The 42,902-nt window shown below is 72.7% G+C and carries 40 protein-coding genes and 1 riboswitch; of the genes, 25 read left to right on the top strand and 15 right to left on the bottom strand.

What is annotated here, in order from left to right:
* Positions 1-135 precede the first annotated feature (135 nt).
* Both HF526_RS12340 and HF526_RS12335 read right to left on the bottom strand, forming a co-directional pair.
* Positions 136-780, bottom strand: a complete 645-nt coding sequence (locus HF526_RS12340) for a LytR C-terminal domain-containing protein (protein WP_169381525.1) — start codon at positions 778-780, stop codon at positions 136-138.
* A 62-nt stretch (positions 781-842) separates the two neighbouring features.
* Complete coding sequence (locus HF526_RS12335; protein ID WP_169381524.1) at positions 843-1,151, bottom strand: DUF3263 domain-containing protein; 309 nt, start codon at positions 1,149-1,151, stop codon at positions 843-845.
* Between the two features lie 187 nt (positions 1,152-1,338).
* On the opposite strand from HF526_RS12335, the gene HF526_RS12330 reads away from it, so the two are divergent.
* Together HF526_RS12330 and HF526_RS12325 are read left to right on the top strand one after the other, a co-directional pair.
* The gene (locus tag HF526_RS12330) at positions 1,339-1,911 is read left to right on the top strand and encodes a peptide deformylase (RefSeq protein ID WP_169381523.1); all 573 of its coding nucleotides are present in this window, start codon (positions 1,339-1,341) and stop codon (positions 1,909-1,911) included.
* A gap of 142 nt (positions 1,912-2,053) precedes the next feature.
* Positions 2,054-2,965 (top strand): S1C family serine protease, encoded by a 912-nt coding sequence (locus tag HF526_RS12325; RefSeq protein ID WP_169381522.1) that lies wholly within the window; start codon positions 2,054-2,056, stop codon positions 2,963-2,965.
* A gap of 349 nt (positions 2,966-3,314) precedes the next feature.
* On the opposite strand, the gene HF526_RS12320 is transcribed toward HF526_RS12325, so the two are convergent.
* Positions 3,315-3,752: a nitroreductase family deazaflavin-dependent oxidoreductase gene (locus HF526_RS12320; RefSeq protein WP_169381521.1), complete on the bottom strand. Its 438-nt coding sequence runs from the start codon at positions 3,750-3,752 to the stop codon at positions 3,315-3,317.
* A gap of 145 nt (positions 3,753-3,897) precedes the next feature.
* Positions 3,898-4,007: riboswitch (TPP riboswitch) on the top strand.
* On the opposite strand from HF526_RS12320, the gene thiC reads away from it, so the two are divergent.
* The 5 genes from thiC (at position 4,002) to HF526_RS12295 (ending at position 10,335) form a co-directional block, all read left to right on the top strand.
* Positions 4,002-5,654: a phosphomethylpyrimidine synthase ThiC gene (gene thiC / locus HF526_RS12315; RefSeq protein ID WP_169381520.1), complete on the top strand. Its 1,653-nt coding sequence runs from the start codon at positions 4,002-4,004 to the stop codon at positions 5,652-5,654. It overlaps the preceding riboswitch by 6 nt.
* A complete protein-coding gene (thiD, locus tag HF526_RS12310) occupies positions 5,651-6,517 on the top strand; it encodes a bifunctional hydroxymethylpyrimidine kinase/phosphomethylpyrimidine kinase (protein WP_169381519.1) in 867 nt (288 codons plus the stop codon). The genes thiC and thiD overlap by 4 nt, the downstream gene beginning before the upstream one ends.
* 196 nt (positions 6,518-6,713) lie before the next feature.
* The gene (locus HF526_RS12305) at positions 6,714-8,984 is read left to right on the top strand and encodes a xanthine dehydrogenase family protein molybdopterin-binding subunit (RefSeq protein ID WP_169381518.1); all 2,271 of its coding nucleotides are present in this window, start codon (positions 6,714-6,716) and stop codon (positions 8,982-8,984) included.
* On the top strand, positions 8,981-9,523 hold the full coding sequence (locus tag HF526_RS12300) for a 2Fe-2S iron-sulfur cluster-binding protein (RefSeq protein WP_169381517.1): 543 nt from the start codon (positions 8,981-8,983) through the stop codon (positions 9,521-9,523). The genes HF526_RS12305 and HF526_RS12300 overlap by 4 nt, the downstream gene beginning before the upstream one ends.
* Positions 9,520-10,335 (top strand): FAD binding domain-containing protein, encoded by an 816-nt coding sequence (locus HF526_RS12295; protein ID WP_169381516.1) that lies wholly within the window; start codon positions 9,520-9,522, stop codon positions 10,333-10,335. The genes HF526_RS12300 and HF526_RS12295 overlap by 4 nt, the downstream gene beginning before the upstream one ends.
* Before the next feature lie 155 nt (positions 10,336-10,490).
* Here HF526_RS12295 and mftM read toward each other — a convergent pair whose 3' ends face one another.
* From mftM to HF526_RS12270, 5 genes are all read right to left on the bottom strand, one after another.
* A complete protein-coding gene (mftM, locus tag HF526_RS12290) occupies positions 10,491-11,192 on the bottom strand; it encodes a mycofactocin oligosaccharide methyltransferase MftM (protein WP_169381515.1) in 702 nt (233 codons plus the stop codon).
* Between the two features lie 2 nt (positions 11,193-11,194).
* A complete protein-coding gene (locus tag HF526_RS12285; protein ID WP_169381514.1) occupies positions 11,195-12,736 on the bottom strand; it encodes a VWA domain-containing protein in 1,542 nt (513 codons plus the stop codon).
* The gene (locus HF526_RS12280; protein ID WP_420821613.1) at positions 12,737-13,921 is read right to left on the bottom strand and encodes an AAA family ATPase; all 1,185 of its coding nucleotides are present in this window, start codon (positions 13,919-13,921) and stop codon (positions 12,737-12,739) included.
* 223 nt (positions 13,922-14,144) lie between these two features.
* Positions 14,145-15,437, bottom strand: a complete 1,293-nt coding sequence (gene mdo, locus HF526_RS12275) for an NDMA-dependent methanol dehydrogenase (protein ID WP_169381512.1) — start codon at positions 15,435-15,437, stop codon at positions 14,145-14,147.
* 134 nt (positions 15,438-15,571) lie between these two features.
* Positions 15,572-15,988, bottom strand: coding sequence for a DUF952 domain-containing protein (locus tag HF526_RS12270; protein ID WP_338051433.1), 417 nt, complete (start codon positions 15,986-15,988; stop codon positions 15,572-15,574).
* Positions 15,989-16,173: 185 nt separating this feature from the next.
* Here HF526_RS12270 and mftA point away from each other — a divergent pair, with 185 nt between their 5' ends.
* From mftA to mftE, 10 genes are all read left to right on the top strand, one after another.
* Complete coding sequence (mftA, locus tag HF526_RS12265; RefSeq protein ID WP_169381510.1) at positions 16,174-16,275, top strand: mycofactocin precursor MftA; 102 nt, start codon at positions 16,174-16,176, stop codon at positions 16,273-16,275.
* Positions 16,265-16,591, top strand: coding sequence for a mycofactocin biosynthesis chaperone MftB (gene mftB / locus HF526_RS12260; RefSeq protein WP_420821610.1), 327 nt, complete (start codon positions 16,265-16,267; stop codon positions 16,589-16,591). The genes mftA and mftB overlap by 11 nt, the downstream gene beginning before the upstream one ends.
* Before the next feature lie 58 nt (positions 16,592-16,649).
* On the top strand, positions 16,650-17,876 hold the full coding sequence (gene mftC, locus HF526_RS12255) for a mycofactocin radical SAM maturase (protein WP_169381509.1): 1,227 nt from the start codon (positions 16,650-16,652) through the stop codon (positions 17,874-17,876).
* A gap of 91 nt (positions 17,877-17,967) precedes the next feature.
* The gene (locus HF526_RS12250; protein ID WP_338051432.1) at positions 17,968-19,977 is read left to right on the top strand and encodes a mycofactocin system FadH/OYE family oxidoreductase 1; all 2,010 of its coding nucleotides are present in this window, start codon (positions 17,968-17,970) and stop codon (positions 19,975-19,977) included.
* Between the two features lie 34 nt (positions 19,978-20,011).
* The gene (locus tag HF526_RS12245; protein ID WP_169381508.1) at positions 20,012-21,979 is read left to right on the top strand and encodes a mycofactocin system FadH/OYE family oxidoreductase 2; all 1,968 of its coding nucleotides are present in this window, start codon (positions 20,012-20,014) and stop codon (positions 21,977-21,979) included.
* 2 nt (positions 21,980-21,981) lie between these two features.
* Entirely contained in the window at positions 21,982-23,040 is a 1,059-nt protein-coding gene (locus HF526_RS12240) for a mycofactocin-associated electron transfer flavoprotein alpha subunit (RefSeq protein WP_169381542.1), read from the top strand.
* The gene (locus HF526_RS12235; RefSeq protein WP_169381507.1) at positions 23,021-24,463 is read left to right on the top strand and encodes an FAD-dependent oxidoreductase; all 1,443 of its coding nucleotides are present in this window, start codon (positions 23,021-23,023) and stop codon (positions 24,461-24,463) included. The genes HF526_RS12240 and HF526_RS12235 overlap by 20 nt, the downstream gene beginning before the upstream one ends.
* Positions 24,464-24,466: 3 nt before the next feature.
* Positions 24,467-24,757 carry a ferredoxin family protein gene (locus HF526_RS12230; protein ID WP_169381506.1) on the top strand — a complete coding sequence of 97 codons (291 nt, stop codon included), beginning with the start codon at positions 24,467-24,469 and terminating at the stop codon, positions 24,755-24,757.
* Positions 24,750-25,640 (top strand): mycofactocin-associated electron transfer flavoprotein beta subunit, encoded by an 891-nt coding sequence (locus HF526_RS12225; RefSeq protein ID WP_169381505.1) that lies wholly within the window; start codon positions 24,750-24,752, stop codon positions 25,638-25,640. Before HF526_RS12230 ends, HF526_RS12225 begins: the two co-directional genes overlap by 8 nt.
* Complete coding sequence (gene mftE / locus HF526_RS12220) at positions 25,624-26,337, top strand: mycofactocin biosynthesis peptidyl-dipeptidase MftE (protein WP_169381504.1); 714 nt, start codon at positions 25,624-25,626, stop codon at positions 26,335-26,337. Before HF526_RS12225 ends, mftE begins: the two co-directional genes overlap by 17 nt.
* Before the next feature lie 113 nt (positions 26,338-26,450).
* On the opposite strand, the gene HF526_RS12215 is transcribed toward mftE, so the two are convergent.
* On the bottom strand, positions 26,451-27,617 hold the full coding sequence (locus tag HF526_RS12215; protein WP_338051431.1) for an alkaline phosphatase family protein: 1,167 nt from the start codon (positions 27,615-27,617) through the stop codon (positions 26,451-26,453).
* Between the two features lie 55 nt (positions 27,618-27,672).
* Between HF526_RS12215 and mftF the strand changes: the two genes are divergently transcribed.
* The 5 genes from mftF (at position 27,673) to HF526_RS12190 (ending at position 34,084) form a co-directional block, all read left to right on the top strand.
* Positions 27,673-29,175, top strand: coding sequence for a mycofactocin biosynthesis glycosyltransferase MftF (mftF, locus tag HF526_RS12210; RefSeq protein ID WP_338051430.1), 1,503 nt, complete (start codon positions 27,673-27,675; stop codon positions 29,173-29,175).
* A 294-nt stretch (positions 29,176-29,469) separates the two neighbouring features.
* Entirely contained in the window at positions 29,470-29,961 is a 492-nt protein-coding gene (locus HF526_RS12205) for a (2Fe-2S)-binding protein (RefSeq protein ID WP_169381503.1), read from the top strand.
* Positions 29,962-32,442, top strand: a complete 2,481-nt coding sequence (locus HF526_RS12200; protein ID WP_169381502.1) for a xanthine dehydrogenase family protein molybdopterin-binding subunit — start codon at positions 29,962-29,964, stop codon at positions 32,440-32,442.
* Positions 32,439-33,290 (top strand): FAD binding domain-containing protein, encoded by an 852-nt coding sequence (locus tag HF526_RS12195; protein WP_169381501.1) that lies wholly within the window; start codon positions 32,439-32,441, stop codon positions 33,288-33,290. The genes HF526_RS12200 and HF526_RS12195 overlap by 4 nt, the downstream gene beginning before the upstream one ends.
* Before the next feature lie 113 nt (positions 33,291-33,403).
* Entirely contained in the window at positions 33,404-34,084 is a 681-nt protein-coding gene (locus HF526_RS12190; RefSeq protein WP_169381500.1) for an SRPBCC family protein, read from the top strand.
* Positions 34,085-34,146: 62 nt separating this feature from the next.
* Here the strand turns inward: HF526_RS12190 and HF526_RS12185 are convergent, their stop codons facing one another.
* The 3 genes from HF526_RS12185 to HF526_RS12175 all read right to left on the bottom strand — a co-directional run bounded on the left by HF526_RS12185 (position 34,147) and on the right by HF526_RS12175 (position 36,806).
* Complete coding sequence (locus tag HF526_RS12185) at positions 34,147-34,731, bottom strand: PepSY domain-containing protein (RefSeq protein ID WP_169381499.1); 585 nt, start codon at positions 34,729-34,731, stop codon at positions 34,147-34,149.
* Between the two features lie 86 nt (positions 34,732-34,817).
* Positions 34,818-36,116 (bottom strand): ATP-binding protein, encoded by a 1,299-nt coding sequence (locus tag HF526_RS12180; protein ID WP_169381498.1) that lies wholly within the window; start codon positions 36,114-36,116, stop codon positions 34,818-34,820.
* 6 nt (positions 36,117-36,122) lie between these two features.
* Complete coding sequence (locus HF526_RS12175; protein WP_169381497.1) at positions 36,123-36,806, bottom strand: response regulator transcription factor; 684 nt, start codon at positions 36,804-36,806, stop codon at positions 36,123-36,125.
* A gap of 113 nt (positions 36,807-36,919) precedes the next feature.
* Here HF526_RS12175 and HF526_RS12170 point away from each other — a divergent pair, with 113 nt between their 5' ends.
* The 3 genes from HF526_RS12170 (at position 36,920) to HF526_RS12160 (ending at position 39,802) form a co-directional block, all read left to right on the top strand.
* Positions 36,920-37,429, top strand: coding sequence for a hypothetical protein (locus HF526_RS12170; protein WP_169381496.1), 510 nt, complete (start codon positions 36,920-36,922; stop codon positions 37,427-37,429).
* Between the two features lie 27 nt (positions 37,430-37,456).
* On the top strand, positions 37,457-38,488 hold the full coding sequence (locus tag HF526_RS12165) for a P1 family peptidase (protein WP_169381495.1): 1,032 nt from the start codon (positions 37,457-37,459) through the stop codon (positions 38,486-38,488).
* 429 nt (positions 38,489-38,917) lie between these two features.
* Entirely contained in the window at positions 38,918-39,802 is an 885-nt protein-coding gene (locus HF526_RS12160) for a polysaccharide deacetylase family protein (protein ID WP_169381494.1), read from the top strand.
* Between the two features lie 331 nt (positions 39,803-40,133).
* On the opposite strand, the gene HF526_RS12155 is transcribed toward HF526_RS12160, so the two are convergent.
* The 3 genes from HF526_RS12155 to HF526_RS12145 form a co-directional block, all read right to left on the bottom strand.
* Positions 40,134-40,406 (bottom strand): MoaD/ThiS family protein, encoded by a 273-nt coding sequence (locus HF526_RS12155; RefSeq protein WP_169381493.1) that lies wholly within the window; start codon positions 40,404-40,406, stop codon positions 40,134-40,136.
* Between the two features lie 13 nt (positions 40,407-40,419).
* The gene (gene moaA, locus HF526_RS12150) at positions 40,420-41,481 is read right to left on the bottom strand and encodes a GTP 3',8-cyclase MoaA (RefSeq protein WP_338051429.1); all 1,062 of its coding nucleotides are present in this window, start codon (positions 41,479-41,481) and stop codon (positions 40,420-40,422) included.
* Positions 41,482-41,663: 182 nt separating this feature from the next.
* A complete protein-coding gene (locus HF526_RS12145; RefSeq protein ID WP_169381492.1) occupies positions 41,664-42,869 on the bottom strand; it encodes an acyl-CoA dehydrogenase family protein in 1,206 nt (401 codons plus the stop codon).
* Positions 42,870-42,902 lie beyond the last annotated feature (33 nt).

Raw genomic sequence — 42,902 nt, 5'->3', positions numbered from 1 at the left:
GTGCCCCACGGAGGGCCTCCTGGGTTTCGAGTAGGTGCGTCAGACACACCCACTCCGCCCGGAGGCCCTCCCCTCGATCAAGCCGCCACGCCGGATCGACCTGTCAACAACGTGGTGAGTCGCTACACCTAGGGCTCAGCGGCGCTGGTAGTCGTTCGTGACGATGACGATGAGCCCGGGGCTGGCGTCGTCGAGGCCGGCGAACCGGGGCTCGACCCGCAGGCCGAACTGGCTGCCCAGCAGCTGCGCGGCGGCCTGCTCGTCGGTGCCCGGCCGGTAGTAGACGGTGCTGGTCGAGATGATCCCGCTCGGGTAGTTGCCCTCGGCGGTGACCGTCCAGCCGGAGTTGCGGAAGTCCTGCGCGGCCTGGGCGGCGAGCCCGTGGATGGTGCCGTTGTTGTAGACCCGCAGCGGGACCCGTGCGACAGCGGCGCCACCGCCACCACCAACGGAACCCGCGGCGGGGACCGGCGCCGGGGCCGGGGCCGGGGCGGGTGGCGGCGTCGCGATCGTGGGCTCAGTGGTCGCGCTCGTCGGGCTCGAGCCGAAGTGCGGCAGCGGGACGGACCCGTCGGCCGACGGGCCGGGGCTCGGAGTGGCCGCGGGGGCGGACGCGCTCGCCGTCGCGGTCTGCGAGGGCGCGGCGGCCGCTGAGCCACCGGTTCCGCTGACGGCCAGCGTCGCGAATCCGATGACGGCGGCGACGACGCCGAGGCCGAGCAGGGCGAACCCGCCGATCCGCAGCGGTGAGGAGCCCCCGGGCGAAGCGGGTGCGGTCACGACAACCTCCGTCTGCGCAGGGGGCCGGTCAGCGACCGGACGACGACATGATCACTGTGTCGTCACCACGGCTCGATGCCCAGCCGACGCGCCGCACGGGTGCGCTGGCGGCTGGCCCGCAGCCGGCGCAGCCGCTTGACCAGTAACGGGTCGGCGGCGAGCGCCTCGGGCTTGTCCACGAGCGCGTTGAGCACCTGGTAGTAGCGGGTCGCCGACATGTCGAAGAGCTCGCGGATGGCCTGTTCCTTGGCCCCGGCGTACTTCCACCACTGACCCTCGAAGGCGAGGATCTCGCGCTCCCGGCGGTCAAGCTCCCGGAGCGGTCCGGCGGCGGAGTTGGCGGCTCCGCTGGGTTCCGTGGCGGACTCCATCACGCTCCTCGGACATCGCTGCGCTGACTGGAAGATCCTCGAATGACACTGCTGTCATTCACGGCGGCCATTAGACCACGGGGGACCGACAAGAACGGGCCAGGGACTCGCCACCCCGACGCGTGAATCGGGGGGCTCGATCCGGCCGCTGCAGGTCCTCCCGGAGGGCCGAGATTAGTCTCCCGTTGTGACAGTCCGACCGATCCGCATCATCGGGGATCCCGTCCTGCATCGCCCCACCCGGCCCGTCGAGGTGTTCGACGACGAGCTGCGGACCCTCGTCGCGGACATGTTCGACACGATGGCCGCGGCGCACGGTGTCGGCCTCGCGGCCAACCAGGTCGGTGTCGATCTGCGGGTGTTCGTCTACGACTGCCCGGACGAGACAACCGGCGAGTTCGAGCGCGGCGTCGTCGTCAACCCGGTGCTGGAAACCTCGGAGCTGCCGCAGACCATGCCCGACCCGGACGAGGACGAGGAGGGCTGTCTCTCTGTCCCCGGCGAGCAGTTCCCGACCGGCCGGGCCGACTGGGCCCGGGTGACCGGTGTCGACCTCGACCGGCAGCCGGTGACGGTGGAGGGCCGCGGGTTCCTGGCCCGCTGCCTGCAGCACGAGACCGACCACCTCGACGGCGTGATCTACATCGACCGCCTGATGGGACGCAACGACCGGGCCGCGCGCAAGACCCTCAAGCGCAACGGCTGGGGCGTGCCCGGACTGTCCTGGGACCCGGCCGCGCAGCAGGCCGAAGAGGTCTGAGAGGTCCGACATAGCCCCCTTCCCCGCGAGTCGGCAGTTTCGGGTGGGTGAGTCGGCACTTCCGGGAATCGCCGACGGGGAACACCAGACGGCCGTGCGACGTTCGCCAGGTGCAACGCTGTAAGCGCACAAGGCGGGCGAGATGGACGAGCTCGACTCATACTCCCGGACGGTCAGCACGGTGGCCGCAGAGCTCATCGGGCGGGTCGCCGCGGTCCGGATGCGCCGCGGTAGCGGATCCGCGGTCGTGTTCAGCGCCGACGGTGAGCTCCTCACGAACGCACACGTCGTCGGGGACGCCCCGCGTGGTAGGGCCGAGTTCGTCGACGGCTCGGAGGTCGCGGTGCGGGTGGTGGGTGCCGACGCGCTGTCCGACCTGGCGCTGCTGCGCGCCGAACCGGCCGGGGCGCTGCCCGACCCGGTGCGACTCGGCGACGCCGACGGCCTGGTCGTCGGGCAGCTCGTGGTCGCGGTCGGCAACCCGCTCGGGCTCGCCGGTTCGGTGACCGCGGGCGTGGTGAGTGCGCTCGGGCGGTCGCTGCCCACCCGCAGCGGAAGCGCCGGGCGGGTGGTCGAGGACGTCATCCAGACCGATGCCGCGCTCAACCCCGGCAACTCCGGCGGCGCGCTGGCCGACTCCCGCGCCCGCGTCGTCGGGATCAACACCGCGGTGGCCGGGGTCGGGCTCGGGCTGGCGGTCCCGGTCAACTCGACCACCCTGCGGATCGTCGACGCGCTGCGCGCGCACGGCCGGGTCCGGCGCGCCTACCTCGGTGTCGTCGGCACCCCGGCTCCGGTGCCCGCCACGGTCGCCGACCGGTACGGCCGGCGCAGCGGGCTGCGGCTGGTCGAGGTGATTGCGGGCAGCCCCGCGGCCCGGGCCGGGCTGCGCGCTGGCGACCTCGTGCTCGACGTCGGGCGGCAGCCGGTGCACGACGCGCAGGGCATCCAGCGCCAGCTCTTCGGCGACGCGATCGGCGCACCGCTGCCGGTGACGGTGTTGCGCAACGGGGCGATGGTGGACGTCATCGCCGTGCCCTCGGAGCTCGCCTGACTGCCGCGCACGCGCGGGTCAGCATGTGCCCGTTCTCCCACGCCCACGCGGCGACCTCGACGCGGTTGCGGGCGGCCAGCTTGGTGTGCACGTTCGCCGGGTACGTCGTGACCGTCGACAGCGACACGAACAGCTCGGGGGTCTCGGCGGTGGTGCGCGACGGCGCCGTGCAGCTCGCGGGGCGGCCCCGTCCGCTCCGCGGTGCGGGCGTCGGCCAGCTGGGTGCGGCGCTGGCAGGCTCGGCCGCGGCGCTGCTCGGCGCGGTGATCGGCGCGGGGCCCTGCAGCAGGCCTGACGGCCTCGTGCGCGGTGAGTGGTGCTGGAGCACCACGTGCCGCGCACGGGGGCGTCAGCGCGTGGGCTCGAGGACGAAGACCGGGATCTCCCGGTCGGTCTTGCGCTGGTAGTCGGCGTAGTCGGGGAAGGCGGCGACGGCGCGGTCCCACCAGGTGGCCTTCTCGTCGCCGGTGAGCTCACGGGCGGTGTAGTCGCGGCGTTCCGGACCGTCCTGCAGCTCGACCTGCGGATCGGCCTTGACGTTGTAGTACCAGACCGGGTTCTTCGGAGCCCCGCCCAGCGACGCGACGGCCGCGTAGGAGCCGTCGTGCTCCACGCGCATGAGCGGGGACTTGCGCAGCTTGCCCGACCTGGCGCCCCGGGTCGTCAGAATGATCACGGGCCGGCCGTTCAGCGTGGTACCCCGCGTACCACCGGAACTCTCGTACTCCTCGACCTGGTCGCGGACCCACTGCTCGGGGCTCGGTTCGTACTCACCGCTCAGAGACATGACTCCATGAAACACCCGTGCCCACCCGGCCGCAGGAACTCCACTCGGGCGGGCAACGCCCGCGCTCACCCGTCGGGATGATCCCCGCACACGTCCTGGCGTCGTCGGGGTACAGCGGGTTACGGTCGACGGGCAGTTCACACATCTGAACACACGCGGGAGCTCGTAAGAGAGCGGGCTGAGAGGGCGGCTGGTGCCGCCGACCGCAGAACCTGTCCGGGTAATGCCGGCGTAGGGAGGAAGGCCGTCATGACGGCTCTGCAGGACCGTTCCGTTCGTCCGAACGTCACCACCGGCCCGATCCGGGGCTCGCACAAGGCCTACCTCGAGGGCCCCGACGACATCCGCGTCCCGGTCCGCCGGGTCGAGTTGACGAACGGCGAGCACTTCGACGTCTACGACACCTCCGGCCCGTACACCGACGAGAACGCACACATCGACGTGCGCGAGGGATTGCCGGCGCTTCGCGCGCCCTGGATCGCCGCCCGGGAGCCGATCGACGGTGCCGTCACCCAGGTCGCGTACGCGAAGGCCGGGATCGTCACCCCCGAGATGCGGTTCATCGCGATCCGCGAGGGCGTCGACGCCGAGTTGGTCCGGCACGAGGTCGCGATCGGCCGGGCGGTGATCCCGGCCAACCGCAAGCACCCGGAGTCCGAGCCGATGATCATCGGCAAGAAGTTCCTGGTGAAGATCAACGCCAACATCGGCAACTCCGCGGTGACCTCCTCCATCGAGGAGGAGGTGGACAAGATGGTGTGGGCCACCCGCTGGGGCGCCGACAACGTGATGGACCTGTCCACCGGGAAGAACATCCACGAGACCCGCGAGTGGATCATCCGGAACTCGCCGGTCCCGGTCGGTACGGTGCCGATCTACCAGGCCCTGGAGAAGGTGGACGGGGACCCGGCGAAGCTGTCCTGGGAGATCTACCGGGACACCGTGATCGAGCAGTGCGAGCAGGGCGTCGACTACATGACCGTGCACGCGGGCGTGCTGCTGCGCTATGTGCCGCTGACCGCCAAGCGGGTCACCGGGATCGTCTCCCGCGGCGGATCGATCATGGCCGCGTGGTGCCTGGCGCACCACCGCGAGTCGTTCCTCTACACGCACTTCGACGAGCTGTGCGACATCCTGCGCACCTACGACGTCACCTTCTCCCTCGGCGACGGGTTGCGCCCCGGTTCCATCGCCGACGCCAACGACGACGCCCAGCTCTCCGAGCTCAACACCCTCGGCGAGCTGACCCGGATCGCCCGCGAGCGCAACGTCCAGGTGATGATCGAGGGCCCCGGCCACATCCCGATGCACAAGATCGCGGAGAACGTGCGGCTGGAGGAGGAGTGGTGCGGCGAGGCGCCGTTCTACACCCTCGGGCCGCTGGCCACCGACATCGCGCCGGGCTACGACCACATCACCAGCGCGATCGGTGCGGCGACGATCGCCAAGCACGGCACCGCGATGCTCTGCTACGTCACGCCCAAGGAGCACCTCGGCCTGCCCAACCGCGACGACGTCAAGACCGGCGTGATCACCTACAAGATCGCCGCGCACGCCGCCGACCTGGCGAAGGAGCACCCGCACGCGCAGGCCCGCGACGACGCGCTGAGCCAGGCCCGGTTCGAGTTCCGCTGGGCCGACCAGTTCCGGCTCTCCCTCGACCCGGACACCGCGCAGTCCTTCCACGACGAGACGCTGCCCGCGGAGCCGGCCAAGACCGCGCACTTCTGCTCGATGTGCGGCCCGAAGTTCTGCTCCATGAAGATCACCCAGGACGTCCGGGACTACGCCGAGGCGCACGGACTGACCAGCGTCGAGGCGATCGAGGCGGGGATGGACGAGAAGGCTCAGGAGTTCAACCAGGAGGGCGGTCGGGTATACCTGCCGGTGGTGAATGAATGAGTCCACAGCAGACGGTCGGGGTCACGCCGCCGCGCGCCATGACCATCGCCGGGACCGACTCCGGCGGTGGCGCGGGGATCGCGGCCGATCTGCGCACCTTCACCGCGTGCGGGGTGCACGGCTGTCTCGCCGTCTGCGCGGTGACGGTGCAGAACTCCGTCGGCGTCACCGGCGTACACGAGATCCCGCCGCAGACCGTGGCGGCGCAGATCGCCAGCGTCGCCGGGGACATCGGGCTCGACGCCGTGAAGACCGGGATGCTGGCCGGTCCGGAGATCATCGAGGCGGTCGCCGCCGCGTGCGACGAGAACGGGATCGGCGCCGGCCGGCGCACCCCGCTGGTGATCGATCCGGTGGCCGCGTCGATGCACGGCGACCAGTTGCTGGCCGACTCCGCGCTCGAGAAGTTCCGCACGCTGCTCTTCCCTCGCGCCACCGTGATCACCCCGAACCTCGACGAGGTGCGGCTGCTGATCGGGATCGACGTGCACGACCGGGCGGCGCAGTACGAGGCGGCGAAGGTGCTGCACGGGTTGGGTCCGCGGTACGTCCTGGTCAAGGGCGGGCACCTGCGTGAGGACATCGACGGTTGCGTCGACCTGCTCTACGACGGGCACTCGTTCACCGAGCTGCCGGGGCCGCGGTTCGACACCGGCAACACCCACGGCGGCGGGGACAGCATGGCCGCGGCGATCGCGGCCGGGCTGGCCCGCGGCATGACGGAGCCGGAGGCGGTGGCGTTCGGCAAGCGCTACATCCTCGAGGCGGTCCGGCACTCCTACCCGCTCGGCGCCGGGCACGGCCCGGTCTCGCCGCTGTGGGCGATCCGGGAGTGGTGGAACGAGGGCGAGGCGCGTACCTGACCGAATGGTCAGGTGGGCTCTGCCGCGGTCACGGCGGACGGTCGTCGGCCGGTCACCGGCTGCGACGGACGGGCCGTGACCGCGGCGGCCGGCCTGCATCAGGACCCCTGATGGTTAGCTGAGGCTAGGCTAATCCCCAGGTCAGGCGCTTGCAGACCTGCGCACTCTCGGGTTCTGACATATACGCTCTGCCGCGATGAGCATCTTGGGCACACGCGTTGTCCGTGTCGAGGATCCGGTGTTCCTCACACGGGGCGCGACCTACACCGACGACCTGACCGATGAGCGGCTGACCGGTGCCCTGCACCTGACGTTGGTCCGCTCCCCACTCGCGCACGCGCGCATCACCTCGATCGATGTGGAGGGCGCGCGTCAGGCGCCCGGCGTCGTCGCGGTGATCACCGGCGCCGATCTCGACCTCGAGGCGCCGCTGCTGTTCCCGGCCGCCAACAAGGCCATGGTCCGTCCCTGGCTGGCCACCGACGTGGTCCGCTTCGTCGGGGAGCCGGTCGCCGCCGTGCTCACCGAGGAGCGCTACCAGGGCCAGGACGCGGCCGACCTGGTCGAGGTCGACTACGACCCGCTGCCGGCCGTGATCGACCTCAAGGCCGCCGCCTCCGACGAGGTGGTGCTGTTCCCCGAGGCCCGCACCAACACCGCTGCCGGCTGGGGCCTCGACGACGCGCAGGACGACACCCTGTTCGACGGGTGCGACGTCGTCGTGACCCGCGAGATCGTCAACCAGCGGCTCGCCGCGGCTCCGCTGGAGACCCGCGCCGCCGCGGCCGCCTGGGGCTCCGACGGCCGGGTGACGCTGTTCTGTTCCAGCCAGAACGCCCAGGCCGTGCGTGACGAGGTCGCGGGCTGGATCGGGGTGGACAAGTCCCAGGTCCACGTGATCCTCCCCGACGTGGGCGGCGGGTTCGGCGCGAAGATCGGCGCCGATCCGGAGTTCGCGCTCGTGGCGCACCTGGCCAAGCTCCAGGGCCGGCCCGTCCGCTGGTCGGAGAGCCGCTCGGAGAACATGACCGGGATGGTGCAGGGCCGCGCCCAGCACCAGACCATCACCATCGGCGGCTCCCGCGACGGCAAGGTCAAGGCCTACCGGATCGACATCATCGCCGACGCCGGTGCCTACCCGCGGCTGGGCACGTTCCTGCCGCAGTTCACCCGCATGATGGCCCCGGGCGTCTACGACATCGACAAGGTCGAGTCCCGGGCCCGGGTCGTCGTCACCAACACGACCTCCACCGCCGCCTACCGGGGCGCCGGCCGTCCCGAGGCGACCGCGGCGATCGAGCGGGCCATGGACCTGTTCGCCGCCGAGATCGGCATGGACCCGGCCGAGGTCCGCAAGATCAACGTGGTGGCCCCGGACAAGTTCCCGTTCACCACCAAGGGCGGCGTCGAGTACGACAGCGGCGAGTACGCCAAGGCGATCGACAAGGCCCTCGAGGCGTCGGGTTACGCCGACCTGCGGGCCGAGCAGGCCGCTCGCCGGGAGCGCGGTGACGTCCGGCAGCTGGGCATCGGGGTCTCGGCCTACGTCGAGATCACCGGCGGTGGCGCGTTCGCCGAGGACGCCGCCATCGAGGTGCACCCGGACGGCACGGTGACCGTGCTGACCGGTACCTCGCCGCACGGCCAGGGCCACGCCACCGCGTGGGCCATGCTCGCCAGCGAGCACCTGGGCGTCCCGATCGAGAAGATCACCGTCAAGCACGGCGACACCGACCTCATCCCGCGCGGTGCGGGCACCATGGGTTCGCGCAGCCTGCAGACCGGCGGCGTCGCGGTGTACCAGGCCGCGGGTGAGCTGGTGGAGCTGGCCAAGCAGCGGGCCGCCGAGCTGCTCGAGGCGAACGTCGACGACCTCGTGGTCGACGAGAGCATCGAGGGCATCTCGGTCAAGGGCGCGCCCGGCTCCAGCGTGACGTTCGCGCAGCTCGCCGAGAAGGACTCGCTCGCGGTGTCGACGGTGTTCGACAGCCAGAAGCCGACCTTCCCGTTCGGCGCGCACGTCGCGGTCGTCGAGGTGGACACCGAGTCCGGCAAGGTCACCGTCGAGCGCATCGTGACCGTCGACGACGCCGGTCCGGTCGTCAACCCGCTGCTGGCCGAGGGCCAGCGGCACGGCGGGATCGCCCAGGGCATCTCGCAGGCGCTGCTCGAGGAGGTCGTCTACGACGAGGAGGGCAACCCGCTGACCGCGACGTTCGCCGACTACGGCTTCCCGTCCGCGGCCGAGCTGCCCAGCTTCGAACTCGTGGACCAGGCCACCCCGACCCCGATCAACCCGTTGGGTGCGAAGGGCATCGGCGAGGCCGGAACGATCGGCGCGACGCCGGCGGTGCAGAGCGCCGTCGTGGACGCGCTGTCCCACCTCGGGGTGCGCCACATCGACATGCCGACCACGCCCCTGCGGGTGTGGGAGGCCATCCAGGCCGCTTCGGAGGGGGCCAAGTGAAGGTAGAGATCACGGTCAACGGCGAACCGACCAGCGCCGACGTCGAGCCGCGGCTGCTGCTGGCGCACTACCTGCGTGAGAACGTCGGGCTCAAGGCCACCAACATCGGTTGCGACACGACGTCCTGCGGCGCCTGCACGGTGCTCGTCGACGGCGAGTCGGTGAAGTCCTGCACGGTGCTCGCCGTGCAGACCGACCAGCGGTCGGTCACCACCCTGGAGGGGCTGTCCCCCGAGGGCGGGGAGCTGCACCCGGTGGCCAAGGCCTTCCGGGAGGAGCACGGCCTGCAGTGCGGTTTCTGCACCCCGGGCATGGTCATGGCGGCGGTGAGCCTCATCGAGGAGAACCCGGACCTGACCGAGCGCGACGTGCGGGAGGGGCTGGAGGGCAACCTCTGCCGCTGCACGGGCTACCACAACATCGTCCGCGCGGTCCTCGCCGCGGCGGGGCAGAGCCCCGACGCCGAGCAGAAGCGCGAGGCCGAGAGCGACGCCCTGCGTACCGCTCCCGGCTTCTCGGCCGGAGAGGCGGGCGCATGATCCCCGTCGCGTTCGAGTACGAGCGGCCGGAGACGGTCGACGCCGCCCTGGCGCTGCTGGCCGAGCACGGCGAGGACGCCACCGTCCTGGCCGGCGGCCACTCGCTGCTGCCGGTGATGAAGCTGCGCCTCGGCGCGCCCGAGCTGGTCATCGACATCGGGCGGCTGACCGACCTCAACTACGTCCGCGTCGAGGGTGACGAGGTCGCGATCGGGGCCGGTACCCGGCACCGGGACATCGAGGCCTCCGAGCTGCTGGCCACCGAGGTGCCGCTGCTGCCCGCGGTGGCCCGCACGGTGGGCGACCCGCAGGTCCGCCACCGCGGCACCATCGGCGGCTCGCTCGCCCACTCCGACCCGGCGTCCGACCTGCCCGCGGCGGTGCTCGCGCTGAACGGCACCGTCGTGCTGCGCAGCGCGCGCGGCGAGCGGCAGGTGCCGATCACCGGGTTCTACACCGGGGTCTTCTCCTCGGTGAAGGAGCCGGACGAGCTGATCGTCGAGATCCGGGTGCCGCGCACCGGGTCGGCGGGCTGGGCGTACGAGAAGTTCACCCGCCGGTCCAACGACTGGGCGATCGTCGGGGTCGCCGTGGTCGACGGCCGGGTCGGCCTGGTCAACATGGGCTCGACCCCGCTGCGGGCGTCGGCCACCGAGGCCGCGCTGGCCGAGGGCAAGTCGATCGAGGAGGCGGCGGCCCTGGCCGACGAGGCCACCGACCCGCCCGCGGACACCGCGGCCACCCGCGAGTACCGGCGCCACCTGGCCCGGGTGCTCACCAAGCGGGCGCTCACCACCGCCGCCGGGGCCTGACAACCCCTCCGCGTGCTCACGAACGGCACTTTCGTTCAAACCTATTGAACGAAAGTGCCGTTCGTGGTTTTCCGGGGGTGGGGCGAAGGCCGGGGGCAAGAAGGTCACGTACGAGAAGGCGAAGGACGAGGACGGCGACGACTGGGCTCCGCCGGTCAGGGATCGACGACCAGCCACCCGCCGTGATGGTCGGTGACCGTGAACGGGTGACCGGTCCGTGCGCCCATCGCCGTGAGGGTGGCGGGGTCGAAGCGGCGGACGTGCCCCCAGACCGGGTTGGGGGTGTCCTCGAACGGCACCGCCACCACCACCCGGCGCCGGGCCAGCCGCAGCATCTCGGCCAGCACCACGTCGCCCGCGGGCTCGGGAAGGTGCTCCAGCAGGTGCACGGCGAGCACGGTGTCGGCCGACCCTGACGCCAGCGGCGGGGCGCAGGCGTCCCCGGTCACCGCGTCGACATGCAGCCCCAGCCGGGGTGCCATCCGGGACAGCAGCGCCACGGCGCCGGCTGAGATGTCCACCGCGGTGACCCGGTATCCGGAGCCGGCCAGCCGCAGCGACAGGAAACCGAAGCAGCAGCCGAGCTCGACGACGTCGGTGCCCACGACGAGCTCCGCCGCCCGCGCGTGCACCGGTGCCAGCTCGGCGTTGGTCCCGCCGGGGACCGGGTGCCCGGTCAGCGCGGCCAGGGTGTTGCGGTAGAAGGCGGACCACGCGTCGTCCGGGTCGTCCGCCGCCGAGGTCACCACCGCGACGAAGGCGTCCTCGAACGCCGCCGGGTCCAGCAGTCCCGGCGCCACCAGGGTGCGGTCGAGCCAGCCCGCGAGGTCGTTGTCCAGCCGATCCAGAGCGATCATGCTCAGCGCCCGATCAGTTCGCCGGCCATCTCGTACGAGGTGGCCTCCAGCCCGGTGAGGTCCCGGACCACGCGCACCCGGTCGCAGTACTCGGCGTAGCCGGGCAGGTCACACCGGCCCAGCCCCCAGGAGTACCGCGGTTCCGGCGTCAGCCAGATCGTCTCCCGGGCCCGCCGGGTGATCTCGATGAACGCCTCCATGTTGGGGTCGTTGCCGTTCCCCCGGCCGTCGCCGAGCACCAGCACCGTCGAACGCCGGGTGACCGCCGAGCCGTGCTCCTCCAGGAACTGCCCGAACGCCAGGCCGTAGTGCGAGTTCGCGTCGACGTCGAGCAGGTCGCCGCCGAACACCAGCCCCAGCGCCTTCTCCACCGGGTGGTCGGCGAACAGATCGGTGATCTCGACGAGGTCGGAGACGAACCCGAACGAGCGCACCTGCCCGAACAGGTCCTGCAGGCCGTGCACCAGATGCAGGGTGAACCGCGCCGTGGCCCGCACCGACAGCGACACGTCGGCCAGTACGACCAACCGTGGTTTGTCCTCGGCGCGCCGCACCGTGACCGGGTTGAACGGGACGCCGTCGTAGCGCATGTTCCGCCGCATCGTGCGCCCGGAGTCGACCCGGCCCTGCGGCGACACCCGGCGGCGGTGGGTCAGCGCCCCGTGCAGCGTCTTGGCCAGCCGGCGCAGCGAGTCCTCCAGCTGCATCCGCTCGGCCTCGGCGGCCCGGTCCACCTCGGCGACGCGCTTGTCGCCGTCGCCGTTCTCGACGATCCGCTGCTCGAGCTCCAGCAGCCGCTCCAGGTGCTTCTTGATCGCCTCCGGCAGGTTGGCGAGCACCCCCGCCAGCCGCCGGCGCAGCGCGGCCGCGTCGTCCTCGGTGCCGGTCTCCTTCGCGACCTCGTCCTCGGCCGCGGTCAGCCAGCCCAGCAGCGCCTCCTGCTGGGCCACCGACAGGTCGGCGTCGACCTTGGTGCCGGTGGCGGTGGAGACCTCCCCGGGCAACCCGGCACCGGAGAGCCGGTCGGTCTCGATCTGCACCCGGTCGCCCTCGGACTGCGGCCCGGCGAGGTTGTCCTTGGAGAAGACGATCTCCTCGGTCATCGCCGCCAGGTCGATCTTGTTGGCCTCCTGGTGCAGGTTGTACTGCTGCGCGAGGTCCTCCGGGTCGAAGTAGTCCCGGATGTCCACGGGCTTGCCGTGACTGTGTCCCTGCTGCGGGGTCTCGCTCGGCTCCTCGGACAGCGTGAAGTTCTCCAGCGCGCCCTCGTCGGACAGGTCGCCGTGGCCGTGCCCGTGGCCGTGGCCGTGCGCTTGTTCACCCACCTTGATCAGGGAGAAGAAGGCGTCGAACACCTCGGTGAAGGTGGCGTCGTCCCGCCGGTCCTTGATCAGCGCGACGCGCAGCGCCTCACGCAGGATCTCCCGGTCGGCGAGGATGCCGGGCTGGCCGGCGCAGCGCATCGCGTCGAGGGCCTCGGAGACCGAGATCCGCACCCCGCGCAGCCGCAGCAGCCGGACGAAGCGGTGGATGCTCGCCTCCATCTACAGCGCCCGCTTGCGGCCCAGCCCGAACGAGCGGCTGCCCTGGCCCGACGTCACGTTGCGCACCTTCCCGGGAGTGTCGGCCGGGCTGTCCTTGGCGTACTTCGGAGTGCCATAGGCGCCGTCGCCGTGCCGGCCGGCCTCGTCCTTGGCGGCGCGCACCGCGCGGCCGTCGGCCCCGCCGTGGTCGTCGTGGGAGTGGTCGTCGTGCCCGTGGCCGTGGCCGTGCCCGTGCCCGTGGTCGTGCGGCCCGGGGATCTCGGCGTTGGGGTCGACCAGCCGGGGCAGCGCGTCGAGCGCCTTCTTGACGTCCTTGTCGTACTTGACGACCACCGAGACGGTGTCGCTGAGCACCTGCGCGTTGAGCTCGTCGACGCCGAGCACGGCCAGCGTGCGGGCCCAGTCGATGGTCTCGGAGATGCTCGGGGCCTTGCGCAGCTCCAGCTCGCGCAGCCCGCGCACGACGTTGACCAGCTCGTCGGCCAGCGCGTCGGCCAGCCCGGTCTTCTTCGACTTCACGATCTCCAGCTCGCGCCCGGCGGAGGGGTAGTCGAGGAACAGGTGCAGGCAGCGGCGCTTGAGCGCGGCGGCAAGGTCGCGGGTGTTGTTCGAGGTGAGCAGCACGTAGGGGCGCTGCTCGGCGGTGAAGGTGCCGACCTCGGGCACCGAGATCTGGAACTCGCCGAGGGTTTCCAGCAGCACCGCTTCGAGGGCTTCGTCGGCGCGGTCGACCTCGTCGATGAGCAGCACCACCGGTTGCGGGGAGCGGATCGCCTCGAGCAGCGGGCGGGGGGCGAGGAAGCGTTCGGAGAAGAACACCGATTCCTGGGCGCCGATCCGGTCGACCGCAGTGGTCAGGTCGGGAGCGTCGGCGACGACCTGGCCGATCTTCTCGCGCAGGATCTGGGTGTAGAGCAGCTGCTTGCCGTAGTCCCACTCGTAGAGGGCCTTGGTCTCGTCCTGGCCCTCGTAGCACTGCAGGCGCAGCAGCCGGCGCCCGGTGGCGGCGGCCAGCACCTTGGCCAGTTCGGTCTTGCCGACGCCGGCGGGGCCCTCGAGCAGCAGCGGCTTGTTCAGCCGGGTGAGCAGGAAGACGGTGGTGGCCAGCCGGGTGTCGGCGATGTAGCCCTGATCGCGCAGCGCCTCGACGACGCCGTCGACCGAGTCGAAGTCGTCGGCCAGCACGGAGTCGGCGGCCTCGACGGCCTCGAGCGCCGTGGCGGGGTCGAGCGGGGCGGGGACGTCGGGCACAGCTGCGCTCCTTTGCTGCGGTGGGTCCATCGTGCGCCGGATAGGGCCGAGCTGCACAGCGGTCGATGTGAACAGGGATGGGGTGAACGGACATGATCCGGACGACGGTGAGTGGCGAGCGGCGCCCGCCGGCGCCGCTCGCCACCGGAGCGGGTGCTCAGCCGAGCAGGTCGTCCAGGTCGCCGTTCATGCAGTGCTCGACGACCGGGCGCACCGTCTCGAAGGTGCACTCCTTCGCGTTGCCCGGGGTGCACGCGTCACCGAGGACGTGGTTGGTGATCCGGTCCACGTCGGCGGCGTCGCCGGTGATCGTCTTCTGGCTCTCGTAGTACTTGGTCGGGCCCTGCCCGAGGCGGTTCTTCGAGTAGCTGTCCTGGGTGACGTCGACGAAGCGCTCCGGGATGCCCACGTCGCGCAGCAGCCGGATCGCGGCGGCGAGCGCGGCCTCGGCGGCCTGCACCTTGGTCATGCCGTGGGTGTCGATGCCCATGGCCTCGGCGATGTCGGCGAAGCGCTCGTAGCAGACCGGCATGTTGAACGCCCACACCCGCGGCAGCGCGATCGCGTTGTTCAGCCCGTGGTGGGTGTCGTAGAACGCCGACACCGCGTGCGAGATGGAGTGGATGATCCCCAGGCCGCCGGAGTTGAACGCCTGGGCGGCGATGTACTGCGCGTACATCATGCCCTCGCGGCCGGCCAGGTCCTGGCCGTTCCACACCGCAGCCCGCAGGCTCTGCGCGGTCAGCTTGATCGCGTGCAGTGCGTTGCCCAGCGACGGGTGGAAGTTCAGCCGCGAGACGTACGGCTCGGAGGCGTGCGCGAGCACGTCGAACCCGCACTGCGCGGTGTAGTCGATCGGGCAGTCGTAGTACAGGACCGGGTCGTCGATCGCGAGGCTGGTGACGCTCGCGTCGTCGAAGGCCACGTACTTGTGCGGGTTGTCCGGGTCGGTGGTGGTGTCGGTGATGACGTAGGCCCACGAGGTCTCCGAGCCGGTGCCGGCGGTGGTGGAGACCGCGATGTGCGGCGGGTTCTGCGGGTTCTCCGACTTGTTGAAGCCCTCGAACTCGTTGACGTTGCGGCCGTCGTGCGCGACCGAGACGCGCGCGCCCTTACAGGCGTCGTGGCTGGACCCACCGCCGATGGAGACGAAGCTGTCGCAGTTGTTCTGCTGGTACAGCGCCACGGCGTCCATGACGTTGTAGTCCTTGGGGTTGGACTCCACCTTGTCGTACACGACGACCTCGAGCCCGTGGTACTTCATCGACTCGACGATCTTGTGCACGATGTCGGTGCCGCGCAGGCCCGAGGTCATCACCAGGGTCTTCTTGAAGCCCATCTTCAGGGCCTCCGGACCGATCATCTCGTGCGCGCCGGGACCCAGCAGGGCACGGGGGAACGGGTGGAACTCCTTGATGGGGAACGGCTTCAGAAGTTCGTCGACCTGCATGGCAGCCCTTTCTGGTGCAGGGGGTGGTCGCGGCCGACGCTAGAAGGGTGTGGGCCCGCGCACAGCGAAACCCGTTCGCCGGAGGGGGCAGGACTGTCCGGTCGGGCAGGTGCGCGAACCACGGGTCGGATGGGTCAGGGACGCGTCCACCCCGCAGAGCCCGCTGTGGGCGTGCCCGCGGCCGGCGGTGGCGGGGGCGCGTCGAAGCCGCCGTCGGGGCGGGGCCGATAGGCCAGTACCGCGGTGACGGCGCCGGTGGGGACCGCACCATAGGCGTGCGGAAACCGTAGGTCCGGCGGGTCGGTGGGCAGCCCGGGCTCCCATCGGACCGGCACTGCGGCGCGCTCGAGCGCGTCGGGATCGATCGCGAGCAGCAGTACGTCGTCGCGGCCGTGGAAGAGCCGGTCGGCGGGCAGCGTGACCTGTTCGAGGGTCGACAGGTGCACGTAGCCGACCTCGGCCAGCGACGGTGGGGCGAGCCGGCCCGCGGCCCGGGCGGCGGCCCAGTCGGCGGGGGTGCACAGGTGCAGCAGGGCGGAGGACGGGGTCACCGGGACAGTCTCGCGGTGTCGCGGCACCGCACGGTCGCCCCTCCGAACGGGCGGGTCCGATCCAGGACGGGCGGGTGGGGACCCTTGCTTGTTGCACCCGGTGCCAATATGGTTCGGCTCACTCACCGCACCGAACACTGACGGCACTTCTGACAGTGGTGTCAGCGAAGTCCAAGGAGGAGCCCATGGCGCCCGTCGAGCAGCACGAGTCCGCCACCGAGGAGCCCGTCGTCGAGGAGACCCTCGTCGAGGAGGTCTCGATCGACGGTATGTGCGGTGTCTACTGAGTCGTCCGCGGCGACCCGGACCGTGAGCGCGCAGGCCGGCCAGGGCTCGGACTTCGATCCCGGGTCGGCCTACCGCTGCAGCCCGCAGGTGGCCCTGCGCCCCGAGCCGTTCGGCGCGCTGGTCTACCACTTCGGAACCCGCAAGCTGTCCTTCCTGAAGACGCCGGAGCTCGTCGAGGTCGTCAAGGGCCTCGAGCACCATCCCGACGTGCACTCCGCGATCGAGGCGGCGGGCGTCGAGGAGGCACAGCGGTCCGCCTACCTGCGTGCGCTGGCCGGTCTGGCCGCCTCCGGGACCATCGAAACCCGCGCGTGAGCGGTGAGTGGTGCCCCGGCACCACTCACCGCTCACGACCCACCACAGTGGAGTGCACGTGAAGCTGGTCGACCACTTCCAGTACGGCCTCAATTCGCCGATCTGTCTGACCTGGGAGCTCACCTACGCCTGCAACCTGGCGTGCGTGCACTGCCTGTCGTCGTCGGGCCGGCGCGACCCCCGCGAGCTGTCCACCGCCGAGTGCAAGGCGGTCATCGACGAGCTGCAGCGGATGCAGGTCTTCTACATCAACATCGGCGGCGGCGAGCCGACGGTGCGCAGTGACTTCTGGGAGTTGCTCGACTACTCCGTCGCCCACAACGTGGGCGTCAAATTCTCCACCAACGGCATCAAGCTCGACAAGAAGCGCGCGGCCCAGCTGGCCGCGACCGACTACGTCGACATCCAGATCTCGCTCGACGGCGCGACCGCCGACGTCAACGACCACGTGCGCGGCCCGGGCTCGTACGACACCGCGATGCGGGCGCTGGAGAACCTGGCCGAGGCCGGTTTCGGCCAGCCGAAGATCAGCGTGGTGATGACCCGGCAGAACGTCGACCAGCTCGACGAGTTCAAGGCCATCGCCGACAAGTTCGGGGCCCAGCTGCGGATCACCCGGCTGCGCCCCTCCGGCCGCGGCGCCGACGTCTGGGACGAGTTGCACCCCACCGCCGCCCAGCAGCGCCAGCTCTACGACTGGCTGGTCGCGCGCGGCGACAACGTGCTCACCGGCGACTCCTTCTTCCACCTCTCTGCCTACGGCGAGGCGCTGCCCGGGCTGAACCTGTGCGGCGCGGGCCGGGTGGTCTGCCTGATCGACCCGGTCGGCGACGTCTACGCCTGCCCGTTCGCGATCCACGAGAACTTCCTCGCCGGCAACGTCCGCGACGAGGGCGGCTTCCAGAAGGTGTGGCAGAGCTCGGAGCTGTTCACCGAGCTGCGCCAGCCGCAGACCGGCGGGGCCTGCCGGTCGTGCATGCACTACGACTCCTGCCAGGGCGGCTGCATGGCGGCCAAGTTCTTCACCGGCCTGCCGCTCGACGGCCCCGACCCGGAGTGCGTGCGCGGGTTCGGCGAGCAGGCGCTCGCCGCCCGTGACGGCTCGACCGTGATCCCCAAGTCCGATGTGGACCACAGCCGCTCGGCGCCCCGCAACTCGCGGGGTCCGGTCCCGGTCTCGATCGGGGTGGGGCGCCCGGACCGCGCCTGCGACACCAGCCCGCTGGCCGGGTTCGGCGCCTCCCCGACCGACTCCGGCCTGCGCGTCCCCGTCGCCGGCGGCTGAACCGAAACGAGAGACACCGCTTCATGGCTCCGCACTGTCGTCGGGGCACAGGTCCCTACCGCGCCATGCCTTCAGCACGCGGGAGGGGTCGGTGGTCCCCGTGTCACTGACCGATCCGATCAAGCTGCGCGGGCGGACGGCACCCAGCCGGGTGCTGTTCGGCCCGCACGAGACCAACCTGGCGCGCAGGCGGGAGATCTCCGGCCGGCACGTCGCCTACTACGCCCGCCGCGCGGTCGGGGGCGCCGGGATCATCGTCACCGAGATCGCGAGCGTGCACCTCTCCGACTGGCCCTACGAGCGGGCGCCGCTCGCCGTGGACGCCGCGCCCGGCTGGGCCGACGTGGTCCGGGCCTGCCGGCCGCACGGCGCGCTGGTGCTCGCCGGTCTCGGCCACGCGGGCGCGCAGGGTTCGTCGGCGTTCGGTCAGCAGGCGCTGTGGGGGCCGTCCCGGGTGGCCGACGTGGCCAGCCGGGAGGTCCCGATGGAGGTCGAGCAGACCGAGATCGACGCGTTGGTCGCCGGATTCGCCGACGCCGCCCGGCTCGCGGCGCGGGCCGACCTCGACGGTGTGGAGATCAACGCCGGACAGCACTCGATCCTGCGGCAGTTCCTCTCCGGGCTGACCAACCAGCGCGGCGACGGTTACGGCGGCGACCACAAGGACCGGCTGCTGCGCGAGGTCCTCGGCGCGGTCCGCGAGGGCCTGGGTGAGGACCGGGTCCTCGGCCTGCGCCTGTGCTGCGACGAGATGGCCCCGTGGGCCGGGATCACCCCCGAGCACGCCGCGGCCACCGCCGCCGCGGTCGCCGGGTCGATCGACTACCTGGCCGTGGTCCGCGGGTCCGGGATGTCCGTGCCCTCGACCCGTCCCGACCTGCACACCGAGCCCGGCTTCAACCGGGAACTGTGCGCCGGGATCCGCTCCGGCCTGCGCGAGGCCGGGGCCGAGGTCCCCGTGGTCCTCCAGGGCAGCGTCGTCGACCACGCGATGGCGGGCGGCGCGCTGGAGTCCGGTGTGGCCGACCTCGTCGAGATGACCCGCGCGCAGATCGCCGAGCCCAACCTCGTCGCGCTCGTCCGGGCCGGCACGCCCGAGCGGGTGCGCCCCTGCACGCTGTCCAACCAGCGCAGCTGCGTTCGCGACAACCGCAACCCCATCGTCTCCGACGAGGCCGAGCCGCGCTCCGGACACGAGACCGAGGACGCCGCCGTCGAGGGCACCGACGCGCACCCGCGCGACGTGCTCGTGGTCGGCGGCGGCCCGGCCGGCATGGAGGCCGCGCGGGTGCTGGCCTCCCGCGGGCACCGGGTGCGGCTGGTGGAGTCCGAACCGGAGCTCGGCGGTGCGTTGCGCCTGGCCGCCGTGGTCGGCGGCCGGGCCCGGATGGGCCTGCTCATCCCGTGGTGGTGCAGCGAGCTCGACCGGCTCGGCGTCAAGGTCGAGACCGGAGTGGAGGTCGGCGAGTCCGATCTGGACGCCGCGGAACGCGACGGGGTCGCGGTGCTGCTGGCCACCGGGTCACGGCCGGGGCCGCGTGCCTTCGAGGCCGGGGACGGGGTCGACGTCCGGACCGTCGTGGAGTTCGAGCGGGCGGTCCTGGCGGCCGGGTCGACCGGGGCCGCGCTCCCGGAGGGCGCCGCGGTCGTCGTCCACGACCCGATCGGTGACTGGACCGGGGTCGGGGTCGCCGAACAGGTCGCCGCGGCCGGGCGGGCCTGCGCGATCGTCAGCCAGGACCAGGTCGCCGGCACCCAGCTCGCGCTCACCGGCGATCTCGCTTCGGCGAACACCCGGCTGCAACAGGCCGGCGTGTCCCGCGAGCTGCGGTCGCTGCTGCGCGGCGTCGGCGCCGGGAAGGCCACGCTCGAGGACACCTACACGGGGGAGCGGCGCGAGATCGACTGCACGGTCCTGATCGACTGCGGGCACCGGCTGCCCGAGGAGACACTGTGGGCCGCGCGCCCGCAGCACCGGCGCGCCGGCGACTGCGTCGCCCCGCGCACGGTCTACGAAGCGGTGCTCGAGGGCCGCCGCGCCGCGCTCGCGATCGGCGCCGCCCACCGCGCCCCGCTCGCCACGACAGGAGGCACCAGATGAGTGCGGCTCCGCCGCCCGCACGAGGGCTCCGCACATGAGCGCCACCGGTGCCTACCGGCACCTGTTCTCCCCGCTGCGGCTCGGCCCGCTGACCCTGCGCAACCGCATCGTGTTCTCCGCGCACCTGACGAACTACGCCGCGGACGGCCACCCCACCGACCAGCACGCGGCGTACTACGCCGCGCGCGCGGCCGGCGGTGCCGGGCTGATCATCACCGAGGAACACTCGACCCACCCGACGGACTGGCCCTACGAGAAGCTCATCCACGGCTTCCACCCCGACGTGATCCCGGGCTACAAGAAGATCACCGAGGCGGTGCATGCCCACGGCGTGCCGATCCTGGCCCAGCTCAACCACAACGGCGGCCAGGCGTCGAGCATGTTCTCCCGGCTGCCGGTGTGGGCGCCGAGCGCGGTGCCGGACCCGATGTTCCGCGAGGTCCCGAAGGCCGTCACCGTCGACGAGATCCGGGAGATCGTGGCCGGCTACGGGCTGGTCGCCGAGCACTGCGCCGCGGGCGGCTTCGACGGCGTCGAGCTGCAGTGCAGCCACTCCTCGATCGTGCGCGGGTTCCTGTCCCCGGCCACCAACAAGCGCACCGACGACTACGGCGGCTCGCTGGCCAACCGGGCGCGGATCCTGCTGGAGATCGTCGACGCGGTGCGCGAGGCCATCGGCCGTGACCGCGCGCTCGGTGTCCGGATCTGCGGCGACGAACTGATCGAGGGCGGTACCACCATCGACGAGGCCGTCGAGGTCGCGCGCATGGTCGAGGCCTCGGGCAAGGTCGACTACATCAACACCTCGATCGGCGTGGCCACCGCGACGCTGTACATGATCGAGGCGTCGATGCACATCCCGCCGGGCTACGCGCTGTTCATCCCGTCGGCCATGCGACGCGCGGTCCAGTTGCCCGTCATCGGTGTCGGTAGGTTCAAAGATCCCTTACAGGCGGATCGTGCCCTCGTAGAGGGGCACTGCGACCTGATCGGCGTGGTCCGCGGGCAGATCGCCGACCCCGACTTCGCGGCCAAGGCCCGCGCCGGGCACGCCACCGACATCCGCACCTGCCTGTCGTGCAACCAGGAGTGCGTCGGCCGGATGGGGCTCAACCGCTGGCTGGGCTGCATCGAGAACCCGCGCACCGGCCGCGAGGCCGTGCCGATCCCGGCGCCGACGGTCCCGGGCCGCCGGGTGCTGGTCGTCGGCGGCGGGCCGGCCGGGTTGCAGGCCGCCGCGAGCGCGGCGAAGCAGGGCCACCGGGTCACGCTGTGCGAGCGCGCGGAGGAGACCGGCGGCCAGGTGTCGCTCGCGGCGTCGGTACCCGGCCGCGCCGAGTTCCTCGACGTGGTCCGCAACCTGCTCGCCGAGTGCAAGCGGCTGGGGGTGGAGCTCAAGACCGGGGTCGAGGTGGACGCCGACCACGTCCGCGCCGAGAAGCCCGACGCCGTCATCCTGGCGACCGGGGCGGAACCCGCCCCGCCGTGGTGGGCCGGCGGCCTGGACCGGGTCGTCGACGTGCGCGACGTGCTCGAGGGCCGCGCCGAGCCGTCCGGCTCGGTGCTGGTGTTCGACGAGCTGGGCTTCCACCAGGCCACCTCGGTCGCCGAGCTGCTGGCCGACCGCGGCTGCGACGTCGAGATCGCGACGCCGGGCATGGTCGTCGGCCAGGACCTGGGCGTCACCCTCGACATGGAGACGTTCAACGTGCGCGCGCACGCCAAGGGCATCAAGCAGACCACCGACCGCGTGATCATGGGCGCGGCCGCGCACGAGGAGACCGGCGGGGTCACGCTGCAGATGCTGCACCACACCGTCGGGGCGAACCTGGAACCGACCTACGACTGGGTGGTGTGCGCCGTGCCGCAGGCGCCCGAGGACGGGCTCTGGCACGAGCTCAAGGACGCCGGGTTGCCGGTGCACCGGGTCGGGGACTGCCTCGCGCCGCGCCGGGCGCACGCCGCGGTCGTCGAGGGTCACCGCGTGGCGGTGTCGCTGTGACGATGCCGAACCCGTTGCAGGCGGGCGCTCAGCCGGGCCCGGGCGCCACCAGCGCGCACGAGCCCTCCGCCGGTACGACTGCGGCCCGGCCGGAGGCCGACCGGCCCGTGGCCACCGCGCTCGCCGTGATCGTCGTCCGCGGCGGCGTCCCGCCGCTGGGCGCCGACGAGGCCGTGGCCGAGGCCGGCGGCGCCGCGCTGCTCATCGGCTCCGGAACCAGGGAGGCCGCCGCCGAGCTGCCGCCGCTGCGCCGGGCCTGGCTCGCCGAGGTCGGCGCGTTCGCCCCGGCCCGGTGGGCCGCGGGCCTGGCCGGCGTGCTCGCCGGCGCGGGCCCGCTGCTGCTGCCGGCCTCCCCGGACGGCCGCGACCTCGCGCCCCGGCTCGCCGCCGCGCTGGCCCGTCCGCTGCTCGCCGGCGTCACCGCGCTGCGCGAGCACGGCGCGGACCTGATCCGCTTCGGCAGCCGGGTCGCGACGACGGCGACGGTGACCGGCCCGTTCGTGGCCACCCTGGTGCCCGGCATCCGCGGCGCGGAACCCGCGACCGGCCGGCCCGAACTGACCGAGCTGGACATCGAGCTGCCGCAGCGCCCGGACGTCGAGGTGCTCGAGGTGCTGCCACCCGACCCGGCCACCGCCGACCTGGCCGAGGCACCCCGCATCCTGGGCGCCGGGGCCGGGCTGACCCGCGGTGGCGAGCCGTCGGGCACCGACGCGGTGAACCTGTTGCAGCAGGTCGCCGCCGCGCTCGGCGCCTCCGTGGGGGCGACCCGCGTGGTCACCGACGCCGGCTGGGCGGACTACCAGCGCCAGATCGGCACCACCGGCGTCGTGGTGAACCCGGACCTCTATGTCGCGTTCGGGGTCTCCGGCGCCGCGCAGCACACCGGCGGACTGGGAACCCCTGAGCACATCGTCAGCGTCAACCTGGATCCGAGCTGCCCGATGACCGCGATGGCCGACCTGGGCATCGTCACCGACGCCTCTGCGCTGCTGCGCGAGCTCGCCGACCGGCTGCTGGGTGAGGAGAAGAAGGAGAACGATGACCGCGCCGCAGGCTGAGACCACGGCCGCGGCCGGGACGACCGGGCTGCAGCCCGCGGGGCCGCAGGCCACCGACGGCCGTGTCGGCCCGCAGCACGCCGGCCCCGGAGAGCGCAGCATCCGCGTCCCGGTCCCGCAGCAGACCTTCGACGCCATCGTCGTCGGCGCCGGCCCGGCCGGGTCCGCCGCCGCGCTGGAGCTCGCCCGCGCCGGGCACTCGGTCGCGCTCGTCGAGCGGGGGCCCTACCCGGGCTCGAAGAACGTCTACGGCGGCGTGATCTACGGCCGGGTGCTCGACGAGCTCGTCCCGCGCTGGTGGGAGCACGCGCCCGTGCAGCGCTGGGTGACCCGCCGGCAGACGATGATCATGACGCCGACCCAGGCGATGACCCTCGACTTCCGCAGCCAGCAGTGGGGTGCGCCGCCTTACAACGGCGCCACCGCGCACCGCGCCGACTTCGACGCCTGGCTCGCTGCCGAGGCGGAGAGGGCGGGCGCCGTCATCGTCCCGTCCACTGTGGTCACCGGCCTGCTGACCGGGCCGGACGGCGCGGCCGTCGGCATCCGAACCGACCGCCCGGACGGCGACCTCGGTGCTCGCGTGGTCATCGCCTGCGACGGGGTGAACTCGTTCCTGGCCAAGCAGGCCGGGCTCTACGACGCCGCCCACCAGGTCGAGCACACCACCCTGGGGGTGAAGGAGACGCTGCGGCTGCCCCGGGAGGTGATCGAGGAGCGGTTCGGGATCAGCGGGCGGGAGGGCGTCGACATCGAGATGCTCGGTGCCACCGGCGGCATCCCGGGCGGCGGGTTCCTGTACACGAACCTGGAGTCGATCTCGGTCGGGGTCGTTCTCGGGCTGCCCGGGCTGGGCAGGGCCAAGCGTCGTCCCGAGGACATCGTCGCCGAGCTGAAACGGCACCCGGCCATCGCGCCGCTGGTGCGCGGCGCGGAACTGGTCGAGTACTCCGCGCACCTGATCCCCGAGGGCGGCTACAAGCACGTGCCCGAGCTGGTGGGCGACGGGCTGCTCGTCGCCGGGGACGCCGCCGCGCTGTGCCTGGCCGCCGGGATCTGGCTGGAGGGCGTGAACTTCGCGATCGGCTCCGGGATGTACGCGGGCCGGGCGGCGGCGGCGGCGCTGCGCCGCGGCGACACGTCGAAGGCCGGCCTGGCCGGCTACCGCACGCTGCTCGAGGGCAGCTTCGTGCTCGCCGACCACAAGAAGCTGCGCGACATCCCCGGGCTGGTGCTCTCCGAGCGGATGCAGACCCGGTACCCCGGGATGATCTGCGACATCGTGCAGGGGCTGTTCGACGTCACCAACCCGACGCCGAAACCGGGCATCCGGAAGCTGCTGCGGCGCAGCGCGAAGAAGCACGGTGTGAAGCTGCGCGATCTGGCCCGCGACGGGCTGACCGGACTCCGAGGATTGGGCTGAGGAATGAGCTACGCCGAGGTCTCGTTCGAAGACCGGATGTCGACAGTGGACTTCCGGGTGAGCGAACGGCCGCACATCGAGGTCGACACCGACGTCTGCCGCTCCTGCACCACGCAGGCCTGCGTGACGGCGTGTCCGGCCAACCTGTTCGTGCTCACCGCCGAGGGCGGCATCCTGTTCAACTACGAGCAGTGCTTCGAGTGCGGCACCTGCTACCTGGTCTGCAACAACGCGGGCGCGATCCGCTGGAGCTACCCCGACGGCGGGCAGGGCGTGGTGTTCCGTCATGGCTGAGTCCGGCCCGCTGATCGTCGCCGCCCTGCGGTTCGTCGACGACCGGGCGCACGTCGACCCGCTGACCGGGCACGTGCGCATCGATCCGCGCGGTGCCGGGCCGAGTGAGGCCGACCGCACCGCGCTGGAGTACGCGCTGCGGCTGGCCGCCGAGACGGGCGGGCGCGCCGCCGCGGTCACCGCGGGGCCGCCCGCGGCCGACGCGATGCTGCGCGACGCGCTGGCCGTCGGCGCCGACGCGGTGCTGCGGGTCGGCCTGGACGTCGACGACCCGCTCGCCGCGGCCGCCGACGACGGCGCCGGCATCGCCCGCGCCCTGGCCGACGCGATCACGGCGGCGTTCGGTCCCCCGCAGCTCGTGCTCTGCGGCGACCACTCCGCCGACCGCGGCACCGGCAGCACCCCGGCGCACCTGGCCGAGGAGCTCGGCGTGGTGCAGGCGCTGGGGCTGCTGGAGCTGGAGCGGTCCGAGGAGGGGCTGCGGGCCGTGCGCCGCCTCGACGGCGGCCGCCGCGAGCGCATCCTCGTCCCGCTGCCCGCGGTCTGCTCGGTGGAGCCGACCGCGGTCCGGCTGCGTCGCGCGTCGCTGCCGGCCACGCTGGCCGCCCGCGGTGCGCAGATCCCGGTGGCCGACCTGACGGTCGGTCACGACGGCCGGGTGCAGTTCGGCGCCCCGCGCGCCTACCGGCCGCGGCCTCGCGTGCTGCCCGCGCCGGAGGGGGCCGGGCCGCGGCAGCGGCTGCTCGCGCTCACCGGTGCGCTGGTAGAGCGGACGCCGCCGCGGGTGGTGCGCCCGGGGTCCCCGGCGCAGGCCGCCGACGAGCTGCTCGGCTACCTGCGCCAGCACGGGTACCTGGACGTCCCGGATGCCCCGGCTCGCTGATCTGACCTGGGTCGAGCTGGCGGGGCCGCCGCGGCACACGCTGATCGTGCCGGTCGGGTCCGTGGAGCAGCACGGCCCGCATCTGCCGCTGCACACCGACGTCGCGGTGGCCTCCGCGGTGGCCGATGCGGTGCACGCCCGTGATCCGGAGGTGATCGTCGCGCCCGCGGTGGCCTACGGCGCGGCGGGCGAGCACGAGGGCTTCCCCGGCACGATCTCCATCGGGCACGAGGCGTTGCGCCTGTTGCTGGTCGAGCTGGGCCGCTCGGCGTGCCGCTGGGCGGCCCGGCTGGTGTTCGTCAACGGCCACGGCGGCAACCTGCTCACGGTGATCGACGCGGTGAAGCAGCTGCGCTATGAGGGACGCGACGCTGCGTGGGCGGCGTGTGTGGTCGCCGGCCCGCGGGACCACGTGGCCGACGCCCACGCCGGCCGCACCGAGACCTCGATCATGCTCGCGCTGGAACCGGCCGCGGTCCGGACCGACGCCGCGGTCGCCGGGAACACCGCGCCGCTGCGCGAGCTGCTCCCCGCGCTGCAGGCCGGTGGCGTCGCCGCGGTGAGCCCGAACGGGGTGCTCGGCGACCCGGCCGGCGCCTCGGCAGACGAGGGCGCAGCCCTGCTCGCCGAATTGGCCGACACCCTCACCGCGGCGCTCCGGCAATGGCGCCCCGGCCCCGACGGCCGCCTGGCGTAACCCCGCGAGTCGCCCTTTTCGGGAGGGTGAGTCGTCGTTCCGCGGAGACACGATCCGACAACTCGGCCTCTCGAATGTGCCGACTCACCCTCCCGAATGTGCCGACTCGCGGGTTATTGGGGGGTGTGCGCCAAGAGGAGGGGGACGAACTGCTCCTCGCGGGAGAGGGACCCGTGCTGGCCGGGCAGCCGCGACATCCCCGGCTCGGTCACCGAGCGGATCACCGCGGCCGTGCCGCGCAGCGCCACGACGACGTCGCCGATCCGGTGCTGCACGTGCGGGGCCAGCGGGCCGAACCAGCCGTCGGCGACGGCCTGCTCGCGCGACACCACCCAGGCGTCCCCGCCCAGGGTCTCCCGCCACGCCGCGAGGACCTCCGGCGCCGCGCCGTCGTGCGCGTAGACGTGCCGCGACCGGGGGTCGCCGCCGAGGTGGCGGACCCCGAGCCGCAGCGCGTCGTCGGTGTCGGCGTCGTAGGGCCGGGTCACCTGCACCATGCCGTGGTCACCGGTGACCGCGAGCAAGGCGTCGGACGGCAGGTGCCCGGCGATCGTCGCGGCCAGCTGGTCGATCTGACGCAGCTGCAGCCGCCACGGCAGCGAGCCCGGGCCGTACACGTGGCCGAGGGTGTCGAGATCGGCGTGGTAGCCGTAGCAGAGCCGCCGTCCGGGCCCGGTCAGCGCGCCGATGACGTCGGCGGCCAGATCGCCCAGCGCGTGCACCCCCTGGAACCTCCCGCCGCGCAGCGCCGCCCGGGTCAGCCCGGATGCGCGCTGGTCCCGGGGCGCGACGACCGCGACGTCGACGCCGTGCGCCGCGGCCCGTTCCAGCGCGGTCGGCATCGGCTGGATTCGCTCCGGCGGGAGCCGGTCGCGCAGGTCCGCCGGTTGCGGCCGGCCGTAGGCGACCCAGCGAAGCGAGTTCAGCAGCTCGTCGTCCTCGGCGCGGAACGAGATGCCCACGATGCCGTGTTCGCCGGGCGGCAGCCCGGTGCCCAGAGTCGCGAGGCTGACCGAGGTGCTGGACGGGAAGCCCACGGTCAGCGGCCCGGCGTCGGGCAGCCCGGCCAGGAACGGCGCGTCCGTGGCGTGCCGGACGAGCAGGTCGGTGCCCAGCCCGTCGATCAGCAGCAGGCCGGCCGCACGCACCGGCGGGAGCGGCGGGCCTGCTGCTGGGCCGGGTACGCCGAGCGCGGTCAGCAGCGCCGGCAGCACCTCGGCCAGCGAGCGCAGGCCGTAGCGGGGAACCACCGGTCCGTCATCGGGCAGCGCGGACACCACGGGGCCGAGCCTGCCACGTCGGGCCGCCCGCCGCCGTCGTGCCACGATCGGACCCGTGGTGAGCACGAGCGGTTCGGTCCAGGCCGGCGCGGCGACCGGACCGACCGCAACCCGGCTGCCCCGCGGGTTCCGGGTGGTGCTGGACCGCCGGGTCCACCGGTTCGACGGCGGCGCAGCGCTGCTCGGCGGCGCGCCGCCGCGGTTGATGCTGCTGGCGCCCGCGGCCCGGGCGCTCCTCGACGGCGGCCCGATCACGGTGACCGACCCGACCTCCGCGGCGCTGGTGCGGCGGCTTCTGGACGGGGGCCTCGCTCACCCCACCGACGCCCCGGGGCGCCCGGGCGCCCCGGGGCCGGCCGACGTCACCGTCGTCATCCCGGTCAAGGACCGCCTGCCCGCTCTCACCCGGCTGCTCGCCGCGCTGCCCGCCGGGCTCGGCGGCGTGATCGTCGTCGACGACGGCTCCGCGGACCCGGCCGCGCTCGCCCGCGCCGCGCGGGCCGCAGGTGCGCGGGTGCTGCGGCACGCGACCTCGCGCGGCCCGGCCGCCGCCCGCAACGCCGGGCTCGCCGCGGCGACGACCGAGCTGGTCGCGTTCCTGGACTCCGACGTCGTGCCGCAGCCGGGCTGGCTCGAGCCGCTGCTGGCCCGCTTCGTCGACCCGGCGGTGGGTCTGGCCGCGCCGCGGATCGTCGCGCTGCCCCCGGTGCGGGGCTGGATCGGCCGCTACGAGGCCGTCCGCTCGTCGCTGGACCTCGGGCCCGATCCGGCGCTGGTGGTGCCGCGGTCCCGGGTGGCCTACGTGCCCAGCGCGGCCATGGTCGTGCGGCGTACGGCGGTGGGTGCCGGGTTCGACGAGGGGATGCACGTCGCCGAGGACGTCGATCTCGTCCTGCGGCTGCACGCCGGGGGCTGGCGGCTGCGCTACGAGCCGGCGGCGCGGGTCGCGCACGACCACCGGGCGGGGTTCGGGGCGTGGTGGTCGCGCAAGGCCTATTACGGCACCGGCGCCGCCCCGCTGGCCCAGCGCCACGCCGGGGCGGTGCCGCCGATGGTGCTGTCCCCGTGGACCGCCGCGGTGTGTGCACTGCTGCTGCTCCAGCGCCGGCGGGCCACCGCGCTGGCGGCGGTGATCGGTGTCGTCGCGACGGACCGGTTGTCCCGCAAGCTCGGCCGGTTGCGCAGGCCCCTGGTCTCGGCCGCCCGGCTGACCGGGATGGGCTTCGTCGGTGCCGTCGCCCAGACCGCATCGGCGATCACCCGGCACTACTGGCCGCTGGCCCTGCTCGGCTGCCTGTTCTCCGCCCGCGCCCGCCGGGCCGTGCTGCTCGCCGCGCTCGCGGAGGGGGTGTGGGACTGGTGGGGTCACCGCGATGCCGACCCGGGCGCCCGGCCCCCGGGCCCGCTCGGCTACCTGATCGCGCACCGGCTCGACGACCTGGCGTACGGCGCGGGCCTGTGGTGGGGGGCACTACGGGCACGCACCACGGCCCCGCTACGGCCGATGGGCACTGGTTCGGGTAGTGCGGGCCAGGAGAGGGCCGTCCGTCAGGGTTAGTCCGAATGGATGATGTGTCCCCAGCATCGAAACCGCTAATGCGGATTGATGGCGGGTGATAGAACCGCTGAAGCGGATCTGATGATCCTGTGCCGTGATGTTTGCCGAATGTCGCCTTCCGACTGGCGCAAGCCGCCGTCCGGGCGGCCTTGCACCGTTTGATGATCAGCGGTGTGATGTGCTCGCCGCCACAACGTCGTGCGCGGCACCGGGGTCGTGCCTCGTCACGCCCCGGTTGATCCCCGGAAGTCCTGCGCGGCCCGACGTTGCAGCCGCGGTTGAGGAGTGAGACTCATGGCACAGGTCCGGGTCACCGTCGACGGCGTGGAGTACGCCGACGACGTCGAGCCCCGCACGTTGTTGGTCCAGTACTTGAGAGAACGCCTGGGGAAGACCGGGACCCTGATCGGTTGTGACACCAGCAACTGCGGTGCATGCACGGTGCACCTCAACGGTCAGAGCGTGAAGTCCTGCTCGGTGCTGGCCGTGCAGGCCGACGGGTGCGAGGTCACCACCATCGAGGGCCTCGCCCGCGACGGCGAGCTGCACCCGGTGCAGAAGGCGTTCAACGAGTGCCACGGCCTGCAGTGCGGTTACTGCACCCCCGGCATGATCATGGCCGCCGTCGACCTGCTCGGGGAGAATCCCGACCCCGACGAGCAGGAGGTCCGTGAGGGCATCGAGGGCAACCTCTGCCGGTGCACGGGCTACCAGAACATCGTGCGGGCTGTGCAGAGCGCGGCGCAGAACATGAAGTCGGCCTCGGTTGCCGGAGGAGGCAACTAAATGACCACGACCGCCGAACCCACCACGACCGAGATCGGCAACGCGCGGGTCCGCAAGGAGGACCACCGCCTGATCACCGGCCGCAGCCGGTACACCGACTCCATCACCCCGGCCGGGACGCTGCACATCGCGGTGGTCCGCTCGCCGCTGGCACACGCGACCATCACGAACGTCGACAAGTCCGCGGCGCAGTCCGCCCCGGGCGTTGTCGGCGTCTACACCGCGGCCGACCTGGGCGCCGAGGGGATCGGCCTGCCCTGCGCGTGGCCGATCACCCCGGACCAGAAGGCGCCCCAGCGCCCGCTGCTCGCCGTCAACACCGTGCACTTCGCCGGTGAGGGCGTCGCCGTGATCGTGGCCCGCTCCGCCGCCGAGGCGCGGGACGCGGTCGAGCTCGTCGAGGTCGACTACGACCCGCTCGACCCGGTGCTCGACATGGAGGCCGCCGCCGCCGACGGGGCGCAGCTCGTCCACCCCGACCTGGGGACCAACGTCTCCGCCACCTGGGTCTTCGACTCGGGCGAGGCCGGCACCGGCAACAGCGTCACCGAGGCCGTCGCGGCCGCCGAGGCCGACCCCGACCAGATCGTGGTCCGCCGCCGGTTCCGCCAGCAGCGCCTGATCCCGGCGTTCATGGAGCCCCGCTCCGTCGTCGTCGACCCCACCGGTGAGCAGATCACCATGTGGTCGGCGACCCAGGTGCCGCACATCCTGCGCACGATGACCACGGTCACCACCGGCATCCCGGAGTCCAAGCTGCGGGTCATCGCCCCCGATGTGGGCGGCGGCTTCGGCGGCAAGATCGGCGTCGTGCCGGAGGAGATGCTCTGCGTGCTCATCGCGCAGAAGCTGCACAAGCCGGTCAAGTGGACCGAGACCCGGTCGGAGTCGCTGCTGGCCGCGCACCACGGGCGCGACCAGATCCAGGACATCACGATCACCGCGAAGAAGGACGGCACGGTCACCGGGCTGGACGTCCACCTGCTGGCGGACATGGGCGCCTACCTGGGTCTGGTCGGCCCGGGTGTGCCGATCCTCGGCGCGTTCATGTTCAACTCGATCTACAAGTTCCCGGCCTACCGGTTCACCTGCCGCAACGTCTTCACCACGAAGACGCTGACCGACGCCTACCGCGGCGCCGGCCGGCCGGAGGCCACGTTCGCCATCGAGCGGATCATGGACGAACTCGCCGACGAGCTCGGCCGTGACCCGCTGGAGCTGCGCGAGCAGAACTGGATCTCCCACGAGGAGTTCCCGTTCACCACGGTGTGCGGGCTCACCTACGACACCGGCAACTACGAGGCCGCGACGGCCAAGGCCACCGAGCTGTTCGACTACGCCGGCCTGCGGCGCGAGCAGGAGGAGCGGCGTCGTAACAACGACCCGGTCCAGCTCGGCATCGGCATCTCGACCTTCACCGAGATGTGCGGTCTGGCCCCGTCCCGGGTGCTCGGCTCGCTGTCCTACGGTGCCGGCGGCTGGGAGGCCGCCAGCATCCGGATGCTGGCGACCGGCAAGGTCGAGGTCATCACCGGGGCGTCGGGCCACGGCCAGGGGCACGAGACGGCGTTCAGCCAGATCGTCGCCGACAAGCTCGGGGTGCCGTTCGAGGACGTCGAGATCCTGCACGGCGACACCCAGATCTCGCCGAAGGGTCTGGACACCTACGGGTCCCGCTCGCTGGCCGTCGGCGGCATCGCGATCGTCAAGGCCGCCGACAAGGTCATCGCCAAGGCCCGCAAGCTCGCCGCCCACCTGCTGGAGGCGAGCGAGGACGACATCGAGTTCTCAGGTGGCTTCTTCTCGGTCAAGGGCACCGACAAGGGCAAGGCCATCCAGGAGCTGGCGTTCGCCGCGTTCATGGCGCACGACTACCCGGAGGACATGGAGCCCTCGCTGGACTCCGACGCCGTGTACGACCCGGAGAACTTCTCCTTCCCGCACGGCACCCACCTCGCGGCCATCGAGGTGGACACCGAGACCGGCCGGGTCAAGCTGCGCAAGTACGTCTGCGTCGACGACGTGGGCACCGTGGTCAACCCGCTGATCGTCGAGGGCCAGGTGCACGGCGGCCTGGCTCAGGGCATCGCGCAGGCGCTGTTCGAGGAGGCCAACTACGACGACCAGGGCACCCTGGTCAACGGCACCTTCGTCGACTACACGCTGCCGTCGGCGGCCGACCTGCCGAGCTTCGACACCGCCGTGTCCAGCAACCCGTCGACGAGCAACCCGCTGGGTGTGAAGGGTGTCGGCGAGGCCGGCACGATCGCCTCCACCCCGGCGATCGTCAACGGCGTCATCGACGCGCTGCGCCACCTCGGCGTCGACGAGGTCGAGATGCCCTGCACCTCGCAGCGCGTCTGGCGGGCCATCCAGGCGGCCAAGGGCCGCTCCACCCAGGAGACCCCGATCGACACCCACTCGCCGGGTGCCGGGCTGGGCTCCATCGACCCGAACAACCCGCAGGGAGAGGTCCAGTGATCCCGGCCAAGTTCGACTACGTGCGGCCTTCCTCGGTGGAGGAAGCCGTCACGGCGCTGCAGCAGGGCGGCGACGACGCCAAGATCCTCGCCGGCGGCCAGAGCCTGCTGCCGGTGCTCCGGCTCCGGCTCGCCGCGCCGTCGGTGATCATCGACCTCGGCGGCATCGCCGAGCTGCGGGGCGTCCGCGAGGACGGCGACCGGATCGTCGTCGGCGCCATGACCCCGCACCACGACGTGATGCGCAGCGACCTCGTCAAGCAGCACGTCGCCCTGCTGGCCCAGGCCACCGAGACGGTGGCCGACCCGCAGGTGCGCCACCGCGGCACCCTGGGCGGCTCGCTCGCGCACGCCGACCCGGCGGGCGACCTCGGCGCGGTGGCCCTGGCGCTGGACGCCGAGTTCGTCATCGCCGGCGCCTCGGGCCGCCGCACGGTGCCGGCCTCGGAGTTCTTCGTGGACTACTTCACCACCGCCATCGGTGAGGGGGAGGTCCTCGTCGAGATCCGGTTCCCGCGCTACACCGGGTGGAAGACGCACTACGAGAAGTTCAACCGGACCGCACAGGCCTGGTCGATGGTCGCCGTGGCGGCCGCGCTCAAGGTCGACGGCGGGGCGATCTCGCAGGCGCGCGTCGGCCTGACCAACATGGGGGCCACGCCGCTGCGGGCCACCGGGGTCGAGCAGGCGCTCGTCGGGCAGCCGGCCAACGCCGACACCGTCCGGGCGGCGGCCGAACGTGCGACCGAAGGCACGGCGGCCCCGAGTGACGCCGACGCCGCGGCCGACTACCGTGAGCACCTGGCCAGGGTGCTCACCGGCCGCGCGGTGCTCGCTGCCGCCGGCTGACGCGAGGATCCACGCGATGGACGCCTGCCCGGGCTCCCGGGCAGGCGTCCATCGGCTTTACAGCCCACTTCCGCCCCACGGCGGGGTGCGGCCCCGACGAGGAGGCAAGACAGATGCAGCTGGAGAACAAGTTCACGATCGCGGCTCCCATCGAGGAGGCGTGGGCGGCGCTCAACAACCCGGAGACGGTCGCGCCCTGCTTCCCCGGCGCCACCCTGGAGTCCTACGAGAACGACTCCTTCACGGGCACCGTCAAGGTCAAGCTCGGCCCGATCTCGCTGACCTACAAGGGCAAGGGCACCTACGTCGAGCGCGACGACGCCGCCCACAAGGTGATCATCGACGCCTCCGGACGTGACGCGCGGGGCAACGGCACCGCCAACGCCAAGGTCACCGGCACGATGAAGGCCGACGGTCCGGACAAGACCGAGGTCACCATGGTCACCGACATGACCATCACCGGCCGGCCGGCCCAGTTCGGCCGCGGCGTGATCTCCGACGTCAGTGACAAGATCATCGGTCAGTTCGCGTCGTGCCTCGCCGACAAGCTCGCCCCCACGGCCAAGGTCGAGGAGGCGGCCGCCCCGGCCGAGGCCGCAGGCCGCACGAACGGCGCCACCACCGCCGCGAAGCCGGTGGCCGCCGCGCCGTCCGGGCCGCTGCGCAGCGAGGTCGAGGCGATCGACCTGCTCGAGTCCGCCGGTGCCCCGGTGCTCAAGCGCCTCGCCCCGGTCATCGGTGGCGCGCTGGTGCTGCTGATCATCTTCCTGATCCGGCGCAGCAAGTCCAACTGAGCGGTTGACGCACGCCGAGGGCCGGCGACCCACCGGGTCGCCGGCCCTCGGCATGTGCGGGGTCAGTCGTCGCTGCCGCGCCCGCGGTTGTCGCCGCCGTGGTCGTCGCTGCCGGCCCGGTCGTCCGAGCCGCGCCCGTGGTCGTCGCCGGGCGGGTCGTCGCTGCCGCGCCCACGGTCGTCGAAGCCGGCCCGGTCGTCGAAGCCGGCCCGGTCGTCGGCGCCGCGGCCCCGGTCGTCACGGGTGCCGGTACTGCCGCGCGACCGGTCGCCGGTGTCGGCCCGGGTGACGGCCCCGGTGCCGGCGTCGACGCGCACGTCGCGCTCGACGCCGCCGCTGGTGACCCGGACCTTCCACTCGAGCCGGCCGTGCTCGATCTCCTGCTCGACCCGGGTGACGGTGCCGCCGCCGACGCGATCCAGCGCGATCCGTTCGGCCTGCACCCGGTCCACGGCCGGGGCCGGCGTGGCGGCCCGAGTGGTGGTGCTGCTCGGCGTCCGGGTCACGGTGACCTGGGAGGTGTCGAAGGCGGGCAGGGGGGTCGATGAGGTGTCGCCGGAGCCGGCGACGGCGACGGCGGTGCCGCCGAAGACCATCAGCGTGAGAATGCCTGCGGCGGCGGCGGTGATCACTCGTCGGGTGGCCATTGGGGTGTCCTTCGCTCGATGTCGGGAACGAGGACAAGGTGCCGTTCGGAGGTCTATGGCCGCGCTGCGTGCTTCCTAAGGCGCGGCTAAGGGGCTGTGCCCGGTGGGCCGAGCTCGACGACGACCCGCAACCCGGCGCGCTCCGCCGGCTCCAGCCGCAGCGTCCCGCCGGCCTGCTCGGCGCTGCGCCGCGCGATGTCGAGGCCGAGCCCGGTGGACCCGGCCCCGCTGACGCCACGGCGCAGCGCGGCCGTCGCGCCCGCCGGGAGGCCCGGCCCGGCGTCGGCCACGGTGAGGGTCGCCCCGCCGCCCTCCCGCGGCGTCAGCCGCACGGCGAACGCGGTGCCGTCCGGGGTGTGGGCGAAGACGTTGCCGAGCAGGGCGTCCACGCACGCCTCGAGGTCGGCGCGGCCCAGCGCGACGGGCAACGGACCGGGTGCGATGTCGACGGCGGTCTCCCGCTCGGTGTCCTCGGCCAGCACAGACCAGAACGCGATGCGGTCGGACACCGTCGCGGCGGCGTCGCTGACCACTCGTTCGCCACCCGGTTCGGCGCCGCGGCGGCGGGCCTGGTCGATCGCGCTCGTGACCGCCCGCTGCACGCCGTCGACCCCGGCCCCGATGCGGGCGGCGTCGCGTGGGTCGGACAGCGACTCGGCGTCCAGGCGTAGCGCCGTCAGCGGGGTGCGCACCCGGTGCGCCAGGTCGGCCACCGTCTCGCGTTCCTCACGGAGCAGTTCCGAGATCCGGGCGGCGAGCGTGTTGAGCGCCCCGGCCACGACCCCGAGCTCGCCGGTCGCCTGCGGATCGGCCCGGGCGTCCAGCTCGCCGCGGGCGAGCCGGTGGGAGACCGCGGCCAGGTCGATCGTCGAACGCACCAGCGAGCGGGCCATCCGATCGGCGACGGCGAGGCTGACCAGCAACAGGCCGATCCCCAGCGCGGCGAGCAGCAGCCAGGCGCGGGTGACGCCGCGGGTCAGCTCGGCGTCGGGGACGAACGCGCGGATCACCCCACCGGTGCCGGACGGGTCCCGGACCGCGAACACGATCTCCCGGCCACCGGGCACGACGGCCGACGCGCTGGTGCCCCGGGCACCCAGCTCGACCAGTGGGGAGCGCTCGGCGGCGGCGCCGAGCCGGGTGCCGTCGGCGAGGAACAGCGTGACGTCGTAGGCCGACGTGGCGTCGACCTGCGCGACGCTCAGCGCGAGCGCGGCCCGGTCGCCGGTGGCGACCAGCGAGCTCACCGCCTGCGCTTCGACGGTCGCGCCCTGCACCGCCCGGTCGGCGGCGACGGTGCGCAGCAGCAGCGCCAGCGGCACGAGGAACGCGATCAGCACGAGGGAGGTCGTGGCCCCGACGAGGACCAGGACGCGGCGGCGCACGCCCGCTCAGTCCTTCGGGGCGGCGATGCGCACCCCGACCCCGCGCACGGAGTGCAGGTAGCGGCTCTGCTGGGCGGTCTCACCGAGTTTGCGGCGCAGCCACGACAGGTGCACGTCGACGGTCTTGTCGGCACCCCCGTAGGGCAGTTGCCACACCTCGGTGAGCAGTTCCCGTTTGCTGATCACCTCACCGGCCCGGGCGGCCAGGTAGTGCAGCAACGCGAACTCCCGCGGCGTCAGGTCGAGATCGACCCCGTCGAGGCTGGCCTGCCGCGAGCGCGGGTCCACCCGTAGTCCGCCGACCACGACCGTCGGATCCGTCACAGGCTCGCCACCGCGGCGGAGCACCGCCCGGATCCGGGCGTCGAGCTGCGCGGCACTGAACGGCTTGACCAGGTAGTCGTCCGCGCCGGCGTCGAGCACCGCGACGATCTCCCGCTCGTCGTCGCGGGCGGTCGCCACGATCACCGGCACCCGGCTCGCCCCACGCAGCATCGTGAGCATCGTGGCGCCGTCCAGGTCGGGCAGCCCGAGGTCCAGTACCACGATGTCGGGTCGTTTACCGACCGCATGCTCCAGGCCGGCGAGGGCGGTGGGTGCCGATTCGACGGCGTGTCCACGCTCGGTCAGGCCGCGGATGAGGGCGCCGCGAATCGCCGGATCGTCCTCGACGAGGAGCACCTGGGCCATTCGGGAACCGTAGGACACAACGTGCGAGAAGTACCTCACATCATGGTTGTGGCGGGCTGACACTATCGATGCGTTAGGTCCGTCTTAACCCATCGGGACGGCATGCTGTGGGCATGAGCCCCCCGGAGACCGGCCGCGCGGCCCGACGTCCGCACCGGGGCCGCACGATCACGCTGCTGGCGTTGTGGTCGGCGGCCGTCGTCGGCGCGACCCTCGTCGGGCTGACGGCGGTCGGGGCGATCGGCAGCGGGATCGTCGGCGCCGGGCAGCAGCCGTTGAGCCGGTCCGAGGTCGACGCCCGGCTGGCCTCGGTCCCGGTTCCCGGCACGGTCCCGCCCGTGCCTCCCGCCACGGCCGCTCCCACGTCCGCCGCCACCCCCGCCGGCCCCGGGACGACGGGGGTGGTCACCGCCGGGTCGGCGGGGACTGTCGTGGCGCGGTGTGTGAACGGTGTCGCCCAGGTGATCACGGCGACCCCGGCGCAGGGGTACGGCGTGCACGGCGAGCAGGAGAGTGGGGACCGGCCGCGGGTCCGGTTCGAGTCCGACGGGACCCGCGTCGAGGTGCGACTGAGCTGCCAGGACGGCCGCCCGGTGGGTCAGCTCAGGGTCGACGACCACTGATCCCGGCGCCGGGATCAGGATGGCGCCATGCACCCCGGACCTGCCAACGCCCTGACCGATGTCTCCGGCCTGCGGGTCGGGCATGCCGCACTGACCGGAGACGGCGCGCTGAGCGGCACCACCGTCGTGCTCGCGCCGCGGAACGGCGCAGTCGGCGGCGTGGATGTCCGCGGAGCGGCCCCGGGGACCCGGGAGACCGATCTGCTCGATCCACGCAACAGCGTGCAACGCGTGCACGCGATCGTGCTGAGCGGCGGCAGTGCCTACGGCCTCGCCGCCGCCGATGGGGTGATGCGCCGGCTGGAGGCGGCGGAGGTCGGGTTCCCGGTCGGCGCCGCACCGGGTGAGGTGGTGCCGATCGTGCCCGCCGCGGTCGTCTTCGACCTCGGCCGGGGCGGGGACTTCGGCGCCCGCCCGGATGCCGCCCTCGGGGCCGCGGCCTACGACGCCGCCGCGGCCGGCCCGGTGGCCCAGGGTGTGGCCGGTGCCGGGACCGGGGCGGTGGCCGGAGGGCTCAAGGGCGGGGTCGGGACGGCCAGCGTCGTGCTCGACGACGGCGCGACGGTGGCGGCGCTCGTGGTGGTCAACGCAGCCGGGTCCGGTGTGGACCCCGCGACCGGGCAGCTGTACGGCGTGCGGTGTGGGCTGGCGGGAGAGTTCCCGGACGTGGCGGTGGGCCCGGAGGCGCTGGCCGGTCTCGGTGCGGCCGCGTCCGACCGCGCTGCGCTGCGGCCCGGGACCGCGACGACACTCGGGGTGGTGGCCACCGACGTGACCCTGGACAAGGCCGGATGCGCCCGGCTGGCCGGCATGGGGCATGACGGGCTGGCCCGCGCCATCTCTCCGGTGCACACCGCGATGGACGGCGACACGATCTTCGGCCTGTCCACCGCCGCCCGGCCCGCACCCGGACCGGCCGGGCTGTACGCGTTGCAGGCCGCCGCGGCCGACGTGGTGAGCCGCGCCGTGGCGCACGCGTTGCTGGCCGCGCGCAGCGTCACGACCCCCGGCGGCGCATGGCGCGGCTACCGGGACGTGGTCGGGCTGTCGGTGGGGTAGCCGCACGCCCGCGATCTGATCAGCAGCTTCACCGGCTCGCGCCGGGCCCAGCAGGAACGGCACCGCCCGGCCGACCTCGACCAGCGCCTCCGGATAGCGGGCGTAGGCGCGCGAGAGCTGCCGCCACGCCGCGACCGGCACCCCGACCAACTCGCCGTCGGGCGCCGACCCGGGCCCAGCCCGTCCGGCGCGGCGCCCGGCCCGGGGCCGGCCGGCGTCTCCGCCCACCCGTCACCGCCGGCGCCGCTGTCATGACTCGAACATACGGTCGAACTCCGACAAACCGGAACGCATCCGGGACGAGCGCGAGGTTATGTGCGATCGCGAATCGCGAATCCTGGCCGAAGCGGGCCGCCGACTCACCCGGCCGAGTGCCTCCGCCTCTGGCACGGTGGGCATCGCCCGAGTATCTCGACGAGAGGACACATCGTGGCCAAGGAGATCTTCGTTGCCTTCGGAATCGACGTCGATGCGGTCGCAGGCTGGCTCGGCTCCTACGGGGGTGAGGACTCGCCCGGCGACATCTCCCGGGGCCTGTTCGCCGGTGAGGTCGGTGTTCCGCGACTCAACAATCTGCTGGCCCGCTACGACCTGCCGGCGACATGGTTCTGGCCGGGCCACTCGGTCGAGACGTTCCCGGAGCAGTTCGAACAGGTCGTCGCGGCGGGTCACGAGATCGGTGTGCACGGCTACAGCCACGAGAACCCGATCGCGATGACCCGCGAGCAGGAGGCCGACGTCCTCGATCACTGCATCGACCTCATCACGAACCGGATCGGCAAGCGCCCCACCGGCTACGTCGCCCCGTGGTGGGAGTTCTCCCGGGTCACCAACGAGCTGTTGATCGAGCGCGGCATCACCTACGACCACTCGCTGATGCACCGCGACTTCGAGCCGTACTACGTGCGCGTCGGCGACAGCTGGACCACGATCGACTACGACAAGCCCGCCCGCGAGTGGATGAAGCCGCTGGTCCGCGGTCAGGAGACCGACCTCGTGGAGATCCCCGCGAGCTGGTACCTCGACGACCTGCCGCCGATGATGTTCATCAAGGCCAGCCCGAACAGCCACGGCTTCGTGAGCCCGCGGCACATCGAAGAGCTGTGGCGGGACCAGTTCGACTGGGTCTACCGCGAGAACGACTACGCGGTCTTCACCTTCACCGTCCACCCCGACGTCTCGGGGCGTCCGCAGGTGCTGCTGATGCTGGAGCGGCTGATCGAGCACATCTCGGGGCACGAGGGCGTGCGCTGGTCGACGTTCGACGACATCGCGCAGGACTTCCTCAAGCGCCGGCCGCGGACGGCGTCCTGATGTGCGGTGCGTGCGGCGGTGCGCCGCCGGATCCGGCCGGGTCGCGTGTGGCCGGGCCGCACCGGCGCGCCGCCGTCGCGCGCACCGTCACGGCGGCGAGCCACGGCGTGACGGTGCGCGCGGTGCCCGGCGGCTGGACGGTCGCGACCAGGTCGGGCCGCACAACGGTCTGCCGGACACTCGACGCCCTGGTCACGGCGGTGCTGCCGTACGCGGCCGAGGATTCGCCGGCCGGGTTGCAGGCGCTGGTCGCGACCGCGGCGGGCTCCCGGGAGGAGTCCGTCGACGCGGCGCGGGCGGCCGTGCACGCCCTCGGGGAGGCGCTGGCGGCTCAGCCCCCGGCGAACGGCGGCAGCACGTCGAGCGTGGCGCCGTCGGACGGTCGCACCCCGTGGTCGCGCACCGCCACCTCGTCGAGCAGGTAGCTGCACCGCTCCAGCACCCGGCCGAGCGCGTCGCCGTGCCGGTCGCGGACGGCGGCGATCAGGTCGTCCACGGTGGCCCCGGCGGGCACCTCGATGGCCTCGGTGTCGACGCCGGCGGCCGCTCGGGCCGCCGCGAAGTACCGGATGGTCACGGTGGTGGTCGTGGTGGAAACGCTCATGCCGTCATCCTTCTCAGCCGCCGATGGCGCTCATCGGGCGGTCCGGCTGCAGGAACCCGGGGTCGTTGATGCCGTGGCCGGGGAGCTTGCCCCACATCGCGTCGCGCCACGTGTCGGCGATCTCCGCGTCGGAGGCGCCGCCGCGGACCAGGGCGCGCAGGTCGGTCTCGGTGCGGGCGAACAGGCAGTTGCGGATCTGGCCGTCCGCGGTCAGTCGGGTGCGGTCGCAGGCTCCGCAGAACGGCCGGGTGACCGAGGCGATCACGCCGACGACGGCGGGCCCGCCGTCGACGATCCAGCGTTCGGCCGGGGCGCCGCCGCGCTCGGTCGGGTCCGGGGTGAGGGTGAAGCCCTCGCGGAGCCGATCGAGGATCTCGCCGGCGGTGATCATCTCCGAACGCTCCCAGCCGTGCTGGGCGTCCAGCGGCATCTGCTCGATGAACCGGAGCTCGTAACCGCCTGCCACGGCGAAGCGCACCATGTCGACGGCTTCGTCGTCGTTGACCCCGCGCAGCAGCACGCTGTTGATCTTGACGGGGCTGAGGCCGGCGGCGCGCGCGGCGGCCAGCCCGTCCAGCACGTCCGAGAGCCGGTCGCGGCGGGTGATGGTGGCGAACCGGTCCTGGCGCAGGGTGTCCATCGAGACGTTGAGCCGGTTGACCCCGGCGGCGGCCAGGGCCTCGGCTCGCCGGGCCAGTCCGATGCCGTTGGTGGTGAGTGAGATGTCCGGCCGCGGCTCGAGTGCGGCGGAGGCGGCGATGATCTCCTCGAGGCCCTTGCGCAGCAGCGGCTCGCCGCCGGTGAAGCGCAGTTCGTGCACGCCGAGCTCGCGCACCGCGATCCCGATCAGCCGGACGAGCTCGCCGTCGGTGAGCTGCTCGGCGCGGTCCATCCAGTTCAGGCCCTCGGCCGGCATGCAGTAGGTGCAGCGCAGATTGCAGCGGTCGGTCAGGGAGATCCGCAGGTCGGTCGCCACCCGGCCGAACCCGTCGATCAACCGGGGGTCGTCAGGGCGGGCCGGGTCTCGGGTGGTGGACCCCCGCAGTGCCGGGAGGCCGAGCTCGGTAGCCGTCACGACATGAGCGTAACCGCCCAGCGCGCCCGCTAGTCACAACGTGACCAGCCACAACGTCGGCAGCCGCAGGTGCGGAACAATTATACCACCGACATGCGCAGACGCGGTTTTACTTCCCAGCATCTCCCTGATCGAGGGGACAGGATGCCGGCCCGCCGGCGGCGGGCGGGCCGGCGAGGCCGTCAGGCGTGCCGGCCGAGCTCCTGGCGGGCGACCGTCCGCAGATGCACCTCGTCGGGACCGTCGGCCAGTCGCAGCGCGCGGGCCCAGGTGTAGAAGTAGGCGAGCGGGAAGTCGTCACTCATCCCGCCGCCGCCGTGGATCTGGATGGCGCGGTCGATGACGTCGCACGCCATCCGCGGGCAGATCACCTTGATCGCGGCGATCTCGGTCGCCGCGCCCCTGGCGCCGAACCTGTCGATCAGCCATGCGGTCTTGAGCACCAGCAGGCGCGCCTGCTCGACCTCGATCCGCGACTGCGCGATCTGCTCGCGCACCACGCCCTGGTCGGCCAGCGGCCGTCCGAAGGCGACTCGCGACCGTGCGCGGCGCACCATCAGGTCGATGGCCCGCTCGGCCATGCCGATCAACCGCATGCAGTGGTGGATGCGACCGGGGCCGAGCCGGGCCTGGGCGATCGCGAACCCGCCACCCTCCTCGCCGAGCAGGTTGCTCACCGGCACCCGCACGTCGTGGAACTCGATCTCGGAGTGCCCGTGCTGATCCTGGTAGCCGAACGTCGGCAGGTGCCGCTCGATCTCCAGGCCGGGGGCGTCGCGGGGGACCAGCACCATCGACTGCTGGCGGTGCGCCGCTGCCTCCGGGTCGGTCTTGCCCATCACGATGAAGATCTTGCAGCGCTCGTCGGCGGTGCCGGAGATCCACCACTTCTTACCGGAGATGACGTACTCGTCGCCGTCGCGGCGAATGGTGGTCTGCACGTTGGTCGCGTCGGAGGAGGCGACGTCGGGCTCGGTCATCGCGAACGCGGACCGGATCTCCCCGGCCAGCAGCGGCTCGAGCCACTGCTCCTTCTGCTCGGGGGTGGCGAACAGGTGCAGCGTCTCCATGTTCCCGGTGTCCGGGGCCTGGCAGTTGATCGCCTCGGGCGCGATCACCGGCGACCAGCCGGAGACCTCGGCGATCGGTGCGTACTCCAGGTTGGACAACCCGGAGACGCTGGGCAGGAACAGGTTCCACAGGCCGCGGGCGCGGGCCTCGGCCTTCAGCTCCTCGACCACCGGGGGCAGATCCCATTCGGCCGGGGTACCTCGGCGCTCGGCGCGCCAGGCGTCGTAGGCCGGCTCCGCCGGCAGCACCTTCTCGTCGAGGAAGGCACGCATCCGCTTCGTGTAATCGGCAGCCACGGCGCTGGGTTCGAAGTCCACGTCCCGCAGCAAACCACACCCGACGAGCTCTGC

The sequence above is a fragment of the Pseudonocardia acidicola genome (assembly GCF_012911935.1).
In the GTDB taxonomy this organism is placed as follows: domain Bacteria; phylum Actinomycetota; class Actinomycetes; order Mycobacteriales; family Pseudonocardiaceae; genus Pseudonocardia; species Pseudonocardia acidicola.
The sequence above is the reverse complement of the archived record's forward strand: the minus strand, read 5'-3'. Positions and strand labels throughout refer to the sequence as shown.

Bases quoted from the DNA above. Each gene is read 5' to 3' on its own strand.
- HF526_RS12335 (WP_169381524.1), bottom strand. From the start codon at position 1,151: ATGGAGTCCGCCACGGAACCCAGCGGAGCCGCCAACTCCGCCGCCGGA.
- HF526_RS12325 (WP_169381522.1), top strand. From the start codon at position 2,054: ATGGACGAGCTCGACTCATACTCCCGGACGGTCAGCACGGTGGCCGCA.
- HF526_RS12320 (WP_169381521.1), bottom strand. From the start codon at position 3,752: ATGTCTCTGAGCGGTGAGTACGAACCGAGCCCCGAGCAGTGGGTCCGC.
- thiC (WP_169381520.1), top strand. From the start codon at position 4,002: ATGACGGCTCTGCAGGACCGTTCCGTTCGTCCGAACGTCACCACCGGC.
- thiD (WP_169381519.1), top strand. From the start codon at position 5,651: ATGAGTCCACAGCAGACGGTCGGGGTCACGCCGCCGCGCGCCATGACC.
- HF526_RS12305 (WP_169381518.1), top strand. From the start codon at position 6,714: ATGAGCATCTTGGGCACACGCGTTGTCCGTGTCGAGGATCCGGTGTTC.
- HF526_RS12295 (WP_169381516.1), top strand. From the start codon at position 9,520: ATGATCCCCGTCGCGTTCGAGTACGAGCGGCCGGAGACGGTCGACGCC.
- mftM (WP_169381515.1), bottom strand. From the start codon at position 11,192: ATGATCGCTCTGGATCGGCTGGACAACGACCTCGCGGGCTGGCTCGAC.
- HF526_RS12285 (WP_169381514.1), bottom strand. From the start codon at position 12,736: ATGGAGGCGAGCATCCACCGCTTCGTCCGGCTGCTGCGGCTGCGCGGG.
- mdo (WP_169381512.1), bottom strand. From the start codon at position 15,437: ATGCAGGTCGACGAACTTCTGAAGCCGTTCCCCATCAAGGAGTTCCAC.
- mftA (WP_169381510.1), top strand. From the start codon at position 16,174: ATGGCGCCCGTCGAGCAGCACGAGTCCGCCACCGAGGAGCCCGTCGTC.
- HF526_RS12245 (WP_169381508.1), top strand. From the start codon at position 20,012: ATGAGCGCCACCGGTGCCTACCGGCACCTGTTCTCCCCGCTGCGGCTC.
- HF526_RS12240 (WP_169381542.1), top strand. From the start codon at position 21,982: ATGCCGAACCCGTTGCAGGCGGGCGCTCAGCCGGGCCCGGGCGCCACC.
- HF526_RS12235 (WP_169381507.1), top strand. From the start codon at position 23,021: ATGACCGCGCCGCAGGCTGAGACCACGGCCGCGGCCGGGACGACCGGG.
- HF526_RS12230 (WP_169381506.1), top strand. From the start codon at position 24,467: ATGAGCTACGCCGAGGTCTCGTTCGAAGACCGGATGTCGACAGTGGAC.
- HF526_RS12225 (WP_169381505.1), top strand. From the start codon at position 24,750: ATGGCTGAGTCCGGCCCGCTGATCGTCGCCGCCCTGCGGTTCGTCGAC.
- mftE (WP_169381504.1), top strand. From the start codon at position 25,624: ATGCCCCGGCTCGCTGATCTGACCTGGGTCGAGCTGGCGGGGCCGCCG.
- HF526_RS12205 (WP_169381503.1), top strand. From the start codon at position 29,470: ATGGCACAGGTCCGGGTCACCGTCGACGGCGTGGAGTACGCCGACGAC.
- HF526_RS12200 (WP_169381502.1), top strand. From the start codon at position 29,962: ATGACCACGACCGCCGAACCCACCACGACCGAGATCGGCAACGCGCGG.
- HF526_RS12190 (WP_169381500.1), top strand. From the start codon at position 33,404: ATGCAGCTGGAGAACAAGTTCACGATCGCGGCTCCCATCGAGGAGGCG.
- HF526_RS12185 (WP_169381499.1), bottom strand. From the start codon at position 34,731: ATGGCCACCCGACGAGTGATCACCGCCGCCGCCGCAGGCATTCTCACG.
- HF526_RS12175 (WP_169381497.1), bottom strand. From the start codon at position 36,806: ATGGCCCAGGTGCTCCTCGTCGAGGACGATCCGGCGATTCGCGGCGCC.
- HF526_RS12170 (WP_169381496.1), top strand. From the start codon at position 36,920: ATGAGCCCCCCGGAGACCGGCCGCGCGGCCCGACGTCCGCACCGGGGC.
- HF526_RS12165 (WP_169381495.1), top strand. From the start codon at position 37,457: ATGCACCCCGGACCTGCCAACGCCCTGACCGATGTCTCCGGCCTGCGG.
- HF526_RS12155 (WP_169381493.1), bottom strand. From the start codon at position 40,406: ATGAGCGTTTCCACCACGACCACCACCGTGACCATCCGGTACTTCGCG.